44 protein-coding genes and 1 pseudogene are annotated in these 46,032 nt (G+C 73.3%); 20 read left to right on the top strand and 25 right to left on the bottom strand.

Annotation, left to right across the window (positions count from 1 at the left end; translation table 11 throughout):
• The 5 genes and pseudogenes from ACZ4MO_RS18175 to ctaE all read right to left on the bottom strand — a co-directional run.
• Window positions 1–104: pseudogene (locus tag ACZ4MO_RS18175) on the bottom strand (superoxide dismutase); the annotation flags it as partial.
• A 192-nt stretch (window positions 105–296) separates the two neighbouring features.
• On the bottom strand, window positions 297–2,051 hold the full coding sequence (qcrB, locus tag ACZ4MO_RS18180) for a cytochrome bc1 complex cytochrome b subunit (protein WP_074807136.1): 1,755 nt from the start codon (window positions 2,049–2,051) through the stop codon (window positions 297–299).
• Window positions 2,048–3,109, bottom strand: coding sequence for a cytochrome bc1 complex Rieske iron-sulfur subunit (gene qcrA / locus ACZ4MO_RS18185; RefSeq protein ID WP_255437401.1), 1,062 nt, complete (start codon window positions 3,107–3,109; stop codon window positions 2,048–2,050). The genes qcrB and qcrA overlap by 4 nt, the downstream gene beginning before the upstream one ends.
• Window positions 3,106–3,885: a cytochrome bc1 complex diheme cytochrome c subunit gene (gene qcrC, locus ACZ4MO_RS18190; RefSeq protein WP_021481149.1), complete on the bottom strand. Its 780-nt coding sequence runs from the start codon at window positions 3,883–3,885 to the stop codon at window positions 3,106–3,108. The genes qcrA and qcrC overlap by 4 nt, the downstream gene beginning before the upstream one ends.
• A gap of 73 nt (window positions 3,886–3,958) precedes the next feature.
• The gene (ctaE, locus tag ACZ4MO_RS18195; RefSeq protein ID WP_499279322.1) at window positions 3,959–4,561 is read right to left on the bottom strand and encodes an aa3-type cytochrome oxidase subunit III; all 603 of its coding nucleotides are present in this window, start codon (window positions 4,559–4,561) and stop codon (window positions 3,959–3,961) included.
• Between the two features lie 365 nt (window positions 4,562–4,926).
• On the opposite strand from ctaE, the gene ACZ4MO_RS18200 reads away from it, so the two are divergent.
• Both ACZ4MO_RS18200 and trpD read left to right on the top strand, forming a co-directional pair.
• On the top strand, window positions 4,927–5,364 hold the full coding sequence (locus tag ACZ4MO_RS18200) for a response regulator transcription factor (RefSeq protein WP_168946288.1): 438 nt from the start codon (window positions 4,927–4,929) through the stop codon (window positions 5,362–5,364).
• 34 nt (window positions 5,365–5,398) lie between these two features.
• Window positions 5,399–6,496 (top strand): anthranilate phosphoribosyltransferase, encoded by a 1,098-nt coding sequence (gene trpD, locus ACZ4MO_RS18205; protein WP_175010094.1) that lies wholly within the window; start codon window positions 5,399–5,401, stop codon window positions 6,494–6,496.
• A gap of 7 nt (window positions 6,497–6,503) precedes the next feature.
• Here trpD and ACZ4MO_RS18210 read toward each other — a convergent pair whose 3' ends face one another.
• Window positions 6,504–6,785: an Lrp/AsnC family transcriptional regulator gene (locus ACZ4MO_RS18210; RefSeq protein ID WP_034654744.1), complete on the bottom strand. Its 282-nt coding sequence runs from the start codon at window positions 6,783–6,785 to the stop codon at window positions 6,504–6,506.
• Window positions 6,764–8,623, bottom strand: coding sequence for a DEDD exonuclease domain-containing protein (locus tag ACZ4MO_RS18215; RefSeq protein ID WP_175010093.1), 1,860 nt, complete (start codon window positions 8,621–8,623; stop codon window positions 6,764–6,766). Before ACZ4MO_RS18215 ends, ACZ4MO_RS18210 begins: the two co-directional genes overlap by 22 nt.
• 186 nt (window positions 8,624–8,809) lie before the next feature.
• Here ACZ4MO_RS18215 and ACZ4MO_RS18220 point away from each other — a divergent pair, with 186 nt between their 5' ends.
• On the top strand, window positions 8,810–10,135 hold the full coding sequence (locus ACZ4MO_RS18220; RefSeq protein ID WP_186810516.1) for an NYN domain-containing protein: 1,326 nt from the start codon (window positions 8,810–8,812) through the stop codon (window positions 10,133–10,135).
• Between the two features lie 69 nt (window positions 10,136–10,204).
• Here ACZ4MO_RS18220 and ACZ4MO_RS18225 read toward each other — a convergent pair whose 3' ends face one another.
• Window positions 10,205–12,022 carry an AMP-binding protein gene (locus ACZ4MO_RS18225; protein ID WP_175010091.1) on the bottom strand — a complete coding sequence of 606 codons (1,818 nt, stop codon included), beginning with the start codon at window positions 12,020–12,022 and terminating at the stop codon, window positions 10,205–10,207.
• Between the two features lie 251 nt (window positions 12,023–12,273).
• Between ACZ4MO_RS18225 and ACZ4MO_RS18230 the strand changes: the two genes are divergently transcribed.
• Entirely contained in the window at window positions 12,274–13,221 is a 948-nt protein-coding gene (locus ACZ4MO_RS18230; protein WP_043658218.1) for an ROK family glucokinase, read from the top strand.
• A 37-nt stretch (window positions 13,222–13,258) separates the two neighbouring features.
• Here the strand turns inward: ACZ4MO_RS18230 and ACZ4MO_RS18235 are convergent, their stop codons facing one another.
• Window positions 13,259–13,903, bottom strand: coding sequence for a hypothetical protein (locus ACZ4MO_RS18235; protein ID WP_175010090.1), 645 nt, complete (start codon window positions 13,901–13,903; stop codon window positions 13,259–13,261).
• A gap of 57 nt (window positions 13,904–13,960) precedes the next feature.
• Between ACZ4MO_RS18235 and ACZ4MO_RS18240 the strand changes: the two genes are divergently transcribed.
• From ACZ4MO_RS18240 to ACZ4MO_RS18250, 3 genes are all read left to right on the top strand, one after another.
• The gene (locus ACZ4MO_RS18240; protein ID WP_228075234.1) at window positions 13,961–14,746 is read left to right on the top strand and encodes a lysophospholipid acyltransferase family protein; all 786 of its coding nucleotides are present in this window, start codon (window positions 13,961–13,963) and stop codon (window positions 14,744–14,746) included.
• Window positions 14,747–14,853: 107 nt separating this feature from the next.
• Entirely contained in the window at window positions 14,854–16,080 is a 1,227-nt protein-coding gene (locus ACZ4MO_RS18245) for a pyrophosphate--fructose-6-phosphate 1-phosphotransferase (protein WP_175010089.1), read from the top strand.
• Window positions 16,081–16,120: 40 nt separating this feature from the next.
• Entirely contained in the window at window positions 16,121–17,470 is a 1,350-nt protein-coding gene (locus tag ACZ4MO_RS18250; RefSeq protein ID WP_209829630.1) for a class II 3-deoxy-7-phosphoheptulonate synthase, read from the top strand.
• Window positions 17,471–17,564: 94 nt separating this feature from the next.
• Here the strand turns inward: ACZ4MO_RS18250 and pknB are convergent, their stop codons facing one another.
• Window positions 17,565–19,595: a Stk1 family PASTA domain-containing Ser/Thr kinase gene (gene pknB / locus ACZ4MO_RS18255; RefSeq protein ID WP_175010087.1), complete on the bottom strand. Its 2,031-nt coding sequence runs from the start codon at window positions 19,593–19,595 to the stop codon at window positions 17,565–17,567.
• 91 nt (window positions 19,596–19,686) lie between these two features.
• Here pknB and ACZ4MO_RS18260 point away from each other — a divergent pair, with 91 nt between their 5' ends.
• Complete coding sequence (locus ACZ4MO_RS18260; protein ID WP_175010086.1) at window positions 19,687–20,112, top strand: Rv2175c family DNA-binding protein; 426 nt, start codon at window positions 19,687–19,689, stop codon at window positions 20,110–20,112.
• A gap of 49 nt (window positions 20,113–20,161) precedes the next feature.
• On the opposite strand, the gene ACZ4MO_RS18265 is transcribed toward ACZ4MO_RS18260, so the two are convergent.
• Window positions 20,162–21,331 (bottom strand): polyprenyl synthetase family protein, encoded by a 1,170-nt coding sequence (locus tag ACZ4MO_RS18265; RefSeq protein ID WP_255437400.1) that lies wholly within the window; start codon window positions 21,329–21,331, stop codon window positions 20,162–20,164.
• Window positions 21,332–21,401: 70 nt separating this feature from the next.
• Window positions 21,402–21,971 carry a hypothetical protein gene (locus tag ACZ4MO_RS18270; protein ID WP_175010085.1) on the bottom strand — a complete coding sequence of 190 codons (570 nt, stop codon included), beginning with the start codon at window positions 21,969–21,971 and terminating at the stop codon, window positions 21,402–21,404.
• A gap of 140 nt (window positions 21,972–22,111) precedes the next feature.
• Between ACZ4MO_RS18270 and ACZ4MO_RS18275 the strand changes: the two genes are divergently transcribed.
• From ACZ4MO_RS18275 to ACZ4MO_RS18285, 3 genes are all read left to right on the top strand, one after another.
• Window positions 22,112–23,308 (top strand): DUF4192 family protein, encoded by a 1,197-nt coding sequence (locus ACZ4MO_RS18275; protein WP_175010084.1) that lies wholly within the window; start codon window positions 22,112–22,114, stop codon window positions 23,306–23,308.
• A 69-nt stretch (window positions 23,309–23,377) separates the two neighbouring features.
• On the top strand, window positions 23,378–23,779 hold the full coding sequence (locus ACZ4MO_RS18280) for a universal stress protein (RefSeq protein WP_175010083.1): 402 nt from the start codon (window positions 23,378–23,380) through the stop codon (window positions 23,777–23,779).
• A gap of 287 nt (window positions 23,780–24,066) precedes the next feature.
• Window positions 24,067–25,620, top strand: a complete 1,554-nt coding sequence (locus tag ACZ4MO_RS18285; RefSeq protein WP_175010082.1) for an RNA polymerase sigma factor — start codon at window positions 24,067–24,069, stop codon at window positions 25,618–25,620.
• Window positions 25,621–25,844: 224 nt separating this feature from the next.
• Here the strand turns inward: ACZ4MO_RS18285 and ACZ4MO_RS18290 are convergent, their stop codons facing one another.
• Complete coding sequence (locus tag ACZ4MO_RS18290; RefSeq protein ID WP_021479923.1) at window positions 25,845–26,057, bottom strand: DUF7455 domain-containing protein; 213 nt, start codon at window positions 26,055–26,057, stop codon at window positions 25,845–25,847.
• A 150-nt stretch (window positions 26,058–26,207) separates the two neighbouring features.
• Here ACZ4MO_RS18290 and ACZ4MO_RS18295 point away from each other — a divergent pair, with 150 nt between their 5' ends.
• The 6 genes from ACZ4MO_RS18295 (at window position 26,208) to ACZ4MO_RS18320 (ending at window position 30,481) form a co-directional block, all read left to right on the top strand.
• A complete protein-coding gene (locus ACZ4MO_RS18295; protein ID WP_031315183.1) occupies window positions 26,208–28,337 on the top strand; it encodes a DNA gyrase/topoisomerase IV subunit B in 2,130 nt (709 codons plus the stop codon).
• Window positions 28,338–28,339: 2 nt separating this feature from the next.
• On the top strand, window positions 28,340–28,702 hold the full coding sequence (locus tag ACZ4MO_RS18300; RefSeq protein WP_255437399.1) for a hypothetical protein: 363 nt from the start codon (window positions 28,340–28,342) through the stop codon (window positions 28,700–28,702).
• A gap of 68 nt (window positions 28,703–28,770) precedes the next feature.
• Entirely contained in the window at window positions 28,771–28,920 is a 150-nt protein-coding gene (locus tag ACZ4MO_RS18305) for a hypothetical protein (RefSeq protein WP_255437398.1), read from the top strand.
• Window positions 28,921–28,984: 64 nt separating this feature from the next.
• Entirely contained in the window at window positions 28,985–29,458 is a 474-nt protein-coding gene (locus ACZ4MO_RS18310) for a DUF4430 domain-containing protein (protein WP_175010081.1), read from the top strand.
• On the top strand, window positions 29,455–30,042 hold the full coding sequence (locus ACZ4MO_RS18315) for a DUF6580 family putative transport protein (protein WP_175010080.1): 588 nt from the start codon (window positions 29,455–29,457) through the stop codon (window positions 30,040–30,042). The genes ACZ4MO_RS18310 and ACZ4MO_RS18315 overlap by 4 nt, the downstream gene beginning before the upstream one ends.
• 70 nt (window positions 30,043–30,112) lie before the next feature.
• Window positions 30,113–30,481, top strand: a complete 369-nt coding sequence (locus ACZ4MO_RS18320; protein ID WP_175010079.1) for a DUF2200 family protein — start codon at window positions 30,113–30,115, stop codon at window positions 30,479–30,481.
• A 13-nt stretch (window positions 30,482–30,494) separates the two neighbouring features.
• Here the strand turns inward: ACZ4MO_RS18320 and ACZ4MO_RS18325 are convergent, their stop codons facing one another.
• The 4 genes from ACZ4MO_RS18325 to ACZ4MO_RS18340 form a co-directional block, all read right to left on the bottom strand.
• Window positions 30,495–30,935 (bottom strand): VOC family protein, encoded by a 441-nt coding sequence (locus ACZ4MO_RS18325; RefSeq protein WP_175010078.1) that lies wholly within the window; start codon window positions 30,933–30,935, stop codon window positions 30,495–30,497.
• A gap of 77 nt (window positions 30,936–31,012) precedes the next feature.
• Window positions 31,013–31,660, bottom strand: coding sequence for a dihydrofolate reductase family protein (locus tag ACZ4MO_RS18330; RefSeq protein ID WP_175010077.1), 648 nt, complete (start codon window positions 31,658–31,660; stop codon window positions 31,013–31,015).
• Between the two features lie 86 nt (window positions 31,661–31,746).
• Window positions 31,747–31,983: a helix-turn-helix domain-containing protein gene (locus ACZ4MO_RS18335; protein ID WP_175010076.1), complete on the bottom strand. Its 237-nt coding sequence runs from the start codon at window positions 31,981–31,983 to the stop codon at window positions 31,747–31,749.
• Entirely contained in the window at window positions 31,984–32,460 is a 477-nt protein-coding gene (locus ACZ4MO_RS18340; RefSeq protein ID WP_175010075.1) for a DUF2975 domain-containing protein, read from the bottom strand.
• A gap of 399 nt (window positions 32,461–32,859) precedes the next feature.
• Here ACZ4MO_RS18340 and ACZ4MO_RS18345 point away from each other — a divergent pair, with 399 nt between their 5' ends.
• Window positions 32,860–33,537 (top strand): hypothetical protein, encoded by a 678-nt coding sequence (locus ACZ4MO_RS18345; RefSeq protein WP_186810515.1) that lies wholly within the window; start codon window positions 32,860–32,862, stop codon window positions 33,535–33,537.
• A gap of 41 nt (window positions 33,538–33,578) precedes the next feature.
• On the opposite strand, the gene metH is transcribed toward ACZ4MO_RS18345, so the two are convergent.
• Window positions 33,579–37,172: a methionine synthase gene (gene metH, locus ACZ4MO_RS18350; RefSeq protein WP_175010073.1), complete on the bottom strand. Its 3,594-nt coding sequence runs from the start codon at window positions 37,170–37,172 to the stop codon at window positions 33,579–33,581.
• Window positions 37,173–37,293: 121 nt separating this feature from the next.
• Here metH and ACZ4MO_RS18355 point away from each other — a divergent pair, with 121 nt between their 5' ends.
• Window positions 37,294–38,427 carry a GNAT family N-acetyltransferase gene (locus tag ACZ4MO_RS18355; RefSeq protein WP_175010072.1) on the top strand — a complete coding sequence of 378 codons (1,134 nt, stop codon included), beginning with the start codon at window positions 37,294–37,296 and terminating at the stop codon, window positions 38,425–38,427.
• 19 nt (window positions 38,428–38,446) lie between these two features.
• On the opposite strand, the gene ypfJ is transcribed toward ACZ4MO_RS18355, so the two are convergent.
• The 3 genes from ypfJ to ACZ4MO_RS18370 are packed head-to-tail and all read right to left on the bottom strand — an operon-like array spanning window position 38,447 to window position 40,294.
• On the bottom strand, window positions 38,447–39,352 hold the full coding sequence (gene ypfJ / locus ACZ4MO_RS18360) for a KPN_02809 family neutral zinc metallopeptidase (RefSeq protein ID WP_175010071.1): 906 nt from the start codon (window positions 39,350–39,352) through the stop codon (window positions 38,447–38,449).
• A gap of 34 nt (window positions 39,353–39,386) precedes the next feature.
• Window positions 39,387–39,920, bottom strand: coding sequence for a hypothetical protein (locus tag ACZ4MO_RS18365; protein WP_175010070.1), 534 nt, complete (start codon window positions 39,918–39,920; stop codon window positions 39,387–39,389).
• Window positions 39,921–39,925: 5 nt separating this feature from the next.
• Window positions 39,926–40,294, bottom strand: a complete 369-nt coding sequence (locus ACZ4MO_RS18370) for a hypothetical protein (RefSeq protein WP_074807068.1) — start codon at window positions 40,292–40,294, stop codon at window positions 39,926–39,928.
• 249 nt (window positions 40,295–40,543) lie between these two features.
• Between ACZ4MO_RS18370 and ACZ4MO_RS18375 the strand changes: the two genes are divergently transcribed.
• Window positions 40,544–42,142 carry an ATP-binding cassette domain-containing protein gene (locus ACZ4MO_RS18375; protein WP_175010068.1) on the top strand — a complete coding sequence of 533 codons (1,599 nt, stop codon included), beginning with the start codon at window positions 40,544–40,546 and terminating at the stop codon, window positions 42,140–42,142.
• A 6-nt stretch (window positions 42,143–42,148) separates the two neighbouring features.
• On the opposite strand, the gene ACZ4MO_RS18380 is transcribed toward ACZ4MO_RS18375, so the two are convergent.
• The 4 genes from ACZ4MO_RS18380 to ACZ4MO_RS18395 are packed head-to-tail and all read right to left on the bottom strand — an operon-like array spanning window position 42,149 to window position 45,818.
• The gene (locus ACZ4MO_RS18380) at window positions 42,149–42,769 is read right to left on the bottom strand and encodes a response regulator transcription factor (protein ID WP_175010095.1); all 621 of its coding nucleotides are present in this window, start codon (window positions 42,767–42,769) and stop codon (window positions 42,149–42,151) included.
• The gene (locus tag ACZ4MO_RS18385; RefSeq protein WP_186810514.1) at window positions 42,766–44,109 is read right to left on the bottom strand and encodes a sensor histidine kinase; all 1,344 of its coding nucleotides are present in this window, start codon (window positions 44,107–44,109) and stop codon (window positions 42,766–42,768) included. The genes ACZ4MO_RS18380 and ACZ4MO_RS18385 overlap by 4 nt, the downstream gene beginning before the upstream one ends.
• A 9-nt stretch (window positions 44,110–44,118) precedes the next feature.
• Window positions 44,119–44,856: an ABC transporter permease gene (locus ACZ4MO_RS18390; RefSeq protein WP_222592435.1), complete on the bottom strand. Its 738-nt coding sequence runs from the start codon at window positions 44,854–44,856 to the stop codon at window positions 44,119–44,121.
• 26 nt (window positions 44,857–44,882) lie between these two features.
• Window positions 44,883–45,818: an ATP-binding cassette domain-containing protein gene (locus tag ACZ4MO_RS18395; RefSeq protein ID WP_175010065.1), complete on the bottom strand. Its 936-nt coding sequence runs from the start codon at window positions 45,816–45,818 to the stop codon at window positions 44,883–44,885.
• Window positions 45,819–46,032: the final 214 nt, after the last annotated feature.

Genomic DNA, 46,032 nt, shown 5'->3' on the forward strand with positions numbered 1-46,032 from the left:
GCCTGGTGGTGCTTGGAGTGGTGCAGCTCCATGATCCGCCCGGAGATGTGCGGCTCGAGCGCACCGTAGTCGTAGGACAGCTCGGGGAGAGTGTAAGCGGGCATCCGGATGTACCTCCTGGTACGGACCGCCGGAGGTCGCCCGACGGTCCCTGGGTCGTGAGCTGACGATGTCCCTGCCGCCTCAGGCGGGCGCTGCGGCGCCCCCGGGGCAGAGACGACGATGACCCGCGACCTGCCCACCGGGAAGAGGGGGCTGGTCGCGGGTCATCGTCCTACTGTGCAGGAACCTCGGGGTCAGCGCTCGTCGGCGCCCTTCTCCGGCTCCACGAGGTCTCGACCGCCGCCGACAGGGGCGGTGCCTGCCTCGATCTGCTCGCGGCTGGTGCTCTCGAGGGCGTCGTGCTCGCCGTGCGAGTGCGCGGCGGCGAGCTCGGCGGGCGTCACGGGCTCGATGCGGTCCTCGTAGAAGAACCGCGACAGGCGCTGGAGGCGCTTGTCCTTCTTGTAGCCCTTGCGGCGCACGCCGCGGGAGTCCGTCGCCGGCTCGATCTCGAGCGGGGCGTGGGCGGAGTAGTTGACCCGCAGCCAACGCTCCTGCTCGTCGAGCGGACGGTGCACCTCGATGTACTCGCCGTGCGCGAACCGGACGATCCGGCCCGTCTCGTGGCCGTGCAGCACGAGCTCGCGGTCCTTGCGCTGCAGGCCGAGGCAGATGCGCTTCGTGACCCAGAACGCGAACCAGGGACCCACGAAGATCAGGATCCGGAAGGCCCACGTGATCGTGTTGATCGACATGTGGAAGTGCGTCGCGATGAGGTCGTTCGACCCCGCGAGCGCCAGGATGATGAACGCAGTGAGGAAGGCGACGCCCAGGCCGGTGCGGACGGGCACGTTGCGCGGACGGTCGAGGACGTGGTGCTCACGCTTGTCCTTCGTCACCGCGGACTCGAGGAACGGGTAGACGAAGAGGAACGTGAACAGCAGACCCGGGACGACCACCGCGGGGATGAGGACGTTCAGCGACAGCGTGTAGCCGCCGATCACGAACTCCGTCTGCCCCGGCATGAGTCGCAAGGACCCTTCGAGGAACAGCATGTACCAGTCGGGCTGGGCTCCCGCGGACACCGGGGACGGGTCGTAGGGGCCGTAGTTCCACACGTTGTTGATCGCCATCGTGCCGCCCATGAGGGCGAGGATGCCGAACACGACGAAGAAGAAGCCGCCGGCCTTCGCGACGTACACGGGGAACAGCGGGAAGCCGACCACGTTGGTGTCCGTGCGGCCGCCACCGGGGTACTGCGTGTGCTTGTGCAGCACGACGAAGAACAGGTGGAGCGCGACGAGCGCGAGGATCAGGCCGGGCACCAGGAGGATGTGGACCGTGAAGAGCCTCGGGATGATGTGCTCGCCCGGGAACTCGCCGCCGAAGATGAAGTACGACATGTACGAGCCGATGAGCGGGATCGCCTTGACCACGCCGTCGGTGATGCGCAGGCCGTTGCCCGACAGGACGTCGTCGGGCAGCGAGTAGCCGGAGAAGCCGGCGGCGAGGCCCATGATCATGAGCAGCATGCCGACCAGCCAGTTGACCTCGCGGGGCTTGCGGAACGCGCCCGTGAAGAACACGCGCATCATGTGCGTGACGATCGACGCCATGAAGATCAGCGCGGCCCAGTGGTGGATCTGCCGCATGAGCAGGCCGCCGCGGACCTCGAACGACATGTGCAGGGTCGACGCGAAAGCGTCGGACATGAGCACGCCGTCCATGGAGGCGGGCTCGCCGTGGTAGGTCACCAGGGACATGCTCGGGACGAAGAACATCGTCAGGAAGATGCCGGTGAGGATCAGGACGACGAACGAGTAGAGCGCGATCTCGCCCAGGAGGAACGACCAGTGGTCGGGGAAGACCTTGCGGGCGAACTCCTTGACGGCGACACCGATGCCGGTGCGCTGGTCGAGGTAGTCCGCGGCCTTCCCCGCGGGGGTCGTCGGCGCGGCTGACTTCGGTGCGGCCGCCCGAGGTGCGGCGGTTCCGGTGCTGGTGGTCACTTCAGACGCTCCCAGAAGCTCGGGCCGATGGGCTCGTGGAAGTCGCTCTGCGCAACCAGGTAGCCCTCGTCATCAACGGTGATCGGCAGCTGCGGCAGGGGCCGCTTCGCGGGGCCGAAGACCACCTTGGCGCTGTCGGCCACGTCGAACGTCGACTGGTGGCACGGGCACAGCAGGTGGTGCGTCTGCTGCTCGTAGAGAGCGACGGGGCAGCCGACGTGCGTGCAGATCTTGGAGAACGCGACGATGCCGTCGTACGACCAGCTCTCCCCGGCGGGGGCCTGCTCGGACACGATGTCGCGCGGGTCGAGACGGACCAGGAGGACGACGGCCTTGGCCTTCTCCGTGATCCACTCGTGGGACTGCATCTCCTCCTGCGACGCCTCGGGGATGACGTGGACCACCGAGCCGATGGTGACGTCGGCGGCCTTGATGGGCCGGCCCGAGGGGTCGATCGCGAGGCGCGTGCCCCGCTGCCAGAGGGTGTGCTTGAACTTCGAGACGTTCCAGTCGCCGCCGACGCTCCCGATGAGCGGGACCGCGATGGTGAGCGGGAAGAGCGCGAGGGCGGAGATGACCGCGCCCTTGAGGACGCCGCGGCGGGCGATGCCCGAGTCCTTGACGCCCGCGTCGAGCTCGGCGAGCGCGGCGGTGCGCGTCTCGGGGTCGCTCGCGATGGGGTGGCGCTCGTCCACCTTCTCGTGGTCGGACATGAGGACCTTGGCCCAGTGCACCGCGCCGAGGCCGATGCCGAGGAGGGCGAACGCGATGGCGACGCCGAGCGTCACCGTCGACAGGCGCACGCCCGCGGTGGTCCCGTCCGGCGGGATCACGAAGTAGACGACGAGGGCCGCGATGGTGCCGATGACGGAGATCCCGAAGAGAGCGGCGACCTGGCGCTCGGCGCGCTTCGACGCCTTCGGGTCTCGGTCGGCCATCCGGCTCTTGTGCTCCGGCAGACCGGGGTCCGGGAACGTGTCGAGGGTGCCGTGCTCCTCGCGGTGCCCGACCTCGCGGTGCGAGGACTCGGACGAGCGGGGGCTCTGGTAGTCGCTCACGAGGACTTCGCTCCGATCCACACTGCGGCCCCGATGAGGAGGCCCATTCCGACGATCCAGGCCCACAGACCCTCGCTGACGGGGCCGAGGGACCCGAGCGACAGGCCGCCGGCCGAGCCGTCACGCTGCTCGGCGAGGAAGGCGATGACGTCCCGCTTCTCCTCCGGCGTCACGGTGGCGTCGTTGAAGACCGGCATCGACTGCGGACCGGTGAGCATCGCCTGGTAGATGTTCCGCTCCGAGGTGTCCCACAGCGGGGGAGCGAACTTGCCCTCGGAGAGGGCACCGCCCGCACCGATCGCGTTGTGGCACATCGCGCAGTTGGTGCGGAAGACCGCGGCACCGTTCGCCGGGTCGCCGAGCGCGGCGTCGACCTGCTCGTCCGTGGGGATCGCGGGGCCGGCGCCGAGCGACGCGACGTAGGCGGCGAGCTGCGCCGTCTGCTCCTCGTCGAACTGGCGCGGCTTCTGGATGGCCTGCGGACCGTCCATCTGCATGGGCATGCGGCCGGTGGACACCTGGAAGTCGACCGACGCGGCGCCGACACCGACGAGCGAGGGCGCGGTGGCCGTGCCCTCGGCGTTCGGGCCGTGGCACGTGGCGCAGTTGGCCTGGAACAGCTTCTGGCCGGTCTCGATGTCCTCGGTGCTGGCGGTCTCGGCGTTGGCCGAAGTCGGGGCAAAGGCGGCGTAGACGCCACCGGTGACCAGCAGCGCCAGCAGCAGCAGCACGACCGGCGCGAAGCGGTGGTGTCTGCGGGCGGCGAGTGCCTTCACGAAATGATCCTCGTCTCGCAGGTGGGGGAGCAGGGGGCGGGTGGGCGGTCCGGGGCGGACCCCGGGCGGGTCGTCAGCGCAAGATGTAGATCACGAAGAACAGCGCGATCCACACGACGTCGACGAAGTGCCAGTAGTAGGACGTGACGATGGCCGTCGTGGCCTCGTGGTGCCCGAAGTTCTTGGCCGAGAACGAGCGGCCGAGAAGGAACAGGAAGGCGATCAGGCCGCCGACGACGTGGAGGCCGTGGAACCCGGTCGTGATGTAGAAGACGGAGCCGTAGGGCGTCGAGGAGATCGACACGCCGTGCTCGACGAGCTCGGCGTACTCGAAGATCTGACCACCGATGAAGAACGCGCCCATGAGGAACGTCAGCGTCATCCACTCGTTCATCCCCCAGCGGTTCACCTGGAAGATCGAGCCGGTGCGCACGGGCTGGAAGCGCTCGGCGGCCCACACGCCCATCTGGCACGTCACCGACGACAGCACCAGGACGGTCGTGTTGATCGCCGCGAAGGTCAGGTTGAGCTTGTCCGCCTCGAGGGCCCACTCGTCGGCGGGCATCACGGAGCGGACCGTGAAGTACATGGCGAAGAGGCCGGCGAAGAACATGAGCTCGCTGGCCAGCCACACGATCGTCCCGACCGAGACGGGGTTCGGTCGGTTGACGCTCACGTGCTGATGGGCGTGGGGGGCAGCCGTTGCGGTCGACACAGGAGCCATTATGGCCGACGAACCTCAGCTTCGCGGCACGCAGACGGCCGCCCGGAGGCGGTGAATCTCACAATGTCTCCAGAACTTCCCACGGAGACCTGCACTTGGTGACGGAAACCGTCCGAGTGCCATGAAACCGGTGTGCCCGCCGCACGGGCCAGGGCCCTTGGTCCCCGGTCCGGCGCCGGTCGGCGCGCGACCCGCCCCAGGGGTGCTGCGAAGCCCTCCGACGTGCCAAGATGCCAGTCGGGACCTGCGTCCGCCACACGCGGCGGCACGCGCTCCCGGGCCCATCCCAGGGAACGACGAAGGCGACGGTGACGACGATGACGACGACCGTGACGACGACGCACGGGGACACGGACGTGACCCCGCGCGCGCCGCGCATCCTGCTCTACAGCGACGACGTGACCGTGCGTGAGCAGGTGCGGCTCGCCGTCGGGCGGCGGCTGGGCGCGGGGCAGCCGGAGATCGAGTGGCACGAGGTGGCCACCCCGGCGGCGGTCGTGGCGTCGGCGGACGCCGGCGGGTGGGACCTGCTGGTCCTGGACGGCGAGGCCGACAAGGCCGGGGGCATGGGTCTGTGCCGCCAGCTCAAGAACGAGATCTACGCCTGCCCGCCGGTCCTGGTCCTCACCGGCAGGCCGCAGGACGGTTGGCTAGCATCGTGGTCGCTCGCCGACGACGCGGTGCCCCGGCCGTTCGACGCGGTCGCCCTCCAGCGCGCCGTCGCCGACCTGCTGCGCGCCTCCGGCACGCGGTAGCCGACCAGGAGACCGACCAGCCGAAGGGCCACCCGTGACCGCCACCCCGCACCCTGCCGCCTCGACCACGAGCGACTCGACGGGTGCGGGGCTCACCTGGCCCGGGCTGCTCACCGAGCTCGTCGCGGGGAACGACCTCGATGCCGAGCGCACCGCGTGGGCCATGGACCAGGTGATGTCGGGCGAGGTCTCGCCGGTGAAGCTCGCGAGCTTCCTCGTCGCGCTGCGGGCGAAGGGGGAGACGGTCGCCGAGCTCACGGGCCTCGCGGACGCGATGCTCGCGCACGCGAGCCGGTTCTCCGTGGACGGGCCCGCCGTGGACATCGTGGGCACGGGTGGCGACCGCGCCCACACCGTGAACATCTCGACCATGGCGTCGCTCGTCATCGCGGGTGCGGGCGTGCGCGTCGTCAAGCACGGCAACCGCGCTGCGACGTCGTCGTCGGGCGCCGCGGATGTGCTCGAGGAGCTCGGCATCCGGCTCGACCACGGGCCCGACCGCGTGGCGCGCATCGTGCAGGAGGCAGGGATCACCTTCTGCTTCGCCATGGTGTTCCACCCGTCGATGCGGCACGCCGGCGTCGCGCGCAAGGAGCTCGGCATCCCGACCGCGTTCAACGTGCTCGGCCCTCTGACGAACCCGGCGCAGCCGCGTGCGGCGGCGATCGGCGTGGCCGACGCCCGGATGGCGCCGCTCATCGCCGGCGTGCTCGCCGGACGTGGCACGTCGGCGCTCGTGTTCCGCGGCGACGACGGCCTCGACGAGCTCGCGGCGACCGGCGGCGCCACGGTGTGGGAGGTGCGCGACGGCGCCGTGACGGAGCGCCGCCTCGACCCCGTCGCCGACCTCGGTCTGACGCCCGTCACGGTCGAGGACCTGCGCGGCGGGAACGCGGCGCACAACGCCGACGTCGCGCGCCGTTTCCTCGCGGGCGAGCCCGGCGCGGTGCGCGAGACGGTGCTGCTCAACGCGGCGGCGGGTCTCGTCGCCGACGGCACGCTGCCCGGGACCGCGGAGGGGTCGCTCGTCGAGCGGCTCCGCGCGGCCTACGACGTCGCGGCCCGCAGCGTCGACTCCGGCGCCGCGCGCGCAGCGCTCGCCCGCTGGGCGGAGGCCGCGGCGCGCGACTGACGGCCGGTCAGTCGTCGAGGCCGAGCGCGAACGCCTGCTCGAGGTCGACGTTCGAGTAGGCGCGGAACGCGATGAACGTCTCGGTGCGCACGACGCCCTGGACCTTGCTGATCCGGTCCGCGATGACGTCGGCGAGCTGGTCGTGCTCCTGGACCCGCACCATCGCGACGAGGTCCGCCTTGCCCGTCACCGAGTAGACCTCGCTGACGCCGCGCAGGTCCGCGACCTCCGACGCGACCTCGGGGATGCGTGCGGGGTCGGTGTCGATCAGGACGATGGCGGTGAGCATGGTTCCTCCGGGGACGGGTCGTCGTCAGGCGACCACTCTACGGTCGGCCCGGCGGTCGCGTGCGCCAGGTCGGCGCCGCTCTCGGGGTCCGCGTGGCGCGCGACGTGGCGGGCCGTGGCCGCGAGGTCCACGTGCGACCCCGCCGAGCGGACCGGGCACGCCCACGGACCCGTGACGTCGACGATCCGCACCCCGGGCTCCTGGAGCCAGGACAGCAGGATCTCGGCCTCGTGCGGGTGGCTCGCGGGGGCCGGCGGCACGGGCGGTGCCACGGTCTCGGCCGTCGCGACGAGCGCGTGCACGAGCGGCCACGGGTCCGTCCCGGGCGCACTGACACCCGTCGCGGCGAGCCGCGCGTGCCGCACGACGACGACCTCCCACCCGCCGGCGTCCGTCGGGCGCGCGGCGACGAGCTCGGCGCACGCGGCGAGCGGGGCGAGTCGCTGCGCCCGCGCCGCGCCCGTGAGGAAGGCGCGCAGGCGCTGGGTGAGCTCGCCGGCCTGCTCGAAGCGCTCGTCGCGCGAGAGGGCCACGATGCGGCGCCCGAGCTCGGCGACGACGCGCGACGGGTCGCCCTCGAACGCCTCGCGCACGCCCGCCGCGACGTCCCCGTAGCCGGTGTCGCGCGCGGCGGTCGTGCACGGGGCCGAGCAGCGGCCCATCTCGGCGAGCACGCAGGCCGTCGCACCGGGCGAGGCGACGACGGGGAGCCGGCGGGTGCACTGGCGCAGCGCGAAGGCGTCGTGCAGGGCGTCCACGGCGGCCTGGGCCTGGTGCCGCGAGGCGAACGGGCCGATGTGCGCCGCCGGTGCGCGGACGTCGCGGACCAGCGAGAGGCGCGGGTACGCCTCGTCGGTGAGCCGGACCCACGTCATGCGCTCCGGGTGCCGCGACCGGCGGTTGTACCGCGGGGCGTGCTCGGCGATGAGGCGCAGCTCGCGGACCTGCGCCTCGAGCGGCGTCGCGCACACGACGGGCGTGACGGCGTGCGCGATGCGCACCATCTCGGTGATGCGCCCACGCTTCTCCGAGCGCGTGAAGTACGACCGCACGCGGCGCCGGATCGACGTCGACGTCCCGACGTAGAGCACCTCGTCGCCCGGGCCGCGGAAGAGGTAGACGCCGGGCGCGTCCGGCAGGCCGTCGGCGAGGTGGCGCTTGCGGCGCACGTCCTGCGGCACGGGGTCCGTCGCCCCGGCGAGGTCCTCCAGGTGCGTCACGCCGAGCGGGCCGAGGCGGCCGAGGAGCGCGTGCAGCACGTCGACGGTGGCCCGTGCGTCGGCGAGCGCGCGGTGGTCCGGCGTCACCGTGGCACGGAAGAGGGCCGCGAGCGTCGCGAGCTTGTGGTTCGGCGCCTCGTCGCGCGTGACGACCCGCCGTGCGAGGGGCACGGTGTCGAGCACCTGGTTGCCGGGCCAGTCGTAGCCCGCGGAGCGGCACGCGGCCTTGAGGAACGAGATGTCGAACGGGGCGTTGTGCGCGACGAGCACCGCGTCGCGCGCGAACTCGAGGAAGCTGGGCAGGACGGCCTCGATGCGGGGCGCGGTGGCGACCATCGACGACGTGATGCCGGTGAGCCGCGCGACGAAGGCGGGCACGGGCACGCCCGGGTCGACGAGCGTCTGGAACTCGCCGAGCACCTCGCCGCCTCGCACCTTCACCGCGCCGATCTCCGTGATCCCGGCGCCCGCGGGGGAGCCGCCGGTCGTCTCGAGGTCGACGACGACGAACGTCACCTCGTGCAGCGGCGTGCCCAGGTCCTCCAGCGTGGGCTGGACGGGGGCGCCCTGCGGTGCGGACCCGGCGCGGGGGGCGGCGAGGGCGGGTCCGGACGACATGGCGGCGAGGCTAGCGAGGGCCACCGACACCACCGCCGCGAGGTCCGTCGGCCGCCCGCCGACACGAGGGCCGGGAGCCCCGGTCCGGGTCCCCGGGCGGCATAGGGTGGGAGCGAGAGAATCGGGACGATCATGGACGAAGCGCCCGGGGCGACCCGTGGACGCGGTGCGGAGGAGGCGCGGCGCATGGTGGCCGACGGACCGGAGGACGCCCTGCCCGCGGAGCCGGACGTGCCGCCGTCGGTCCGGAACCTGCTCGTGGCCGCCGCGGCCGACGCGCTGGGCGCGCTCGACACGGCCCTGGTCCCGGTCGCGCTCCAGCGGGTGCGGGCCTTCGCGCCTCGTCGGCGCGCGACGGCGGGAGCGGCGCCCCTGTGGCGTGCCCTGGCCAACGACGCGGCGTTCCGGCACGCGGTCGCCGCGGCCTGGTCCCGCGAGCACGAGAGCGAGCCGGAGCCCGGCTCCGCGCCACCGGACGACCTGTCCCCGGCACAGGTGCGTGAACGAGCCGCGGGAGCCTTCCTCCTGCGGCCCGACGGCTGGCAGGCGGAGGTGGAGCGCGCGCGCTCGCTCGACGACACCCTCCGGGCGGACCGGTCGGCCCGGGACGACGCGGCCCGCCTCCGCGGCGAGCGCGACAGGCTCGCCCGCCAGGTCGAGGACCTCCGGGCGCGGGTCCGCGACGCCGACGCGCGCGCAGAGGCCGCGACGGCCGAGCTCGCCGCGGTACGCCGGGCCGAGCGGCGGCTGCGCGCCGACGCGGACCGGGCACGGGCCGAGGCGCGGGCTGCCGAGCGGGCGGCCCAGGGGGAGCGGGACGTCGCCGAGGCCGCGCTGCGCGACGCGCGCGAGGAGCGTCGTGCGGCCGCCGTCGACCGGGCCCGTGCGCGGGCGGAGCGGGACGAGGCGCGCCGGGCGCGGACGTCGTCGGCCGACCTCGCGACGGCCCGGGCGCGCCTCCTGCTCGACACGGTGGTCGACGCGGCGGCGGGGCTCCGGCGCGAGCTCGCGCTCGGCCCGTCGACCACGACCCCGGCGGACGACGTCGCCGCCGGGCTGCCGGACGCGGCGCGCACCCGGCCAGGGTCGCGCGGCCGCGCGGCGGACGACCCGGCGCTCGTCGACGACCTGCTGTCGGTGCCGCGGACGCACCTCGTCGTCGACGGCTACAACGTGACGAAGACGGGCTACGGCGAGCTGTCGCTCGCGGACCAGCGCGACCGGCTCCTCGCCGGCCTGCTCCGCGTGGCCGCCGCCGGCACGGAGGTCACCGTGTGCTTCGACGGCGCCGACGGCGGCCCGCGGCCGGTGCACGCCCCGCGCGGCGTGCGGGTGCTGTTCTCCTCGGGGGAGATCGCGGACGACCTCATCCGGCGCCTGGTCGCCGCCGAGCCGCCCGGACGACCGGTCGTCGTCGTGACGAGCGACCGCGCCGTCGCCGACGACGTGCAGGCGATGGGCGCGGCGTGCGTCCCGGCCCGCGCGCTCCTGGCGCGGCTCGCCCGCCGCTGACGACGAGGCCCTCCCCGGCGTGCTGCCGGGGAGGGCCGTGGTGCGCGGGGACGGGGTTCCCGGACCGTGTCAGCGGACGGGCGCGGGCCCGTCGACGTAGATCGCCTCGACGTCGGCCGCGAAGTCCTTGAGCACCTCGCTGCGCTTCACCTTGAGCGACGGCGTGAGGTAGCCGTTCTCGACCGTGAAGTCCGTCGTGAGGACCGTGAACTTGCGGATCGACTCGGCGCGGGAGACAGCCTGGTTCGCGCGCGTGACCGCGGCGTCGAGGGCGGCGAGGACGTCCGGGTCCTTGGCCGCCTGCTCGACGGTCAGGGACTCCTTGCCGTGCATGCTGGCCCAGCCGGGCAGGCCCTCCGGGTCGATCGTCACCAGGGCGCCGATGAACGGCTTCTGGTCGCCCACGACGACGCACTGCGAGACGAGCGCGTGCGCGCGGATCCGGTCCTCGAGGACGGCGGGCGCGACGTTCTTGCCGCCGGCGGTGACGATGATCTCCTTCTTGCGCCCGGTGATGCGCAGGAAACCGTCCTCGTCGAGCGAGCCGAGGTCGCCGGTGCGGAACCAGCCGTCGACGAACGCGTCCGCGGTCGCCTGCTCGTTGTTGTGGTAGCCGCGGAAGATGTGGTCGCCCCGCAGGAGGATCTCGCCGTCCTCGGCGATCCGGGCGCCGCAGCCCGGGAGCTGCTCGCCGACGGTCCCGATCTTCGTGTTCCCCGGGCGGTTGACGCTCGTCGGTGCCGTCGACTCGGTGAGGCCGTAGCCCTCGAGGATCCGCACGCCGATGCCGCGGTAGAAGTGGCCGAGGCGCTCGCCGAGCGGCGCGCCGCCGGAGACGGCGTACTTCGCGCGGCCGCCGAGCGCGTGCCGGAGCTTCTTGAAGACGAGCGCGTCGGCGATCTTGTGCTGCAGGCGTAGCCCGACGCCCGGCCCGGACGGCTCGTCGAGCGCGCGCGAGTACGCGATCGCGGTCGCGGCGGCCCAGTGGAAGATCTTCAGCTTGCCGCCCGCGGCCGCCTTCTGCTCCGAGGAGTTGTAGACCTTCTCGAAGACGCGCGGCACCGAGAGGATGTACGTCGGCTTGAACGTGCCGAGGTCCTCGAGCAGCGTCTTCGTGTCCGGCGTGTGGCCCAGCACCGTGCCCCCGGCCACGACGAGCACGCCGATGAACCGCGCGAACACGTGGGCGAGCGGCATGAACAGCAGCGTGCGGCCGCCCGGCTCCCCGAAGACCTCGGGCACCGCGTCCACGGCGTTGACCGTGAGGGAGTAGAAGTTCTGGTGCGTGAGCTCCGCGCCCTTGGGGCGGCCCGTCGTGCCGGACGTGTAGATGATCGTCGCGACGTCCGCGAGGTCGGCGAGGCCGCGCCGGCGCACGATCTCGGCGTCGTCCACGCCGGCGCCGTCGGCCGTGAGCGTGGCGATCGCGCCGGAGTCGATCGCGAGCACGTCCCGCAGCCCGGGGGCCTGGTCGCGCACCTCCTCGACCGTCGCCGCGTGCGCCTCGGTCTCCACGACGAGCAGGCGCACGTCCGCGTCCGAGAGGATCCACTGCACCTGCTCCGGGCTCGACGTCTCGTAGAGCGGCACGGGCACCGCGCCCGCCGCCCACGTCGCCCAGTCGAGGAGCGTCCACTCGTAGCGCGTGCGCGACATGATGCCCACGTGGTCGCCGGGCTCGATGCCGCGGGCGACGAGACCCTTCGCGACGGCGACGACCTCGGCGTCGAACTCGCGCGCGCTGAGCGCCTGCCACGCACCGTCGGCACCCGTGCGGCGCTCGACCATCGGCGCGGCCGGGTCGGCCGCGACGCGGCTCGCGAGGAGGTCGTTGAGGTTCTTCGAGGGATCGACTTCGACGATCCGTGGGGCGCTGATCTCGTCCATTCTGGCTCCAGTGGCAGTAGTCGACGGTGGGAGAACCCTACCCAGTGGCGGCGTGTGCCCGAGACCTGCCGTTGTCGGTAGGCTTCAGGTGCTGTGCGCTGCTTGCGCAACGTTTCGCGCGGGCGCGGAGTTCCGGTGGCCCGACCCGTGGCGCGGGGTCGAGGCCCCGTCGTCGTGCGTGGTCCGTGAGCGGGCGAGCACCCGCAGCGAGACCTTGCAGTCAGCGGAACCGAGCGAGTAGAGGACGGGACATGCACGCCATCGGGGTGGACATCGGCGGGACGAAGATCGCGGCCGGGGTCGTCGACGAGAAGGGCGAGATCCTCGTCCAGACGCGCCGCGACACCGAGCCCGACGACGTCGCGAGCATCGACCGCGCGATCGCCGACGTCTATGCCGAGCTCACGGCCGACCACGAGGTCGGCGCGATGGGCCTCGCGGCGGCCGGCTTCGTCAGCCCCGACCGCACCTCGGTGCTCTTCGCGCCGAACATCGCCTGGCGCGAGTACCCGCTGGCGCGCAACGTGCGTGAGCTCATCGGCGACGTCGACGTCCCGATCGTCGTCGAGAACGACGCGAACGCGGCGGGCTGGGCGGAGTTCCAGTTCGGCGTCGCGCGCGACGCGACCGACATGCTCATGCTCACGGTCGGCACGGGGCTCGGGGGCGCGATCGTCGTCGACCGCGAGCTCGTGCGGGGCAAGTGGGGCGTCGCGGCCGAGGTCGGCCACATGCGCGTCGTCCCGGGCGGGCACTACTGCGGCTGCGGCCACGAGGGCTGCTGGGAGCAGTACGCGTCCGGGCGCGCACTCGTCCGGGACGGGCAGAACGCCCTCATCGCCCAGCCGGACCGCGCGACGCGCCTGCTCGAGATCTGCGGCGGCGACCCGGACAAGCTCAACGGTCCCCAGATCACCCAGGCCGCGCAGGAGGGCGACGACCTCGCGGTCGAGCTGCTCGCGAACCTCGGCCGCTGGATCGGCGAGGGCGCGGCGTCGGTCACGGCGCTGCTCGACCCGGAGCTCATCGTCATCGGCGGCGGCGTCGGTGCGGCGGGCGACCTCCTGCTCCAGCCGGTGCGGCGCGCGTTCGCCGACCAGCTCTCCGCGCGCGGGCACCGCCCGGAGGCGCGGATCGAGCTCGCCGAGCACGGCAACGAGGCGGGCATCGTCGGCGCCGCGGACCTGGCGCGCCGCTGACGGGCGGCGCGGGCGCGGTGCGGGGGAGGCGCAGGCGTCAGACGACGGCGCCCGGGCCCCGGTCGTCGTCGTCCCGCCGGTGCGGCATGCGCCAGAGCAGGATCGCCAGCCCCACGAGGAAGGCGCCGCCGCCCACCTGCGCGACGATCACGGGGTACGGGCGCGCCACGACGAGCACGACGAGCAGCAGGATCGGCACGCCGACGACGAGCGCCCACGCCATCGTCAGGAGCGGGTCGCGCCCGAGGACGAGCGGCGGGTCCGGGGGCACGAAGTGGCTCTCGGCCTCCTCGAGGTCCTCGACCTCGGGCGTCGTGGGCCAGTCCCGCGGGCCGGTCGGGCGCACCCAGGGCGCCACGGGCACGGACCCGAGCACGTCGCGGCCGCTGCGCGGGGAGCCCTCGGTCGTCCCGGCCGCCGGGTCCTCCGGGGCCCCAGGATCGTCGCCCGGCCGGGCGCCCGGGTCGGAGCGGTCGAGATCGGAGAGCTCGGAGAGCTCGGCCACGATGCCGGCCCACCGGGCGTCGACGTCGAGCGCGGGCTCGGGCACCTCGTCGTGCGGCGCCGTCGCCTCCCCGTCGGCGGCGACAGGGTGGTCCGCACCCGGCGCCGCGTCGTCGGGCGTGGGGTCGGGGACGTCGTCGGGCTGCGGGGAGTCCGGCTGGGCGTTCGGTGCGGCCATGGGAATCACTCTAGAGTCGGATGCACGTCCCGCGCCGGGACCCCGCGAGGAGGAACGTTGTTCTACTGGTTCATGAAGCAGGTGATGGTCGGCCCGATCCTGCGGCTCCTGTACCGTCCCTGGACGCGGGGCGTCGAGCACGTGCCGGACGAGGGCGGTGCCATCCTCGCGAGCAACCACCTCGCGGTGATCGACTCGTTCATCCTGCCGCTCGTCCTCGACCGCAAGGTCCAGTTCCTCGGCAAGTCCGACTACTTCACGGGCACGGGCGTCAAAGGGCGTCTGACCGCCGGCTTCATGCGCGGCGTGGGCACGATCCCCGTGGACCGGGCCGGTGGCAAGGCGAGCGAGGCCGCGCTCGAGACGGGCCTGCGCGTCCTGCGCGAGGGCGACCTGTTCGGCATCTACCCGGAGGGCACGCGCAGCCCGGACGGACGGCTGTACCGCGGCAAGACGGGCGTCGCGCGCCTCGCGCTGGAGTCGGGCGCCCCGGTGGTCCCGGTCGCGATGGTCGGGACGAACATCGCGCAGCCGATCGGCAAGGTCATCCCCACGCCCATGCGCATCGGGGTCGTCATCGGCGAGCCGCTCGACTTCTCGCGCTACCGCGGCATGGAGAACGACCGCTTCATCCTGCGCGCCGTCGCCGACGAGATCCAGTACGCCATCATGCGGCTGTCCGGGCAGGAGTACGTCGACATCTACGCGGCCACGGCCAAGGCGCGCCTCGCGGCGGGCCACACCGAGTCCGAGGTGGCGGGCGGTGCGCCCGGTGGGCGTCCCGCTCCCGACGTCCAGGTCCCGGAACCGCCGCCGGAGCCCGGCGCGGCGTCAGTAGACTGAGCGACGGCCGGTCGTGCCGGGCCCGCAGGCCCGAGCCCCGTCGCCGCCACCCCGCCGGACCGCGTCCGTCCGGCCAGGATCCGTCCTACGAGAGGTTCTGAGTTCACATGTCGGTTCGTCGCGTCGCCCTCCTCACCGCGGGCGGTTTCGCCCCGTGCCTGTCCTCCGCGGTCGGGGGTCTCATCGAGCGGTACACGGAGCTCGACCCGGAGATCGAGATCATCGCCTACCAGTACGGCTACCACGGCCTGCTGACCGGCACGAAGATCGTCGTGGACTCCGAGGGGCGCAAGCAGGCCGGGATCCTGCACCGCTTCGGCGGCTCGCCGATCGGCAACTCGCGCGTCAAGCTCACCAACGCGGCCGACTGCGTCAAGCGCGGCCTCGTCCAGGAGGGCCAGGACCCGCTGCAGGTCGCCGCGGAGCAGCTCAAGGCGGACGGCGTCGACGTGCTGCACACGATCGGCGGCGACGACACGAACACGACCGCGGCCGACCTCGCCGCGTACCTCCACGAGAACGGCTACGAGCTCACGGTCGTGGGCCTGCCGAAGACGATCGACAACGACGTTATCCCGATCCGCCAGTCGCTCGGCGCGTGGACCGCCGCCGAGGAGGCGGCGGGCTTCGCGGCCAACGTCATCGGCGAGCACCGCTCGGGCCCGCGCATGCTCATCGTGCACGAGGTCATGGGGCGCCACTGCGGGTGGCTCACCGCGGCGTCCGCCGCCGAGTACCGCAAGTGGCTCGACGCCCAGGAGTGGGCCCCGGCCCTCGGTCTGACGCGCGAGCGCTGGGACGTCCACGCGGTCTTCCTGCCGGAGCTCGCGCTCGACATCGACGCCGAGGCCGAGCGCCTCAAGGCGATCATGGACGAGCAGGGCAACGTCAACATCTTCCTGTCCGAGGGCGCCGGCATGCACGAGATCGTGGCGCAGCTCGAGGCGGCGGGCGAGGAGGTCCAGCGCGACCCGTTCGGCCACGTCAAGCTCGACACGGTCAACCCGGGCCAGTGGTTCGCCAAGCAGTTCGCCGAGAAGCTGGGCGCCGAGAAGGTCATGGTCCAGAAGTCCGGCTACTTCTCGCGCGCGGCCGCCGCGAACGCCGAGGACCTGCGCCTCATCAAGTCGATGACGGACCTCGCGGTCGAGTGCGCGCTGCGCGGCGAGTCGGGCGTCATCGGCCACGACGAGGAGGACGGCGACCGCCTGCGCGCGATCGAGTTCCCGCGGATCGCCGGCGGCAAGGCGTTCGACGTGTCGCAGCAGTGGTTCGGCGAGCTCCTCGAGGGCATCGGCCAGCCGCTCGTGCCCGCGGCGCCCGCGGCCCACTGACCGGCACGACCGCACCAGGAACCTCGTCAGGGGACGCCGTATGACCACCACGAGCGAGCCGGGGACCGACTCCGGGCTCGACCACTTCCGCACGCTCGTCGCGCTCCAGCAGCCGACGTGGCCGGACGAGGCGGCGCTCGACGCCGTCCGTGACCGGCTGGCGGCCTCCGCGCCGCTCGTGGTGCCGGCGGCGGCCGACACGCTGCGCTCCCGCCTGGCCGCGGCCGGGCGGGGCGAGGCGTTCCTCCTGCAGGGGGGCGACTGCGCCGAGACGTTCGCCGAGGCGAACGCCGACCGGATCCGCAACAAGATCCGCACCATCCTCCAGATGGCGGTCATCCTCACGCACGGCGCGAGCATGCCCGTCGTGAAGATGGGCCGCATGGCCGGGCAGTACGCGAAGCCGCGCAGCTCCGACTCGGAGACGCGCGACGGCGTGACCCTGCCCGCCTACCGGGGCGACATGATCAACGGGCACGCGTTCACGCCCGAGGCGCGCATCCCGGACCCCGAGCGCCTCGTGCAGGCGTACCAGATCTCGGCGGCGACGTGGAACGTCGTGCGCGCGTTCACGACGGGCGGCTTCGCCGACCTGCGCCAGGTCCACGAGTGGAACCGCGGCTTCATGCGCAACCCCGCCTACGCGCGCTACGAGCGGACGGCGTCCGAGATCGACCGCGCGATCCGCTTCATGGACGCGTGCGGCGCCGACTTCGACGCGCTGCGCACGGTCGAGTTCTTCGTCAGCCACGAGGCGCTCGTGCTGGACTACGAGCGCGCCCTCACGCGCCGGGACGCGCGCACGGGGGACGCGTACGACACGTCCGCCCACTTCCTGTGGATCGGGGAGCGCACGCGCCAGCTCGACGGCGCGCACGTCGACTTCCTCTCGCGCGTCGCGAACCCCGTCGGGGTCAAGCTCGGCCCGACGACGACGCCCGACGTCGCGCTCGAGCTCGCCCGCCGTCTGAACCCCGACGACGTCGAGGGCCGCCTGACCTTCGTCACGCGCATGGGCGCCGGCAACGTGCGGGACGCGCTCCCGCCGCTCGTCGAGGCCGTCGCGCGCGCGGGCGTGCCCGTCACGTGGGTCACGGACCCCATGCACGGGAACACCATCACGTCGGCGAGCGGCTACAAGACGCGCCGGTTCGACGACGTGCTCGACGAGGTGCGCGGCTTCTTCGAGGTGCACCGCGCCGCGGGGACCGTGCCGGGCGGGCTGCACGTCGAGCTCACGGGCGACGACGTCACCGAGGTGCTGGGCGGGAGCGAGGAGATCGACGACGCCGGGCTCGCCCTGCGCTACGAGACCCTCGTCGACCCGCGCCTCAACCACCAGCAGTCGCTGGAGATGGCCTTCCAGGTCGCGGAGATGCTGCGCGGCTGAGACCACGGAGGAGACGGCCGTCTCCCGTCGAGCGCAGGGCCGTGGCCCGTCCCGTGGTCGGGGCGGGCCACGGTCGTCCGCGCGGGACGCGAGGTCAGAAGACGTTGAGGACGATCGTCGAACCCTTGGGCGCGGTGCGCCCGTCCCCGCCCGGCGGGTCCTGGGCGTAGACGATGTTGAGCGGGTGGATGCCCTGCGGGTAGCGGATCTCCACCTGGAAGCCCGCGTCCTTCAGGGCCTTCTCGGCGTCCGCGACGTTGCGCGTGCTGACGTTCGGGACCTCGACGAGCGGGGGTCCGAGCGACACCACGACGTTCACGGTGTCCTTCCGGTGGGCGTCGGAGCCTTGCTCGGGGTCCTGGCGGATCACGAGCCCCGCGCCGACGGTCTCGGAGTACTCCTCGGTGACCGCGGGGACGAGGCCCTGCTCCTCGAGGGCGGCGACGGCGGCGTCCTTCGCGGAGCCCGTGACCTGCGGCACGACGACGGGCGCGGGCCCGGACGAGACGGTGAGCACGACCGGCACGTCGTGCCGGATCGTGGCGCCCTCCTCGATGGCGTTGCCGTCGGGGTCCTTCACGGCCATGACCTGGCCCGACGGCACCTCGTCGTGCGGCTCGGCGACGGGGTCGCCGAGCGTGAGGTCGGCGCCCTCGATCGCGGCGGTCGCCTCCTCCTGCGTCGCGCCCACGAGGCCCGTCGGCACCGTGAGCATCCGCACGCCCTTCGACACGACGAGCTGCACGCTGCCGTCCTTGCGCACGTCCTCACCGGACGCCGGGTCGGTCGCCACGACGGCGCCCTCGGGCACGGCGTCGTCGTAGCGCTCCTCGACCGTGTGGGACAGGCCCGCGTCGTCGAGGATCGCGACGGCCTCGGGACGCGGCGCCTCGACGAGGCCGTCCGGGACCTGGGTGTAGGCGCCCGGCCCGGACGAGAACCACCACGCGGCACCGCCGCCGACGCCCGCGAGGACGAGGAGGACGACGAGCGACCAGACGACCACGCGGCCGTGGCCACGTCGCCGCGCCAGGGCCGGGGGAGCAGGGGGCGGCGGGCCGGGCCGCGTCGTCGGCGCGACGACGTGCCCGACCGCGAGCGGCTCCGTGAGGCCCGCGGCCTCGCGGTCGCGCAGGCTGAGCGCGGCGAGGGACGCGGTCGCGGCGGCGGACGGGTCGTCGCGCTCCGTCCGCGGGCCCGGACCCGGCGGGGGCGGCACGACGGCGGCCCCACCGGCGGGCGGGTCGACGCGGCGCTCGAGGTCGGCGGGGTCGAGCGCCGCCCGGGTCGAGCGCACGAGCGCGAGCGCGGCGCCCGCGTCGGCCGGGCGGTCGGCGGGGTCGCGCGCGGCGAGCGCGCAGAGCAGGTCGTCGACCTCGGGCGGGATCCACGGGGCGACGTCCGACGGCGGCGGCACGTCGTTGTTCACGTGCTGGAACGCGACCTGGATCGGCGTCGTCCCGGTGTGCGGGACGGTGCCGAGCAGCATCTCGTACGCGAGGATGCCCGCGGCGTAGACGTCGGTGCGGGCGTCGCACGTGCCGGTCGCGATGAGCTCGGGGGAGAGGTAGGCGACGGTCCCGAGGATCGTGCCCGTCGTCGTCGCGGTCACCTCGTTCACGGCGCGCGCGAGACCGAAGTCGGTGACCTTGAGCCGACCCTCGGTGTCGAGCAGGACGTTCTCGGGCTTGATGTCGCGGTGCACGAGCCCCGCGCGGTGTGCCGCGGCGAGCGCGTCGAGCACGTGCTCCAGCACGTCGAGCGTGCGACCCAGCGTCAGGGTGCGCTCGGTGAGCATGGTGCGGCGCAGGTTCGACCCCGCCACGTACTCCATGGTCAGGTAGCTCGTGTCGCCGTCGAGGCCCTGGTCGTACACGGCGACGAGGCCCGGGTGGGTGAGCCGGGCGGCGGCGCGCGCCTCACGGCGGAAGCGGGAGACGAAGTCGGCGCCGGACGCGCCCTCGGCGAGGTGGGCGTGCATGACCTTGAGCGCGACCTCGCGCTCGAGCCGGCGGTCGATCGCCAGGTACACCGTCGCCATGCCGCCTCGCGCGATGCGCGAGACGACCTCGTACCGCCCGTCGACCAGGCGGCCGACGAGGGGATCGGTCGTCACGGTGGCCACGGGGAGAGTCTAGGTGGCCGGGTGTCACGATCCGGTGAGCGCGGCGCGCACGGCGTGGGTGTCGTGTGGAGGCACGCCGTAGGCTTGCCCGGTGACCGATCGCGACACCAGCCCCCGCCCCACGCTCGACGACCTCGTCGGCGAGTGGCTGACCCTCCCCGACGTCGCCGAGGCGCTCGGCACCGACGTCGGCAAGGTACGCCGCCTCGTGCAGGAGCGGCGCGTCGTCGGCGTGAAGCGTGGCGAGCGCACGACGTTCCAGGTCCCGGCGCGCTTCCTCGTGCCGCTGCACCTGGTGGACCCCGCGAACGTCGGCCGTCCGGACGAGAGCGGCCGCGTGGGCGTCCTGTCGAGCCTGCAGGGCACGATCGTGGTGCTCACCGACGCCGGGTTCGACGACGCCGAGATCCTCGAGTGGCTCTTCACCCCGCACGACGAGCTCGGCGAGGCCCCGTTCGACACGCTCCTCAGCGGGCACAAGGCGCGCGTGCGCCGCGTGGCGCAGTCCGAGCTCTGACGCGTTCCGCCGCCGACCCGGGAGCCCGGGCCGACGGGCGGCAGCGCGGTCAGGCCGTGCGCTCGACGGCGGCGCGCGCGAGCAGCGCGAGCATCGTCGCGCCCGGCTCCGCGAGCCCGGCCCCGTCGAGGGCGGTCGCTGCGCGCTCGGTGAGCTCGGCGATGAGGGACTCGACGGCGTCGCGAGCGCCCGTCTCGACGAGGACGGCGCGCAGGTCCTCCACCGTCGCCGGGTCGAGGTCCGGGTCGCCCAGGTGGGTGAGCAGGAGCTCGCGCTGCGCGGGCGTCGCCGCGGCCAGCGCGCGCACGACGAGCACCGTCCGCTTGCCCTCGCGCAGGTCGTCGCCCGCAGGCTTGCCGGTGACCTGCGCGTCGCCGAAGACGCCGAGCACGTCGTCGCGGAGCTGGAACGCCTCGCCCACGGGCAGGCCGAACGCGCTCGTCGCGGCGACCGCGTCGTCGTCGGCGCCGGCGAGCGCGGCGCCGAGCGCGATGGGGTGCTCGACGCTGTAGCGCGCGGACTTCGAACGGATGACGGCCCGGGCGCGCTCCTCGTCGGCCGCCGGGTCCTCGCCCCACGGCAGGACCTGTGCGTGCACGTCGAGGTACTGGCCGGCCGTGACCTCCGTCTGCATGCGGCCGAACACGCGTCGCGACCGCGTGGCGACCGCGGTCTCGAGGTCGTCGAGCGCGTCGCCGAGCTCCCGGTGGCTCGCGATGAGCGCGAGGTCGCCGAGCAGGATCGCGGCGTTCTCGCCGTACCGCGCGCCGTCGCCGGACCAGCCGAGGTCGCGGTGGCGCGCCGCGAAGGCGCGGTGCGCCGTCGGGCGGCCGCGCCGGGTGTCCGAGGAGTCCATGACGTCGTCGTGGAAGAGCGCCGCCGCCTGGAACAGCTCGAGCGCCGCGCCGGCGCGCAGCGCCGTGGACCGGTGCGGGCCTGCGGCGTCACCGCCGTGCGCGCGCCACGACCAGTAGCAGAACGCGGCGCGCAGGCGCTTGCCGCCCGCGAGCAGCTCCTGCGTCGCGTCGGCGAGCACGTCCGTGTCCGGGTGGGTCCCGGCGAGCTCGGCGCGCAGCGCCGCGGTCGAGGCGTGCAGCGCGTCGTCGACGCCGGCGCGCACCCCTTCGCGGTCGACGAGCGCGGCGGGGCTCGGGTCGGTGAGGTCCTCGGACGCCTGGGGAGGGACGGAGGGCGAGGTCGGCAGCGACGGGTTCGGCACGGGGGCAGCCTATGCGGAGCGAGGCCCACCCTGCCCGTCCGCCCTCGCGGCGGCCGTGCGGCGCGGCGCGTCAGGCAGGGGCCACCTGGCCGCTGATCGTCACGAGGCGTTCCGTCTCGTCGTCGAAGACGCCGACGGCGACCGACTCGGTGGGGGCCTCTGGCGCCGTCGTGCGGACGAACGTGGAGAGCGACGTGAGCGCGCTCGGCACGGTCGACGGGGAGACCACGAACCCGGCCGCGCCCAGCGCCTCGGTGTAGTAGGCGGTGAGCGCCTCGACCGTCTCGGTCGAGCGCAGGTTCAGCGTGAGGTCCACGAGCGTGCCGTCCTGCGACGGCCGCGCCGAGCTCGCGAGCACCTCGGCCCCCGGCGCCACCGGGACGAGCGTGGTAGGGAACCCCTCGACGAGGTCCCCGACCGCCGACGCGGCGTCGTAGTCGGGCAGCGGGGTCCCCGGCGTGCCGGCGTCGGCATCCGGTGCCGGCTGCTCCTCGCGGGGTGCCGCGGCGCCCTGCACGTCGGCCAGGTCCGCCTGGCACCCCGCGAGCGCCGCGCTCAGCACGGCCGCGACGAGGACGACGGCGGCCCGGCCGACGGGGGAGGGCGCCGGGTGCGCGGCGGCGCGGGTTCGTGGTGGCACGCGCACACCGTAGTCACCCGCGCGTGCGCGAGCCACCACCAGGGTCAAGGGCCGACCACAGCGACCGGCGCGCGCTTCGCCTCGTCCACAGCCGGGCGGCGGGCGCCCCGCACGCCGCGCGCACCGGCTGTGATGGGCGCATGACGACCCTCATCCGGGCCCAGGGCCCGCGCGAGCTCCTCGCCTACGTCCCCTTCCGGCTCGGCTACCGACCGCAGGACAGCGTCGTCCTCGTGGGGCTGCGGCCACCGCGCGGCCGCATCGGTCTCGTCGTGCGCGTCGATGTCGCCGACGCGGCGGACGTCGAGCACGGCCCGCAGCTCGCCCGGTCCGTCGTCGGGCACCTCGCGGCCGACGGCGCGCGGCGCGTCGTGCTCGTCGTCTACTCCGACGCGCCGCTGCGCGTGGCAGGGGTCGCCGCGGCCCGGGCGCGGGCCGCCGTCGAGCACTGCCGCGAGGCCGCCGAGCCGCACCACGGGCCCGTCGAGGCGTGGGTCGTGTCGTCGACGGGCTGGTACGCGCTCGACTGCGACGAGGACGACTGCTGCCCGCCCGAGGGGCGGTCGCTGCGCGAGCTCGAGTCGAGCGAGGTCGGCGCGCACATGGTGCTGTCCGGTGCGGCGCTCGCGGACTCGCGCGAGGAAGCCCTGCGCATCCCGCGCGCGGGCGCCGACGCACGGCGCCGTGCCGCACGCGCCGCGCGACGGGTGCACGACCGCGCCCGGGCGGAGGGGTCCGGCGCCGGCCGCGACGCCGGGACCGCGGCCCGGTCGGCCGCCCTCGCGCTGTGGCGCGCGGCGGTCGCGCAGGCCGCCGTGCACGAGGCGTCGCGGGCCGACAGACCCACGCCGCACGAGGGAGGGGGTGGTGCTGCGGCTCCCGCCGCGACGGTGCTCGGGCGCCTGGCCGCCGGGCTCGAGTCGGTCCCCGTGCGCGACGCCGTGCTCCTGTCCCTCGTGCCCGGGACGGGCGACCTGCCGGACCGGACCGTGCGCGGTGGGGACGTGGACGCCGGCACGGGCCGCGCCATCGCCGCGGTGGTGGACCCGGGTGCGGGGCTCGCGCCCGACCCGGCGGTCACCGGCCCGGCCCGGACCGTGCTCGAGGCCGTCGTGGCGCACGCCCCGCGCGGGAGCACCGCGCCCGCCCTGACGCTCCTCGCGCTCGTGGCGTGGTGGCACGGCGACGGCGGCCGAGCGCGGCGCCGGCTCGACGAGGCGCTCGCCGAGGACCCGGCGTACCGCCTCGCGCTGCTGCTCGCGAGCGCGCTCGACGCGGGGGTCCCTCCGGGCTGGATCCGCGCCGACGCGTGCGCCGACACGCACGAGGTCGGGTAGGTTCGACGCAACACGACCTGCGGTCGCCCCCGCGGCCGGCCGCACCCACGAGCCGTCTCCGGAGGACACATGAGCGTCGTCGTCGCGCACCTGAGCACGCCCGAGGGCCGCGAGGCTCTCGACAGCGCGGCCACCGAGGCCGTCCGGCGCGGCACCGAGCTCGTCGTCGTCGTGACCGAGGCCTCCACGTCGACCCCCGAGCTCGTCGCCGCGCACGAGGACGACCTGCGACGCGTGGAGGCCCGACTCGAGGGGACGGGCACGACGCTGCGTCGTGAGCAGGGCTCGTCGGACCTCGCGGACGACCTCGTGAGCGCCGCGGAGCGGTCGTCGGCGGACCTCATCGTCATCGGGCTGCGTCGGCGCAGCCCCGTGGGCAAGCTCATCCTCGGCTCGAACGCCCAGCGCATCCTGCTCGACGCCCCCTGCCCCGTGCTGGCCGTCAAGCCCGAGCGGCCCGCCGGCGTCTGACCCGGGCGGCGCCGCGAGGGGGAATCTTCCGAGGGCCCGGCCCGTTGTACACGTCACGAACCGGGTGACGAGACGCCGTGCGACGTGGTGCGCCGGGCCGTCGAGAGGCGGTCAGGTCCGACATCACCCCGTGTCGCGGCGTCCGGCGCACGGATCGCCGGTACAATATAGGTAGTCCGCCAGAGCCCGACGACTCGCCGTGAGAGTCCAGAGCAGCCCGCACTTCACGGTTCACGTCCCCGCTCCGGCGGCCCTACCGCCCCCCATGATTGCCGAAAGGTCGGTTTGTGGCGCCCTCAACCCCGATTTCCGCACTCCCGCGAGAGTTCGAGCACCCCGCCCTGCAGGAGCTCCTGCGGCGCGGCAGCGCGAACGGTCGCGTCGACGCCGAGAGCTTCCGCACCGCGTGCGAGCAGGCTGCCGTCAACGACGCCAAGCGGCTGAAGGCGGTCTTCCGCGCGCTCGCGGGCGCCGGCGTCGAGGTCGACATCCCGACCACGACGAAGGTGGCCGCGGCGGCTTCTCCGCGCAGCACGACGACGGCGCGCACCAAGCCCGCCGCGTCGAAGTCCGCGTCGGCCACCAAGCGCACGACCACGACGAAGGCCGCCCCGGCGGCCGACGCCGAGGGTGCGGAGACCCCGTCGACCGGACCCGCGAAGCCTGCCGCGCGCAAGACCGCGGCCAAGGCCCCCGCCAAGTCCAAGGCGACGCCCGCGCGCGCCAAGAAGAAGGACGACGACGAGGACGACGCCGAGGTCGAGATCGAGGACCTCGAGATCGACGTGGCCGAGGACGAGGAGGCCGCGGAGCCGGGCGCCAAGAAGGCTGCCGCCGCTGCTCCGAGCGACGAGCCCGAGGAGACCGGCTTCGTCGTCTCCGACGCGGACGAGGACGATGCCCCGGTCCAGCAGGTCGTGACCGCGGGTGCGACGGCCGACCCGGTCAAGGACTACCTCAAGCAGATCGGCAAGGTCGCGCTGCTGAACGCGGAGCAGGAGGTCGAGCTCGCGAAGCGGATCGAGGCCGGTCTGTTCGCGGAGGAGAAGCTCGCGGCCGAGGGCGACGACCTGGACCGTAAGCTCAAGCGTGAGCTGCAGTGGATCGCGCACGACGGCAAGCGGGCGAAGAACCACCTGCTGGAGGCGAACCTGCGTCTGGTGGTGTCGCTGGCCAAGCGGTACACGGGTCGCGGCATGCTGTTCCTGGACCTGATCCAGGAGGGCAACCTCGGTCTGATCCGTGCGGTCGAGAAGTTCGACTACACCAAGGGCTACAAGTTCTCGACGTACGCGACGTGGTGGATCCGGCAGGCGATCACGCGAGCGATGGCGGACCAGGCGCGCACCATCCGTATCCCGGTGCACATGGTCGAGGTCATCAACAAGCTCGCGCGCGTGCAGCGTCAGATGCTGCAGGACCTGGGCCGTGAGCCCACGCCCGAGGAGCTCGCCAAGGAGCTCGACATGACCCCCGAGAAGGTCGTCGAGGTCCAGAAGTACGGCCGCGAGCCCATCTCGCTGCACACGCCGCTCGGCGAGGACGGCGACTCCGAGTTCGGTGACCTCATCGAGGACTCCGAGGCCATCGTCCCGGCGGACGCGGTGAGCTTCACGCTCCTGCAGGAGCAGCTGCACCAGGTGCTCGACACGCTGAGCGAGCGCGAGGCGGGCGTCGTCTCGATGCGGTTCGGACTCTCGGACGGCCAGCCCAAGACGCTCGACGAGATCGGCAAGGTCTACGGCGTGACGCGCGAGCGCATCCGCCAGATCGAGTCGAAGACCATGTCGAAGCTGCGCCACCCGAGCCGCTCGCAGGTCCTGCGCGACTACCTCGACTGACGCGTCGCGGCGGGGCCGGTGCGCACCACCGGCCGCCCGCCGTCGTCGCACGACGAAGGCCCCGAGGAGATCTCCTCGGGGCCTTCGTCGTGTCTGGGGTCTGTGTCTGGGGTCTGTGTCTGAGGTCTGTCTCTGAGGCGGTCGTCGCGGGGGAACCGGGCGGTGGAGCCGGGCCTCGCGGTCGTGCGCTCCTGGCGCGGGACGGTGCTCGGTGGCTCGGCGCGTCAGCGCGCGCCGTGCTCCGCGAGCAGCTTGTCGGTCTCGTCCTGGATGGACGTCGCGAGGTCGGTGTAGGCATCCGCGTGCGCCCGCGCGTGGTGGCCGCAGAACAGCAGCTCGCCGCTCGGCAGGACCACACGGACGTACGCCTGGGCCCCGCAGCGGTCGCAGCGGTCGGCCGCGGTCAGCGGTTCGGTGGTGGTCGTCGTAGCAGTCACATGAACATCAAACCATCACCTCCTGAGGTTTCGTCCCGGGGGAGCGCCGGGTTCGCTACCCGCGAAGCGAGGTCACCCCGACTCGCGGGGTCCCGCGGCGGGCGGCGGGGCAGCACCACGCTGTGGGCGCCCTCGTCTAGGCTTGCCGCCGTGACGACCACCTCCGCTGAGTCCAGCTACACCGCTCGGCACCTGTCCGTGCTCGAGGGCCTCGAGGCCGTGCGCAAGCGCCCGGGCATGTACATCGGCACGACCGACTCGCGCGGTCTCATGCACTGCCTCTGGGAGATCATCGACAACTCGGTCGACGAGGCGCTCGCGGGCAACTGCTCGAAGATCCGGGTGGTGCTGCACGCCGACACCTCCGTGACGGTCGAGGACGACGGCCGCGGCATCCCCGTGGACATCGAGCCGAAGACGGGCCTGTCCGGCGTCGAGGTCGTCTTCACGAAGCTCCACGCGGGCGGCAAGTTCGGCGGTGGGTCGTACACCGCGTCGGGCGGCCTGCACGGTGTCGGCGCGTCCGTCGTCAACGCGCTGTCCTCGCGCCTCGACGTCGAGGTCGACCGCGGCGGCAAGACGCACCGCATGACCTTCCACCGCGGCGAGCCCGGCGTGTTCAGCGACCCGAAGACGGGCCCGACGCCGGACGCCCCGTTCGAGCCGTTCGTGTCCGGGTCCGAGCTCGCGGTCGTCGGGAAGACGAAGCGCGGCGTCACCGGCACGCGCGTCCGCTACTGGGCGGACCGCCAGATCTTCCTCAAGACGGCCGTCTTCTCCTACGACGAGCTCGTCACGCGCGTGCGCCAGACGACGTTCCTCGTCCCCGGCCTCGAGATCACGGTGCGCGACGAGCGCGGCGTGCCCGGGACTCCGGGGGAGTCCGGGCCGCACGAGGAGACGTTCGTGCACACGGGCGGGTCGGTCGACTTCGTCGACTTCCTCGCGCCGGACACCCCCGTCACCGCGACGTGGCGCCTCACGGGCTCGGGCTCGTTCACGGAGACCGTCCCGGTGCTCGACGACCGCGGACACATGACCCCGCAGGCGGTGCAGCGCGACTGCGAGGTCGACGTCGCGCTGCGCTGGGGCACCGGCTACGAGACCGAGGTCCGCAGCTTCGTCAACATCATCGCCACGCCCAAGGGCGGCTCCCACCTCGGCGGCTTCGAGCAGGGCCTGCTCAAGGTGCTGCGCAAGGCGGTCGAGACGAACGCGCGCCGCCTCAAGGTGTCGACGAAGGACGCGTCCGAGCGCATCGAGAAGGACGACGTGCTCGCCGGTCTGACGGCCGTCGTCACGGTCCGCCTCGCCGAGCCGCAGTTCGAGGGCCAGACGAAGGAGGTGCTCGGCACGGCGCCGGTGCGCGGCATCGTGGCGCGCGTCGTGGAGAAGGAGCTGAACGCGCTCCTCACCTCCACCAAGCGCGACGAGAAGACGCAGGCCGCGCTCCTGCTCGACAAGGTCGTGGCCGAGATGCGCGCGCGCATCACCGCGCGCAAGCAGAAGGAGATCTCGCGGCGCAAGAACGCGCTCGAGACGTCGTCCCTGCCCGCCAAGCTCGTCGACTGCCGCAGCGACGACGTCGAGCGCAGCGAGCTGTTCATCGTCGAGGGCGACAGCGCGCTCGGCACCGCGCGGCTCGCGCGCAGCTCCGACTTCCAGGCGCTCCTGCCCATCCGCGGCAAGATCCTCAACGTGCAGAAGGCGTCCGTGAGCGACATGCTGCGCAACGCCGAGTGCACCGCGATCATCCAGGTGCTCGGCGCCGGGTCCGGTCGCTCGTTCGACCTCGAGGCAGCGCGCTACGGCAAGATCGTGCTCATGACGGACGCCGACGTCGACGGCGCCCACATCCGCACCCTGCTGCTCACCCTCTTCTACCGGTACATGAAGCCGCTCGTCGAGGCGGGGCGCGTGTTCGCGGCCGTGCCGCCGCTGCACCGGATCGAGGTCATCGGCGCCGGACGTCGCAAGAACGAGTACATCTACACGTACTCCGAGGCCGAGCTCGCCGCGACGCTCAAGAAGCTCGACAAGGCCGGCCGCCGCTACAAGGACGACATCCAGCGGTACAAGGGCCTGGGGGAGATGGACGCCGACCAGCTGGCCGAGACGACGATGGACCCGCGTCACCGCACCCTGCGTCGCGTCACGGCCGAGCACGCCGAGGCGGCGGAGCGCGTGTTCGAGCTGCTCATGGGCAGCGACGTCGCGCCGCGCAAGGAATTCATCGTCGCCGGCGCGGCCGAGCTGGACCACGCCCGCATCGACGTCTGACGATGTCCGGCGGGCAGGACGCGCGCCGGGCGGGCGAACCCGACGTGATCCGCCTGCTGCGGCGCACCGTCCTGCTGGTCGCGGGACTCAACCTCGCGTACTTCGTCGTCGAGCTCACCGTCGCGCTCGCCGCGGGTTCGGTGTCCCTGCTCGCCGACAGCGTGGACTTCCTCGAGGACACCGCGATCAACCTGCTCATCGCCGTCGCGCTGGGCTTCCCGCTCGCGCGGCGCGCGCTCCTGGGCAAGGGGCTGGCCCTGCTCATCCTCGTCCCCGCGCTGTTCGCCGCCTGGGAGGTGGTGCGCCGGTTCGGCGACCCGCCGCGTGGCTCCTCGTCCGCGTCCGCCACCACGGCGGGTCGCTGAGCCGGGCCGCGTTCCTGTCGGCCCGCAACGACGTCCTCGTCAACGTCGCCGTCATCGCGATGGGGCTCGTGACCGCGTGGACCGGGTCCGGCTGGCCGGACCTCGTGCTGGGGTGCGGGATCATCCTCCTCGCGGGCCACTCCGCGTACGAGGTGTGGGAGGTCAGCGAGGAGGAGCGGCTGGCGGCCAAGGCCGTCGCGGGCGAGGAGATCGGGTGAGGGTCCGTCGTCCGACAGGCGGGCGACCCGGCGCGAGCCGGGCGGCGCTCCGTACGCTGGCGACGTGACCCTCCGAACGCTCCGCGCCACGTCCGCGCGCCCGCTCACCGCCCTGACCGCCGTCCTGCTCGCGGCGGGCCTGCTGGCCGGGTGCTCGTCCGCCGACGAGCCCGCCGCCGACACCACGTCGACCTCCACGGCGACCGCGGGCGAGGAGTCGAGCGCCCCGGCCGACGACGCGACGGACGAGGCGTCCGACGACGAGTCCGGCGACGACGAGGACGCGCCCGAGCTCTCCTACGACGGGCGCGAGGGCGCGACGGCCCTCGACCTGCTCCTCGAGGCGGACCCGTCCGCCCAGGTGACCGGCGAGGGCGAGAACGCGTTCGTCACGGCGATCGACGGCGTCGCCGCCGACCCCGACAGCGAGTTCTGGGCCCTGTACGTCAACGACGAGATGGCTACCGTGGGAGCAGGGTCCCTCGAGACGAAGGACGGGGACGAGATCACGTGGAAGCTCGAGACGTTCACCTCGTGACGCGCCCGGAGAGCACGGCGCTGCGCTGGTGGCGCCCGGCGCTCGTCGTCACGCTCGCGGCGCTCGCCGTCGTCTGGCGGCTCGTGCGCGCCGACCTCGGCGCACCCCCGAACCTCGAGCTCGTCACCGCGGCGACGTTCGCGGCGACGATCCTGCTGCGCTCGCGGTGGGCGTTCGTCGTGCCGCTCGCGGTGACGGTCGTGTCCGACGTCGTGCTCGGCAACACGGCGATCGCGCTGTTCACGTGGAGCGCGTGGCTCGTCGTCGGGCTGGGCTCGCTGCTCGCGCGGAACACCACCGGCTGGCGCCGCGTCGGCGCGGGCGCGGCGTTCGGCGTCGCGGGCTCGCTGTGGTTCTTCGCGTGGACGAACTTCGGCGTCTGGCTGCAGGCGCGTGGCGTCTGGTACCCGGCGGGAGCGGACGGGCTCGTCGCGAGCTACGTCGCGGGTCTGCCGTTCCTGCGCACCATGCTGCTCGGCAACCTCGTGCTCCTGCCGCTCGTCGCGGCCGGGACGCTGCTCGTGGACCGGCTCGAGGCGTCGCACGGGATGGTCGGCGCCCGCGCCGTCCCTGCCGCGCGATAGCGTGGCTCGTACCGGACGACGCACGGGCTGAGCCGACGACGGGCGCAGCCGGGGCGGGAGGAGGACAGCCATGGCGGGACACCGGATCTTCGGCATGAGCTTCGCGAGCCTCTACCCGCTCTACGTGACCAAGGTGGAGCGCAAGGGGCGCACGACGGACGAGCTCGACCAGGTCATCGGCTGGCTCACCGGCTACGACGACGCCGGCCTGGCGCAGGCGATCGCCGACGAGATCACGCTCGAGGAGCTCTTCGACCGGGCGCCCGCGTGGAACCCGAACGCCTCGCTCATCACCGGGGTGATCTGCGGCGTCCGCGTCGAGGACATCGAGGACCCGCTGATGCAGAAGGTCCGCTACCTCGACAAGCTCGTCGACGAGGTCGCGCGCGGCAAGAAGATGTCGTCGATCCTGCGCGGCGAGGCGGCTACCGCCTCCTAGCGGCGCCCGGGGCTCACCCGAGCTCTTCCGCGAGCCCGACGATGATGCCGCCGGGTCCCCGCAGGTAGCAGAGCCGGTACGCGTCCTCGAAGCGCACGATCTCACGCAGCACCGCCCCGCCGTGGCGGGCGAGGCGCTCGACCGTGTCGTCGAGGTCGTCCACGGCGAACATCACCCGGTGCAGGCCGAGCACGTTCGGCGGGGCGGTGCCGAGCCCCAGGTCGAGCGGCGCCGGCGCGTGGTACCGCGTGAGCTCCAGCCGCCCAGGACCGTGGGGGACACGCATCATCGCGATCTCCGACCGCAGGCCGTCGAGCCCGACGACGCGCTCCGCCCACCGCCCCTCGATCGTCATCCGGTTCTCGAGCTCCATCCCGAGCTCGGCGAAGAACGCGACGGCCGCGTCGAGGTCGTCGACGACGACGGCCACGTTGTCGAGGCGCTGGATCGCCACGGGTTCCTCCTGAGGTCTGGTGTCGGTGGGTCGTCCACGGTGCCGGGCAGCCGTGCCGGGCGGCGGTCTCCCCGGGGTCAGGCGCCCTGCCCGACGCCGCGTCCCGGCTCGCTCATGTCACCCGTGCTCGGCGTGCCGTCGCCGAGGCCGTAGCGCAGCAGGACCGTGCCAGTGGGGCTGGACGACGGCGGTTCGAGGAGCGTGAGGTTGGTGGGGACAGCACCGCCGTCGAACACGGTCTTGCCCGTGCCGAGCACGATGGGGTGCACCCACAGGTCGAGCCGGTCGAACAGCCTCTCGCGCAGCAGCGTCTGCACCAGGTCGAGGCTCCCCACGACCTTGACGTGCGCGTGCCGGTCGCGCACCTCGTGCACCGCGGCGGGCAGGTCCGGGCCGAGCAGCGTCGACCCGGCCCACGGCAGGTCCGGCGTCCCGCGCGACGCGACGTACTTCGGGATGCGGTTGAACAGGGTGGCGAAGTCGTCGTCCTGCCCGCCCTCCTGGAACGGCCAGTACGACGCGAAGATGTCGTACGTGCGGCGCCCGAGCAGCAGCGCGTCCGTGCCCTCGTACGCCGCGGCGATCTGCGCGCCCGCGACGTCGTCGAGCAGCGGCGCCTGCCACCCGCCGAACGCGAACCCGCCCTCCGGGTCCTCCTCTGGCCCGCCGGGCGCCTGCCCGACGAGGTCGAGGGTCGTGAACAGCTCGATCTCGATGCTTCCCATGGCTCGGCTCCCGTGGCGTCGTGGTCTCCGTCACGGGTAGGACGTCGTCCGGTCGCCGAACTCATCGACGCGGCGGCCGAGGCGGGTCAGGAGTCGGGCGGACCCGCGTCGTCGCGCTCGTCCGGGACCCACCGGAGGACGTCGCCGGGCTGGCACCCGAGGACACGGCAGACGGCGTCGAGCGTCGAGAACCGCACGGCCTTGGCGCGCCCGTTCTTCAGGACGGCGACGTTCGCCGGGGTGATGCCGACCGCGGCGGCGAAGTCGCCGACGGCCATCTGCCTCCGCTCCAGGAGGACGTCGAGGTCGATGACGATCGGCACCTAGATCACCGCGGCCAGCTCGCGGCGGTCGGTGGTCGCGGCGCGCAGCAGCTCGCGCAGGACCACGACGAGCAGTGCCAGCGCGCCCCCGCCCGCGAGCGAGCCCAGGAGGCCGAGGAGCACGAGCGGGCCGCCGACCTGCGCCCCGAAGGTCAGGTGACCGAACACCGTCGCGGCGAGGGTCGCGACCGTGATCACGCACCCGATCACCACGGTGACCGAACGCAGCGCGCGCGGGTCGAACACCTCGTCGCGGGCGGCGAGATCGAGCAGGCGCCACACCGCCACGAGCGCGACCTCGACCGCGAGCAGCGCCAGCACGGCCAGGACGGAGTACGGGACCACGAGGCCGCGGACCTCCGGGTACTGCGTGGCGACCTCGGCCGCGAGGAGCGGGGCGAGGAACATCGACAGAGCGGTGCCGAGGGCCACGAGGACGAGGAGCGCTCGTGTGCACGCGACGAGAGGACGTTTCATCTATCGATTGTCGATAGATGGGGTGCTGGTGTCAACGAACGAGGCACGACCGTGGCCCGGAGAAAGAACGCGCGGCCCGGCCGTCCTGGTCAGCGCGGCGCCCGCCGCCGCCCACGGCTTCCGCCGTTCTCTCGCCCGTGAGACGGACGATCAGGCGAGTCACAGCGTGTCGTCCGAGGCACCCGCGGATCCTGGCCTGTGGATAACCGGTGCCCTCGTCGTCGTGGCGTCTACCGTCCGGTCCAGAAGTCCACGACCAGGAGGATCATCATGCCCGACCAGCACGAGCGCACGAGCCGGCCCGAGCGATCGACCGGGGTGCCTCGCACGGGGCACCGTCGCCGTGCGTCCCTCGCCACCCGTCGGAGAGCCGCCGTCGGTCGTGTGCTCTCAGGACTCGTGGTCGCCGTCGTCCTCGCGGTCGTCCCCGGGTGCGCGCTGCCGATCGTCGAGACCGACGACGGCGCGACCCCTGTGGCGGCAGCGTCATCCCGGAGCGAGAACGAGTCGAGCGAGGGCGAGTCGGCGACCCCCGGACCTGCCTCGGGAGCGGAGCACGCGATCGTGTCGGGCCAGCCGATCCGGACGCCGTGCTGGTCCTACGAGGGTCCTGAGGCCTTCGTGAACAACGTGTCCACGGAGGAGGAGGAGCGTTGCCACGGGGCCCTCGAGCTCTGGGGTGAGGTCGTCGACGGCGCGGTGGTGCCCACGGGCGTCGGGGCGGTCTACGGGCAGGTGTCGGTCCAACCGGTGCGGGTCGCGACGTCCGAGGCGTGGGGGGTCGGGACCGATCTCGGGGGAGCGGTCGACCTCCTCGCGGACTCGTACTTCGCGGAGAACGGCAGCATCCTCAGCCTGCACGAGGCGACCACCCTCGACGGTGTCCCGGCAAACATCACCCGGGTCCACGGAACGTTCGAGGAGACGCGGACGAAGGCCTTCATCACGGCCTTCGCACCCGAGCGGTTCACGACGGGCACCGACGAGGTGCAGTTCTTCGTGATCGCGATCGTCACCCCCTACGACAACGGCGACGAGCTCATCGACCAGGTGGCGGGTTCGTGGACGTGGGCCTGACGCGGCACCTCGTGCGCTCGGGGACGTCGTCCCCGGGAACGTCAGACGCTGAAGTACTTGGCCTCGGGGTGATGGAACACGAAACAGTCCGTCGACTGCTCGGGGTGGAGCTGGAGCTCCGCGGACAGCTCGACGCCCACGCGCTCGGGTCGCAGGAGCTCGACGACCTTGGTGCGGTCCTCCATGTCGGGGCAGGCGGGGTAACCGAGCGAGAAGCGTGCCCCGCGGTACTCGAGCTTGAACATGCCCTCGACCTCGGTCGGGTCCTCGTCGGCGAACCCGAGCTCGGCACGCACGCGCGAGTGCCACATCTCGGCCAGCGCCTCGGTGAGCTGCACCGACAGCCCGTGGAGCTCCATGTACTCGCGGTAGTGGTTCCCGGCGAACAGCTTCGCGGTGTGCTGATCCACGGAGGCGCCCATGGTGACGAGCTGGACGGGCAGCACGTCGTACCGGCCGGTCTCCTCGACCCAGGACCGCGGCTTGACGAAGTCGGCGAGGCACAGGTGCCGGTCGCGGCGCTGGCGCGGGAAGGTGAAGCGCAGTCGCTCCGTCCCCGGCTCGCCGCCCGACCCGCCGTCGGGCGCGCCGATCCCTGCGAGCCCGGCGCCGTGGTGCGCGACGACGACGTCGTCACCCTCCGACCACACCGGGAAGTACCCGTACACGACCGACGGGTCGACGACGCCCTCGGTGCGGATCCGCTCGTACCAGGCGTTGAGGCGCGGGCGACCCTCGGTCTCGACGAGCTCCTCGTACGACGCCCCGTCGTCGCCACGCCCCGGCTTGAGACCCCACTGGCCCATGAACGTCGCGCGCTCGTCGAGGAACGCCGCGTACTCGGCGAGCTGGACGCCCTTGACGAGGCGCGTGCCCCAGAACGGGGGAGCGGGCACCGGGTTGTCGGCCGCGACGTCGGACCGCGCGGGCAGGTCCTCGGCGGGCGTCTCGGTCACGGTGACCACCGCGTGCCGGCGCTTCTTCAGCGCGGGCAGCCCGACGGCGTCGGGCGACTCGCCGCGCGCGACGCGCACGAGCGGCTCCATGAGGCGCAGTCCCTCGAACGCGTCGCGCGCGTACCGGACCACGCCCGGGAACTGGCCCGCGAGGTCGTCCTCGACGTACGTGCGCGTGAGCGCCGCGCCACCGAGCAGGACCGGCCAGCGGCCGGCGAGCCCGCGCGACGCGAGCTCCGCGAGGTTCTCCTTCATGACGACGGTGGACTTCACGAGCAGCCCGGACATGCCGATGACGTCGGCGTCGTGCTCCTCGGCGGCCTCGATCATCGCGGAGATCGGCTGCTTGATGCCGATGTTCACGACCGTGTAGCCGTTGTTGGTGAGGATGATGTCGACGAGGTTCTTGCCGATGTCGTGCACGTCGCCGCGCACGGTCGCGAGCACGATCGTGCCCTTGGACCCGCTCGCGCCCTCGACCTTCTCCATGTGCGGCTCGAGGTACGCGACGGCCGTCTTCATGACCTCGGCGGACTGGAGCACGAACGGGAGCTGCATCTCACCGCGCCCGAACAGGTCGCCCACGACCTTCATGCCCTCGAGCAGGTGCTCGTTGACGATGTCGAGCGCCGAGATGCCCGACGCCATCGCGGCGTCGAGGTCGTCCTCCAGGCCCTTGCGCGCGCCGTCGACGATCCGGCGCTCGAGCCGCTCGCCGACGGGGAGCGCCGCGAGCTCGGCCGCGCGCTGGTCCTTGAGCGCCGCCGAGTCCACGCCCTCGAACAGCTCGAGCAGCCGGGCGAGCGGGTCGTGCACGAGGTTCCCCTCGTCGTCGTACCGCCGCCGGTCCCACACGAGGTCGAGCGCAGCCTCGCGCTGCTCGTCGGGGATCTGCGCGAGGGGCAGGATCTTCGCGGCGTGCACGATCGCGGAGTCCAGCCCGGCCTCGACCGCCTCGTGGAGGAACACCGAGTTGAGCACCGTGCGCGCCGCGGGGTTGAGGCCGAACGACACGTTCGAGACGCCGAGCGTCGTGTGGATGCCGGGGTAGCGGCGCGTGATCTCGCGGATCGCCTCGATCGTCTCGATCGCGTCGCGCCGCGTCTCCTCCTGACCCGTGGCGATGGGGAACGTGAGGGCGTCGACGATGATGTCGTCCACGCGCAGGCCCCAGTCGCGCGTCAGGGTCTCGACGAGCCGGGTCGCGATCTCCACCTTGCCCGACGCGGTGCGCGCCTGGCCCTCCTCGTCGATCGTCAGCGCGACGACGGCCGCCCCGTGCTCGACCACGTGCGGCATGATCCGTGCGAACCGCGACGTCGGCCCGTCGCCGTCCTCGAAGTTCACCGAGTTCACGACGGCGCGGCCGCCCACGAGCTCGAGGCCCGCCGCGATGACCTCGGGCTCCGTCGAGTCGATGACGAGCGGGAGCGTCGACGCGCTCGCGAGGCGCGAGACGACCTGCTGCACGTCCGCGACGCCGTCGCGACCCACGTAGTCGATGCACACGTCGAGCAGGTGCGCGCCGTCGCGCGTCTGGGCGCGCGCGATCTCGACGCACTCGTCCCAGTTCTCCGCCAGCATCGCCTCGCGGAACGCCTTCGACCCGTTGGCGTTCGTGCGCTCGCCGATCGCGAGGAAGGACGCGTCCTGGTGCAGGTCGGTGTGCGAGTACAGGCTCGCGACGCCGTTCTCCCGCTCAGGGTGGCGCTCGACGACCGGCCGCGCGCGCACCGCCTCGACGACGCGGCGCAGGTGCTCGGGCGTCGTGCCGCAGCAGCCTCCCACGAGGCCCAGGCCGAACTCGCTGACGAACTGGGTGTGCGCCGCGGCGAGCTCGTCGGGCGTCAGCGGGTACGTCGCCCCGTTCGGGCCGAGCACCGGCAGGCCCGCGTTGGGCATGCACGTCACGGGGATCTCCGCGTGCCGCGACAGGTGCCGCAGGTGCTCGCTCATCTCGGCCGGGCCGGTCGCGCAGTTGAGACCGATCGCGTCGACGCCGAGCGCCTGGAGCGTGGTCAGCGCGGCCCCGATCTCGGAGCCCATGAGCATCGTGCCCGTGGTCTCGACCGTCACCTGGACGATCACGGGCACCTCGCGCCCGACGTCGCGCATCGCGTTCCGCGACCCGGTCACCGCGGCCTTCGCCTGGAGCAGGTCCTGGCTCGTCTCGACGAGGATCGCGTCGGCCCCGCCCTCCAGGAGACCCGCGGCCTGCTCGGCGAACGTGTCGCGCAGGTGCGCGTACGTCGTGTGCCCGAGACTCGGCAGCTTGGTCCCCGGACCCATCGAGCCGAGCACCCAGCGCGGGTGGTCGGCGGTCGCGTGGGCGTCCGCGCGCTCGCGCGCGATCCGCGCCCCGGCCGCGGCGAGCTCGCGGATCCGGTCGTCGATGTCGTAGTCCGACAGGTTGGACCAGTTGGCGCCGAACGTGTTCGTCTCGATCGCGTCCACCCCGACCTCGAGGTACGCGTCGTGCACCGCGGCGATGATGTCGGGTCGCGAGACGTTGAGGATCTCGTTGCAGCCCTCGAGCCCCTGGTAGTCCTCGAGCGTCGGGTCCTGCTCCTGGATCATCGTGCCCATCGCGCCGTCCGCGACGACGACGCGCGTGCGCAGCGCCTCCGCGAGGGCCCGGGAGCGGGCGTCGGCGAGGTCCTGAGGAACGACGGTCGGCATGCTCGCAGCGTAGATCGCGTGCGGCACGGCACGGGGAGCCGTCTCAGCCTGCCGACGCGCCGCGCGGACGTCATGGGAAAAGCACGTGCCCGACGGAGCGGGCCCCCCTACCGTGGTCGCCATGGCCTCTCCCTCGACGACCGACCGTGCCGAGGCGGCACTCCCGACGCTCGCCCCGATCGCCGAGCGCGCCGCCGCGCCGTCGACCCTGCCGCCGGTGACGGCGGGCGGGCTCACGTGGCGCCCGGCCACGCCCGCCGACGCGCCGGCGCTGCTCACGCTGCGCAACGACATCGCGGAGGCGGACGACGAGCCGTACCGCGAGACGCTCGCGGAGATCGAGGAGATCTTCACCGCCCCGTGGCGCGACGTCGCGGCCGACTCGATCGTCGGCGTCGACGCCGACGGGACGCTGCGCGCCTACGGGATGGTTGACACCAACCCCGGGGACGCGCGCACCGTGCGGGCGTTCCTCGGCGGCGGCGTCCATCCCACCCACCGGGGGCGGGGCATCGGGCGCGAGGTGCTCGCCTGGCAGGTCGCCCGTGCCCGGCAGGTGCTCGCCGCGAGCGGCAAGGAGCTGCCCGCGCGGCTCGCCGTCTTCGGGGAGGACACCGACCCGCCCGAGAAGGCGCGGCTCTACGCGCGGTTCGGGTTCGTCGCCCGCCGCTTCTATTCCGACCTGCGCCGCGACCTCGCGGCCCCCGTGCCCGACGTCCCGCTCGACGGGTCCCTGCGCGTCGTCCCCTGGACCACCGAGCTCGACGAGGCGACGCGCCTCGCGCACAACGACGCGTTCCGTGACCACTGGGGGAGCGAGCCCCGCACCGCCGAGGCCTGGACCCACGGTCGCAGCGAGTTCGCGCCGCAGTGGTCGTTCCTCGTGGTCGACGACGCGCCCGACGTCGACGCGCTCCTCGCCGACCCGGCCACCGACCCCGAGACCGCGGCCGCGCTGCGCGCGGGCGAGCCGCTCGTCGTCGGCTACGAGATGGCGGGCCGGTACGACGAGGACTTCCCCGTGCGCGGGTACACGTTCGGGTACACCGAGCTCCTCGGCGTCCGGCGCGCGTACCGCGGCCGCCGCGTCGCCGTCGCGGCGCTCGCGGCCGCGATGCGCGCGTTCGCGGCGGACGGCATGCAGTACGCCGCGCTCGACGTCGACACCGAGAACCCGTCCGGTGCGCACGGCCTGTACGCGAGCCTCGGCTACGAGAAGGTCACCGGCTCGCGCATGTACTCGATCGAGCTCTGAGCGAGCTCGACGGGAGCGGTCACAGCGTCGAGGCGGAGAGCGCGTCGCAGTCCTGGAGCGTGCCGCCCTCGTAGCCGGTCGTGAACCAGCGCTGGCGCTGCTCGCTCGACCCGTGGGTCCAGCCCTCGGGGTTGACCTGGCCGGTCGCGGCCTCCTGGATGCGGTCGTCCCCGACGGCGGACGCCGCGGACAGCGCGTCGTCCAGCTCCTGCGCGGTGATCGGTGCGAGGAACGTCACGCCTGTGTCCGGGTCGACGGTGGTCGCCGCGTGGCCCGCCCACATGCCGGCGAGGCAGTCGGCCATGAGCTCGATGCGCACGGAGTCGGACTCCGGGCCCGTGCCCTGCCGGTCCGCCGAGTCCATGGCGCCGGTGAGCTGCTCGATGTGGTGCCCGAACTCGTGCGCGACGACGTACATCTCCGCGAGCCCGCCGTCGTTCGCGCCGAAGCGGTTCGTCAGGTCGTCGTAGAAGCCGAGGTCGATGTACACCGTCTGGTCGGGCGGGCAGTAGAACGGCCCCACGGCGCTCGTCGCCGCACCGCAGCCCGTCGAGACCTGCCCGGTGAAGCTCACGACCTCGGGCAGCGCGTACTCGACGCCGGCCTGCTGGGGGAGGGCCTCGGTCCAGTAGGCGTCGAGCGACTGGACGGTGCCGTTGAGCCGGCACTCGCGCGTCGTGTTCGCCTGCTCGGCGGTGCAGGTGTCGATGTACTCCTGCTGACCGTCGCCGTACGCGCCCGAGTCCGACCCGTCGCCGCCGGTCAGCGCGCTGAGGTCGACGCCCGTCTGGTTGCCGACGAACGCGATGAGCAGCGCGACGAGCACCGCGCCGATCCCGCCGCCCGCGATCAACGGGCCGCGCCCGCGGCCGCCACCCTTGCGGACGCGTCCGCCCTCGAACGATCCGCCTTCCTGGAATGTCACAGGGGAACGCTACCGCCGAGCGCGGCCACAGGCCTCAGAAACGGACCAGGGCGCGCAGCACGCGCGCGAGCAGGTCGTGGTCGCCGCGGTGCTCGTGCCGCTCACCGGGCCCGACGACGGGCGCCGGTGGCTCGCGACGCGGCAGGGTCCCGGGGTCCTCACCCGGGAGCTCGGCGACGGTCTCGGCCAGGTAGGTGTCGACGAAGTCGACGAGGAACCGTTCGACGCGTCGGCCCGTGAGGGCGATGTTCCAGTCCGTCGGGCCCACGAGGATGACCGACAGGTCCTGCCCGAGCAGGTAGACGAAGACGCACGCCTCCGCGGTGTTGAGGATGCACCGCGCCGAGCTGCCCGGGACGGCCGGGCCCTGGGTGAGGGCCGCGGCGACGGCCCGCGCCACCTCGACCACCGGCCCGGGGGAGGGGCCGGCGCTGCCGAGGACCCGGCCGCCGGGTCCGAGCGCCAGCACGTGCGCCTCGTGGTCGAGGGCGTCGTCGATGCCCCGCAGCACGTCCACCACGCTGCGGGGGGCGACCCGCCCGGGCTGGTCGAGGGCGTCCGCGACCACGGGCGTCAGAGGGACAGCGACTCGTCGAGCTGGGCCAGGCCGCGGCGCGCGAGCGCGAGGTTCGCCCGTCCGCGGTCGAGCACGAGGTAGGAGAAGGTGCCGCGCAGGCTCTCGCGCTGCGCGAGGCGGATGAGGTGGTACTGGCGGCCGAGCGTGATGAGGATGTCCTCGATGCCGTCCTCGAGACCGAGCTGCTCGATCGCCCGGAGCTTGGCACGGATGACCTCGGTGTTGGCCGCCGCGGCGAGCTCGAGGTCGAACGGAGCGGTCTGCTTCTGGACCAGGGCCATGCCGCTGCTGTAGTCGACGACCGCGATCGCGATCGCCCCGTCCAGCTCGAGGACCGTGCTCAGTGCTGCTTCGGCGTTGCTCAACGTGCTCTCCTTGCTCGGGCCGGACCGCGGTCTCGTCCGTGGTCCGGGTCGTCCGGAGGCTAGCATGATGGGCTGATTGTCCCGTTCTGTTCCACGCCCGTCGAAGGCGCCGGCGAGGGTCCGCGGCACGGTCCGTGGAAAGACCGCGCGAGAGCGAGCCCGCGGCCCGTAGAATCGTCGGGCCCCGTCGATCGGATCGCCCCACCAGGCTGGATCCACCGGGGTCACCCCTTCGGAGAGGACCTGCACGTGATCACCGCCCACGGCGTCGAGCTGCGCGTCGGCGCCCGCGTCCTGCTGCACGAGGCGACGTTCCAGATCGCCGCGGGCGACCGGATCGGCCTCGTCGGCCGCAACGGCGCCGGCAAGACGACCCTGACCAAGACCCTCGCGGGCGAGACCCAGCCCACGGCGGGCAAGATCACGCGCGGCAACGACATCGGCTACCTGCCCCAGGACCCGCGCACGGGCGACCTCGAGGTCATCGCGCTCGACCGGGTCCTCTCGGCACGCAACCTCGACAAGATCGTGCGCCAGATGCGCGAGACCGAGGGCGCGATGGCGAGCGCGGACGCGGAGACCCACGAGGCCGCGATGGAGCGCTACCCCAAGCTCGAGGCACGGTTCCTCGCGGCGGGCGGGTACGCGGCCGAGAGCGAGGCGCACCGCATCACGAGCAACCTCGGTCTCGACGACCGCGTGCTCGGCCAGCCGTTGAGCACGCTGTCCGGCGGGCAGCGCCGCCGCATCGAGCTCGCGCGCATCCTCTTCTCCGGCGTCGAGACGCTGCTCCTCGACGAGCCGACGAACCACCTCGACGCGGACTCGATCGTCTGGCTGCGCGACTACCTCAAGTCGTACAGCGGCGGCTTCGTCGTGATCTCGCACGACGTCGAGCTGCTGCGCGCGACGGTCAACAAGGTGTTCCACCTCGACGCCAACCGCGGCGAGCTCGACCAGTACAACCTCGGCTGGGACGCCTACCTCGCGCAGCGCGAGTCCGACGAGCGGCGCCGTCGTCGCGAGCGGCAGAACGCGGAGAAGAAGGCGGGCGCGCTCCTCGCCCAGGGCGAGAAGATGCGCGCCAAGGCCACCAAGGCCGTCGCCGCGCAGCAGATGATGCGCCGCGCCGAGAAGATGCTCGCCGGCATCGAGGGCGAGCGCCAGAGCGACAAGGTCGCGAAGCTGCGCTTCCCCAAGCCCGCGCCGTGCGGCCGCACGCCGCTCACCGCGAGCGGGCTGTCCAAGGCCTACGGCTCGCAGGAGGTCTTCGCGGGCGTCGACCTCGCGATCGACCGCGGCAGCCGCGTCGTCGTGCTCGGCCTCAACGGCGCCGGCAAGACGACGCTCCTGCGCATCCTCGGCGGTGTCGAGCAGCCGGACACGGGCGAGGTGCACCCGGGCCACGGCCTGAAGATCGGGTACTACGCCCAGGAGCACGACACGCTCGACATGGACGCGACCGTCGTCGAGAACCTGCGTCACGCGGCGCCCGACCTCACGGACACGCAGGTGCGCTCGGTCCTCGGGTCGTTCCTGTTCTCCGGCGACGACGCGGACAAGCCGACGAACGTGCTGTCCGGCGGGGAGAAGACGCGCCTCGCGCTCGCGACGCTCGTCGTCTCGGCGGCGAACGTGCTGCTCCTCGACGAGCCGACGAACAACCTCGACCCGGCGTCGCGCGCCGAGATCCTCGGCGCGCTCAAGACGTACGAGGGCGCGGTCGTCATGGTCACGCACGACGACGGCGCGGTCGAGGCGCTCGAGCCCGAGCGGGTCCTCCTGCTGCCGGACGGCGACGAGGACCTGTGGAGCGACGAGTACGCGGAGCTCGTCTCGCTGGCCTGACCGGCGTCACGTCAGGAGGCGGCGGCGGTAGCCCTCGGCCACCGCGGCGGCGCGGTCGCGCACGCCGAGCTTGTCGTAGACGTGCTGGAGGTGGGTCTTGATGCTCGCCTCACCGATGAACAGCGTCGCCGCGGCCTCCCGGTTCGAGCTGCCGTTCGCGACGAGCTGCAGCACCTGCCTCTCCCGGTCGGTGAGCGTGCCGGCACCGGGCCGGCGCACCTGACCCATGAGGTGCTGGGTCGCCGACGGCGCGAGCACCGGCTCTCCGCGGGCGGCCGCGCGCACGGCCCGGAGCAGGTCGTCGGGCAGCGCGTCCTTGAGGAGGTAGCCGATCGCCCCCGCCTCGATCGCGGGGAGGACGTCGCTCTCGCCGTCGAAGGTGGTCAGGACCAGCACCCGGGCGTCGGGGACCTGCGCGCGCAGGGCGGCCGTGGCGGCGACCCCGTCCATCCCGGGCATGCGCAGGTCCATCAGCACGACGTCCGCCGCCAGCGCCCGCGCGCGCTCGACGCCCTCGGCGCCGTCCCCGGCCTCGCCGACCACCACGACGTCCTCCGCCCCGGCGAAGGTGTCGCGCAGACCGCCTCGTACGACCGGGTGGTCGTCGACGACGACGAGCCGGATCATCGGTCCGTCCACCCCCTCTCGCTCGCGCCCCCGAGGGCGATCGCCGGGACGCGCGCGCTGACGGAGGTGCCCTCGCCCGGCGTGCTCTGGACCACCACCTGGCCCCCGACCCCGCGGATGCGTTGGCGCATGCTCGTGAGCCCGAAACCGGTGCCGACCCCGTCGGCGAACCCGCGACCGTCGTCCCGCACGTCGAGCAGCACCTCGGTGCCCGTGTACGACAGCGTGACACCGACGCGCGACGCACGGGCGTGCTTCGCCACGTTGGTGAGCGACTCCTGCGCGACCCGGAAGAGCGACACCTCGATCGCCGGGCTCAGCGGTTCCCGCGTGCCGGTGACCTCGACCCGGGTGCCGACCCCCTGGTCGCGCGACCAGCGTTCGGCCAGGGTGCGCAGCGCGTCGGGGAGGTGCGCCTGCCCGAGCTCCCGCGGCGCGAGCGCCCGGACGGAGCGTCGCGCTTCCGTCAGGCTGCTCCGTGCGAGCCGGAGCGCCCGCGTCACGTGCTCGTCCGGCTCGTCCCGGGCGCTCGCGGAGCGCTCCGCGGCCTGGAGCTGCGTGATGATCCCGGCGAGGCCCTGGGCGAGGGTGTCGTGGATCTCGCCGGCCAGCCGCTGCCGCTCGTCCTGCGCCCCGGACTCGCGGGCCTGGACGACGAGCTGCGCGTGGAGACCGGCGTTCTCGTGCAGGGCTGCCTCGAGCCGGGCGACGAGCTCCTCCCGTCTGCGCTCCTCCGGCTCGCTCCGCGCCGTGAGGAGGATGCCGGCGCCGATCGCCGCGGTCTGGACGGTGACGATCACGAGGAACTCCGCGAGCACGTCCGGGCTCGGGTCGGCCCACACGCCCATCGCCGCCCCGTTGAGGGCCACGGAGGTCGCGAGCACGCCGAGCACGCCGACCTGCCACGGTCGGAGCAGGTAGGCCTGGAAGAAGCCGGCGACGGTGAGCACGAGGAACACGTCGGAGACCGTCATGAGGGCGACGCACAGGGCGAGCAGCCCCACGAGGTAGAGGCCCGCCGGCACCGGTCGCAGAGCCCTTCTCCGCAGCGGCAGCGTCTGCCCGAACAGCACCCACAGCGCCGTGGCGGCGATCAGCCCGAGCGCCGACGCGCCCTCCGGCCAGAAGCTCGTGCCCGAGGGCGGCAGCGCCTGGACGAGGTACGCGACGGTGGAGACGGTCAGCAGCAGCCACGGCGCGAACAGCTGCAGCAGGTCCCAGACCCGCAGCTGCTCCTCCCTCCACGCCAGGCGGGGGCGGTGGGCCGCCCCCGCCTCGTCCGTGGCGTCGGGCACGAGCGTCCCGGGACTCAGCTCCGGCCTCGCCGCGAGATCCCGCATCATCGACCCCTACTCCCAGCGGAAGAGCTTCGCGGCGACCGCGCTCGCGACGACCGCGATGCCCGCCATTATGGCAACCTGGAGCCAGAAGGGCTGCCCGGCGCTGGTGGCGGTGACCTGGCCCGCCTCGGCGGACCAGGCCGTGGTGAGGGCCTGGAGCCCGGGCGGCACGTGCTCGCCGACGGCGCGCAGCGCGTCGGGCATGACGGCGCGGGGCAGGAAGGCCCCGCCGAAGAACATGAGCGCGACGAACAGGATCGTGCCGGCCTGGTTGGCCGCGCTGCTCGTGCGGACCACGGACGCGGAGACGAGTCCGACCCCGAGCAGCGCCGCGTAGCCGACGACGAAGGCCACGACGAACTCCAGCGGCCGCTCGGGCGGTGCGACGTCCAGCACCACCCAGGCGGCGAGGACGAGGAGCACGGCCGAGACGACCACCGACGCCGAGGCGACGAGCACCTGGGCGAGCAGGACGCGCTGCGGAGGCAGGGGAGTGGTCGACAGCCTGCGCAGGATGCCGCGCTCGCGGTACGTCGCGACCACCGCCGGGACGTGCTGGACGGCGATCATCACCATCCCGAACACCAGCGCGGTCGGTGCCCAGACGTCGATGGCGCGCAGCCCGCCGGACTCCGGCGTCGGCTCGCGGAGCGCGGGGACCCTGCCGAGGCCGAGCAGGAGCGCCGTCGGGAACAGCACGCCGAAGACGACGGTGGTCGGGTCGCGGAGGAAGAGCCTCGTCTCCACGGTCACCGTCCTGCGCAGGGCGCCCATCAGCCGGCCTTCCGCTCGGAGGCGTCCACGGAGCCCGGGGTACGCCCCGTGAGCGCCACGAACGCGTCGTCGAGGTTGCGTCGGTCGACGCGGAGGTCCTCCGCGACGACCTGAGCCCGGGCGAGGGCCCCGGCGACGCTGCTCAGGACCTGTCCTCGCCCGGTGACCCGCCAGCGGTCGTCCACCACGTCCACCCCGGTCACGTCCGGCAGCCCCGTCAGGACGCTCGCGTCGAGGGGCTGGCGCAGGCGGAAGCGGACCTGCTGCGGCGCGTCGACCCGTGCGACCAGGCCCGCGGGCGTGTCCACGGCCGCGACCCTGCCGCCGCTGATGACGGCGATCCGGTCGCCGAGGCGCTCCGCCTCGTCCATGAAGTGCGTGACGAGGAGGATCGTGACGCCGCGGTCACGGACCCGCTCGACCACGCTCCACGTGTCGCGGCGCGCCTGCGGGTCGAGACCGGTCGTGAGCTCGTCGAGGATCGCGACCCTCGGGTTGCCGACGAGGGCGAGCGCGATCGACAGGCGTTGCTTCTGCCCGCCGGACAACGCCTTGTACCGGGTGTCGCGCTGGTCGCCGAGGTCGAGGAGCTCGACCAGCTCGCGCCGGTCGGCGGGGTCCGGGTAGAAGGAGGCGTAGAGGTCCAGGGCCTCGCCGACCGTGATCGCGTCGGGGAAGCTGCTCTCCTGGAGCTGGACGCCGAGCCGCCGGCGCACCTCGGCCCGGTCCGCGACCGGGTCGAGCCCCAGCACCGAGACCGAGCCGGAGTCGGGCCTCCGGAGCCCGGCGATGCTCTCGACGGTCGTCGTCTTGCCGGCGCCGTTGGGCCCGATGATGCCGAAGATCTCTCCCTCGTCCACGGAGAACGAGACGTCGTCGACGGCGACGTGCCGTCCGTAGCGCTTGTGCAGATGACGGACTTCCAGTGCGGTCATGCTGCGAGGCTAGGGACGCGCGCCGCCCCGGGGATCGACCGTCGCGTCGCTGCTCGGGTGGACGCGCGCCTCCACCGTTCGGTGGACCCGGTCCGCGGCGGGGACGACGCGAGCGCGGCCTAGCTGTACTGACCAGGAGCGTTATTGACGTAGCGAGAGACCTCCGTGTCGAGTGGGAGCTGTCTAGGAACCCGGCTCGTGCCAACGGAGGTCT

It is taken from the genome of Sphaerisporangium cinnabarinum, assembly GCF_055567015.1.

What these genes read in the sequence shown, in the direction of transcription:
- ACZ4MO_RS18275 (WP_175010084.1), top strand. Translation starts at nt 22,112, where the DNA reads ATGACGACCCTCATCCGGGCCCAGGGCCCGCGCGAGCTCCTCGCCTAC.
- ACZ4MO_RS18225 (WP_175010091.1), bottom strand. Translation starts at nt 12,022, where the DNA reads ATGGACGAGATCAGCGCCCCACGGATCGTCGAAGTCGATCCCTCGAAG.
- ACZ4MO_RS18215 (WP_175010093.1), bottom strand. Translation starts at nt 8,623, where the DNA reads ATGTCGTCCGGACCCGCCCTCGCCGCCCCCCGCGCCGGGTCCGCACCG.
- ACZ4MO_RS18210 (WP_034654744.1), bottom strand. Translation starts at nt 6,785, where the DNA reads ATGCTCACCGCCATCGTCCTGATCGACACCGACCCCGCACGCATCCCC.
- ACZ4MO_RS18245 (WP_175010089.1), top strand. Translation starts at nt 14,854, where the DNA reads ATGTCGGTTCGTCGCGTCGCCCTCCTCACCGCGGGCGGTTTCGCCCCG.
- ACZ4MO_RS18380 (WP_175010095.1), bottom strand. Translation starts at nt 42,769, where the DNA reads ATGATCCGGCTCGTCGTCGTCGACGACCACCCGGTCGTACGAGGCGGT.
- ACZ4MO_RS18220 (WP_186810516.1), top strand. Translation starts at nt 8,810, where the DNA reads ATGGTGGCCGACGGACCGGAGGACGCCCTGCCCGCGGAGCCGGACGTG.
- ACZ4MO_RS18200 (WP_168946288.1), top strand. Translation starts at nt 4,927, where the DNA reads ATGACGACGACCGTGACGACGACGCACGGGGACACGGACGTGACCCCG.
- ACZ4MO_RS18395 (WP_175010065.1), bottom strand. Translation starts at nt 45,818, where the DNA reads ATGACCGCACTGGAAGTCCGTCATCTGCACAAGCGCTACGGACGGCAC.
- ACZ4MO_RS18355 (WP_175010072.1), top strand. Translation starts at nt 37,294, where the DNA reads ATGGCCTCTCCCTCGACGACCGACCGTGCCGAGGCGGCACTCCCGACG.
- ACZ4MO_RS18235 (WP_175010090.1), bottom strand. Translation starts at nt 13,903, where the DNA reads ATGGCCGCACCGAACGCCCAGCCGGACTCCCCGCAGCCCGACGACGTC.
- ACZ4MO_RS18300 (WP_255437399.1), top strand. Translation starts at nt 28,340, where the DNA reads ATGTCCGGCGGGCAGGACGCGCGCCGGGCGGGCGAACCCGACGTGATC.
- ACZ4MO_RS18340 (WP_175010075.1), bottom strand. Translation starts at nt 32,460, where the DNA reads ATGAAACGTCCTCTCGTCGCGTGCACACGAGCGCTCCTCGTCCTCGTG.
- ACZ4MO_RS18250 (WP_209829630.1), top strand. Translation starts at nt 16,121, where the DNA reads ATGACCACCACGAGCGAGCCGGGGACCGACTCCGGGCTCGACCACTTC.
- ACZ4MO_RS18280 (WP_175010083.1), top strand. Translation starts at nt 23,378, where the DNA reads ATGAGCGTCGTCGTCGCGCACCTGAGCACGCCCGAGGGCCGCGAGGCT.
- ACZ4MO_RS18385 (WP_186810514.1), bottom strand. Translation starts at nt 44,109, where the DNA reads ATGCGGGATCTCGCGGCGAGGCCGGAGCTGAGTCCCGGGACGCTCGTG.
- metH (WP_175010073.1), bottom strand. Translation starts at nt 37,172, where the DNA reads ATGCCGACCGTCGTTCCTCAGGACCTCGCCGACGCCCGCTCCCGGGCC.
- ACZ4MO_RS18330 (WP_175010077.1), bottom strand. Translation starts at nt 31,660, where the DNA reads ATGGGAAGCATCGAGATCGAGCTGTTCACGACCCTCGACCTCGTCGGG.
- ACZ4MO_RS18230 (WP_043658218.1), top strand. Translation starts at nt 12,274, where the DNA reads ATGCACGCCATCGGGGTGGACATCGGCGGGACGAAGATCGCGGCCGGG.
- ACZ4MO_RS18320 (WP_175010079.1), top strand. Translation starts at nt 30,113, where the DNA reads ATGGCGGGACACCGGATCTTCGGCATGAGCTTCGCGAGCCTCTACCCG.